General features: G+C 71.6%; 49 protein-coding genes (1 of these 49 running past the window's edge). 33 read left to right on the top strand and 16 right to left on the bottom strand.

Going from position 1 to position 57,671, the window contains the following annotated elements; all coding sequences use genetic code 11:
- The 18 genes from AC3DEV_RS15115 to AC3DEV_RS15030 form a co-directional block, all read left to right on the top strand.
- Window positions 1-74 carry the end of a peptidoglycan D,D-transpeptidase FtsI family protein gene (locus tag AC3DEV_RS15115; RefSeq protein WP_488372605.1) on the top strand. The gene continues 1,825 nt to the left of window position 1, outside the view, so 74 of the gene's 1,899 nt are visible here — the last part of the coding sequence; its start codon lies off the left edge, out of view; it ends in the stop codon at window positions 72-74.
- Between the two features lie 75 nt (window positions 75-149).
- Window positions 150-1,709, top strand: coding sequence for a UDP-N-acetylmuramoyl-L-alanyl-D-glutamate--2,6-diaminopimelate ligase (locus tag AC3DEV_RS15110; RefSeq protein WP_488372604.1), 1,560 nt, complete (start codon window positions 150-152; stop codon window positions 1,707-1,709).
- The gene (locus tag AC3DEV_RS15105; RefSeq protein ID WP_472982410.1) at window positions 1,706-3,211 is read left to right on the top strand and encodes a UDP-N-acetylmuramoyl-tripeptide--D-alanyl-D-alanine ligase; all 1,506 of its coding nucleotides are present in this window, start codon (window positions 1,706-1,708) and stop codon (window positions 3,209-3,211) included. The genes AC3DEV_RS15110 and AC3DEV_RS15105 overlap by 4 nt, the downstream gene beginning before the upstream one ends.
- A complete protein-coding gene (gene mraY, locus AC3DEV_RS15100; RefSeq protein ID WP_206474304.1) occupies window positions 3,208-4,302 on the top strand; it encodes a phospho-N-acetylmuramoyl-pentapeptide-transferase in 1,095 nt (364 codons plus the stop codon). The genes AC3DEV_RS15105 and mraY overlap by 4 nt, the downstream gene beginning before the upstream one ends.
- A gap of 5 nt (window positions 4,303-4,307) precedes the next feature.
- Entirely contained in the window at window positions 4,308-5,816 is a 1,509-nt protein-coding gene (gene murD, locus AC3DEV_RS15095; RefSeq protein WP_488372603.1) for a UDP-N-acetylmuramoyl-L-alanine--D-glutamate ligase, read from the top strand.
- Between the two features lie 4 nt (window positions 5,817-5,820).
- Window positions 5,821-7,551 carry a putative lipid II flippase FtsW gene (gene ftsW, locus AC3DEV_RS15090; RefSeq protein ID WP_301162979.1) on the top strand — a complete coding sequence of 577 codons (1,731 nt, stop codon included), beginning with the start codon at window positions 5,821-5,823 and terminating at the stop codon, window positions 7,549-7,551.
- Window positions 7,548-8,690 carry an undecaprenyldiphospho-muramoylpentapeptide beta-N-acetylglucosaminyltransferase gene (murG, locus tag AC3DEV_RS15085; RefSeq protein ID WP_488372602.1) on the top strand — a complete coding sequence of 381 codons (1,143 nt, stop codon included), beginning with the start codon at window positions 7,548-7,550 and terminating at the stop codon, window positions 8,688-8,690. Before ftsW ends, murG begins: the two co-directional genes overlap by 4 nt.
- A 101-nt stretch (window positions 8,691-8,791) precedes the next feature.
- Window positions 8,792-10,243: a UDP-N-acetylmuramate--L-alanine ligase gene (murC, locus tag AC3DEV_RS15080; protein WP_488372624.1), complete on the top strand. Its 1,452-nt coding sequence runs from the start codon at window positions 8,792-8,794 to the stop codon at window positions 10,241-10,243.
- A gap of 13 nt (window positions 10,244-10,256) precedes the next feature.
- Window positions 10,257-11,183, top strand: a complete 927-nt coding sequence (locus AC3DEV_RS15075; RefSeq protein WP_488372601.1) for a cell division protein FtsQ/DivIB — start codon at window positions 10,257-10,259, stop codon at window positions 11,181-11,183.
- Between the two features lie 206 nt (window positions 11,184-11,389).
- Window positions 11,390-12,598 carry a cell division protein FtsZ gene (gene ftsZ / locus AC3DEV_RS15070; protein WP_488372600.1) on the top strand — a complete coding sequence of 403 codons (1,209 nt, stop codon included), beginning with the start codon at window positions 11,390-11,392 and terminating at the stop codon, window positions 12,596-12,598.
- 11 nt (window positions 12,599-12,609) lie between these two features.
- The gene (gene pgeF / locus AC3DEV_RS15065) at window positions 12,610-13,332 is read left to right on the top strand and encodes a peptidoglycan editing factor PgeF (protein WP_154830776.1); all 723 of its coding nucleotides are present in this window, start codon (window positions 12,610-12,612) and stop codon (window positions 13,330-13,332) included.
- Between the two features lie 47 nt (window positions 13,333-13,379).
- Entirely contained in the window at window positions 13,380-14,108 is a 729-nt protein-coding gene (locus AC3DEV_RS15060; protein WP_488372599.1) for a YggS family pyridoxal phosphate-dependent enzyme, read from the top strand.
- Between the two features lie 77 nt (window positions 14,109-14,185).
- Window positions 14,186-14,881 carry a cell division protein SepF gene (locus AC3DEV_RS15055; protein WP_488372598.1) on the top strand — a complete coding sequence of 232 codons (696 nt, stop codon included), beginning with the start codon at window positions 14,186-14,188 and terminating at the stop codon, window positions 14,879-14,881.
- Window positions 14,882-14,956: 75 nt separating this feature from the next.
- A complete protein-coding gene (locus AC3DEV_RS15050) occupies window positions 14,957-15,256 on the top strand; it encodes a YggT family protein (RefSeq protein ID WP_082923774.1) in 300 nt (99 codons plus the stop codon).
- A gap of 132 nt (window positions 15,257-15,388) precedes the next feature.
- Entirely contained in the window at window positions 15,389-16,420 is a 1,032-nt protein-coding gene (locus AC3DEV_RS15045) for a DivIVA domain-containing protein (protein WP_206474311.1), read from the top strand.
- A gap of 200 nt (window positions 16,421-16,620) precedes the next feature.
- Window positions 16,621-16,833 carry a hypothetical protein gene (locus AC3DEV_RS15040; protein WP_069389112.1) on the top strand — a complete coding sequence of 71 codons (213 nt, stop codon included), beginning with the start codon at window positions 16,621-16,623 and terminating at the stop codon, window positions 16,831-16,833.
- 284 nt (window positions 16,834-17,117) lie between these two features.
- On the top strand, window positions 17,118-20,327 hold the full coding sequence (gene ileS, locus AC3DEV_RS15035; protein ID WP_488372597.1) for an isoleucine--tRNA ligase: 3,210 nt from the start codon (window positions 17,118-17,120) through the stop codon (window positions 20,325-20,327).
- A gap of 13 nt (window positions 20,328-20,340) precedes the next feature.
- Entirely contained in the window at window positions 20,341-21,798 is a 1,458-nt protein-coding gene (locus tag AC3DEV_RS15030) for a DNA polymerase IV (RefSeq protein ID WP_488372596.1), read from the top strand.
- A gap of 279 nt (window positions 21,799-22,077) precedes the next feature.
- Here AC3DEV_RS15030 and AC3DEV_RS15025 read toward each other — a convergent pair whose 3' ends face one another.
- A complete protein-coding gene (locus tag AC3DEV_RS15025) occupies window positions 22,078-23,121 on the bottom strand; it encodes an asparaginase (protein ID WP_488372595.1) in 1,044 nt (347 codons plus the stop codon).
- Window positions 23,122-23,283: 162 nt separating this feature from the next.
- Between AC3DEV_RS15025 and AC3DEV_RS15020 the strand changes: the two genes are divergently transcribed.
- The gene (locus tag AC3DEV_RS15020; protein ID WP_069389284.1) at window positions 23,284-23,784 is read left to right on the top strand and encodes a WKL family lipoprotein; all 501 of its coding nucleotides are present in this window, start codon (window positions 23,284-23,286) and stop codon (window positions 23,782-23,784) included.
- A 51-nt stretch (window positions 23,785-23,835) separates the two neighbouring features.
- Here the strand turns inward: AC3DEV_RS15020 and AC3DEV_RS15015 are convergent, their stop codons facing one another.
- The gene (locus AC3DEV_RS15015; protein WP_244200853.1) at window positions 23,836-24,846 is read right to left on the bottom strand and encodes a hypothetical protein; all 1,011 of its coding nucleotides are present in this window, start codon (window positions 24,844-24,846) and stop codon (window positions 23,836-23,838) included.
- Window positions 24,847-24,916: 70 nt separating this feature from the next.
- Between AC3DEV_RS15015 and lspA the strand changes: the two genes are divergently transcribed.
- From lspA to ilvA, 6 genes are all read left to right on the top strand, one after another.
- The gene (lspA, locus tag AC3DEV_RS15010; RefSeq protein ID WP_488372594.1) at window positions 24,917-25,621 is read left to right on the top strand and encodes a signal peptidase II; all 705 of its coding nucleotides are present in this window, start codon (window positions 24,917-24,919) and stop codon (window positions 25,619-25,621) included.
- Complete coding sequence (locus tag AC3DEV_RS15005; protein WP_120285828.1) at window positions 25,614-26,540, top strand: RluA family pseudouridine synthase; 927 nt, start codon at window positions 25,614-25,616, stop codon at window positions 26,538-26,540. Before lspA ends, AC3DEV_RS15005 begins: the two co-directional genes overlap by 8 nt.
- Window positions 26,537-27,334 carry a hypothetical protein gene (locus AC3DEV_RS15000; RefSeq protein WP_407335900.1) on the top strand — a complete coding sequence of 266 codons (798 nt, stop codon included), beginning with the start codon at window positions 26,537-26,539 and terminating at the stop codon, window positions 27,332-27,334. The genes AC3DEV_RS15005 and AC3DEV_RS15000 overlap by 4 nt, the downstream gene beginning before the upstream one ends.
- Window positions 27,335-27,477: 143 nt before the next feature.
- Window positions 27,478-28,383: an EamA family transporter RarD gene (gene rarD, locus AC3DEV_RS14995; RefSeq protein WP_488372623.1), complete on the top strand. Its 906-nt coding sequence runs from the start codon at window positions 27,478-27,480 to the stop codon at window positions 28,381-28,383.
- Between the two features lie 12 nt (window positions 28,384-28,395).
- Complete coding sequence (gene dnaE / locus AC3DEV_RS14990; protein WP_325769904.1) at window positions 28,396-31,944, top strand: DNA polymerase III subunit alpha; 3,549 nt, start codon at window positions 28,396-28,398, stop codon at window positions 31,942-31,944.
- 43 nt (window positions 31,945-31,987) lie between these two features.
- Window positions 31,988-33,262: a threonine ammonia-lyase IlvA gene (ilvA, locus tag AC3DEV_RS14985; protein ID WP_082923776.1), complete on the top strand. Its 1,275-nt coding sequence runs from the start codon at window positions 31,988-31,990 to the stop codon at window positions 33,260-33,262.
- Between the two features lie 40 nt (window positions 33,263-33,302).
- On the opposite strand, the gene treZ is transcribed toward ilvA, so the two are convergent.
- A complete protein-coding gene (treZ, locus tag AC3DEV_RS14980) occupies window positions 33,303-35,132 on the bottom strand; it encodes a malto-oligosyltrehalose trehalohydrolase (RefSeq protein WP_488372593.1) in 1,830 nt (609 codons plus the stop codon).
- Between the two features lie 98 nt (window positions 35,133-35,230).
- Between treZ and AC3DEV_RS14975 the strand changes: the two genes are divergently transcribed.
- Both AC3DEV_RS14975 and AC3DEV_RS14970 read left to right on the top strand, forming a co-directional pair.
- Complete coding sequence (locus tag AC3DEV_RS14975) at window positions 35,231-35,908, top strand: IMPACT family protein (protein ID WP_488372592.1); 678 nt, start codon at window positions 35,231-35,233, stop codon at window positions 35,906-35,908.
- Between the two features lie 4 nt (window positions 35,909-35,912).
- Window positions 35,913-36,152, top strand: coding sequence for a hypothetical protein (locus AC3DEV_RS14970; protein ID WP_067713823.1), 240 nt, complete (start codon window positions 35,913-35,915; stop codon window positions 36,150-36,152).
- Between the two features lie 99 nt (window positions 36,153-36,251).
- Here the strand turns inward: AC3DEV_RS14970 and AC3DEV_RS14965 are convergent, their stop codons facing one another.
- Window positions 36,252-36,926, bottom strand: a complete 675-nt coding sequence (locus tag AC3DEV_RS14965; protein ID WP_120285832.1) for a nitroreductase — start codon at window positions 36,924-36,926, stop codon at window positions 36,252-36,254.
- A gap of 191 nt (window positions 36,927-37,117) precedes the next feature.
- Between AC3DEV_RS14965 and AC3DEV_RS14960 the strand changes: the two genes are divergently transcribed.
- On the top strand, window positions 37,118-37,483 hold the full coding sequence (locus AC3DEV_RS14960; RefSeq protein WP_119192930.1) for an RNA-binding S4 domain-containing protein: 366 nt from the start codon (window positions 37,118-37,120) through the stop codon (window positions 37,481-37,483).
- 56 nt (window positions 37,484-37,539) lie between these two features.
- On the opposite strand, the gene treY is transcribed toward AC3DEV_RS14960, so the two are convergent.
- The 3 genes from treY to AC3DEV_RS14945 form a co-directional block, all read right to left on the bottom strand.
- Complete coding sequence (gene treY, locus AC3DEV_RS14955) at window positions 37,540-39,996, bottom strand: malto-oligosyltrehalose synthase (RefSeq protein WP_488372591.1); 2,457 nt, start codon at window positions 39,994-39,996, stop codon at window positions 37,540-37,542.
- Between the two features lie 2 nt (window positions 39,997-39,998).
- Window positions 39,999-42,143 carry a glycogen debranching protein GlgX gene (glgX, locus tag AC3DEV_RS14950; RefSeq protein ID WP_488372590.1) on the bottom strand — a complete coding sequence of 715 codons (2,145 nt, stop codon included), beginning with the start codon at window positions 42,141-42,143 and terminating at the stop codon, window positions 39,999-40,001.
- Between the two features lie 104 nt (window positions 42,144-42,247).
- Window positions 42,248-44,359: an acyltransferase family protein gene (locus AC3DEV_RS14945; protein WP_488372589.1), complete on the bottom strand. Its 2,112-nt coding sequence runs from the start codon at window positions 44,357-44,359 to the stop codon at window positions 42,248-42,250.
- Window positions 44,360-44,549: 190 nt separating this feature from the next.
- Between AC3DEV_RS14945 and AC3DEV_RS14940 the strand changes: the two genes are divergently transcribed.
- Window positions 44,550-45,188 carry a hypothetical protein gene (locus tag AC3DEV_RS14940; protein WP_488372588.1) on the top strand — a complete coding sequence of 213 codons (639 nt, stop codon included), beginning with the start codon at window positions 44,550-44,552 and terminating at the stop codon, window positions 45,186-45,188.
- On the opposite strand, the gene AC3DEV_RS14935 is transcribed toward AC3DEV_RS14940, so the two are convergent.
- Window positions 45,157-45,861: an NUDIX hydrolase gene (locus AC3DEV_RS14935; protein WP_067713842.1), complete on the bottom strand. Its 705-nt coding sequence runs from the start codon at window positions 45,859-45,861 to the stop codon at window positions 45,157-45,159. The genes AC3DEV_RS14940 and AC3DEV_RS14935 overlap by 32 nt on opposite strands.
- Before the next feature lie 72 nt (window positions 45,862-45,933).
- Here AC3DEV_RS14935 and nadA point away from each other — a divergent pair, with 72 nt between their 5' ends.
- From nadA to AC3DEV_RS14920, 3 genes are all read left to right on the top strand, one after another.
- Entirely contained in the window at window positions 45,934-47,019 is a 1,086-nt protein-coding gene (gene nadA, locus AC3DEV_RS14930) for a quinolinate synthase NadA (RefSeq protein WP_396467259.1), read from the top strand.
- Window positions 47,016-47,921 (top strand): carboxylating nicotinate-nucleotide diphosphorylase, encoded by a 906-nt coding sequence (nadC, locus tag AC3DEV_RS14925; protein WP_488372587.1) that lies wholly within the window; start codon window positions 47,016-47,018, stop codon window positions 47,919-47,921. The genes nadA and nadC overlap by 4 nt, the downstream gene beginning before the upstream one ends.
- Before the next feature lie 64 nt (window positions 47,922-47,985).
- On the top strand, window positions 47,986-48,510 hold the full coding sequence (locus tag AC3DEV_RS14920; protein ID WP_488372586.1) for a hypothetical protein: 525 nt from the start codon (window positions 47,986-47,988) through the stop codon (window positions 48,508-48,510).
- 36 nt (window positions 48,511-48,546) lie between these two features.
- Here the strand turns inward: AC3DEV_RS14920 and AC3DEV_RS14915 are convergent, their stop codons facing one another.
- From AC3DEV_RS14915 to AC3DEV_RS14890, 6 genes are read right to left on the bottom strand one after another with little or no spacing between them, the layout of a single operon-like run.
- The gene (locus tag AC3DEV_RS14915; protein WP_488372585.1) at window positions 48,547-49,131 is read right to left on the bottom strand and encodes a hypothetical protein; all 585 of its coding nucleotides are present in this window, start codon (window positions 49,129-49,131) and stop codon (window positions 48,547-48,549) included.
- Between the two features lie 39 nt (window positions 49,132-49,170).
- Entirely contained in the window at window positions 49,171-50,187 is a 1,017-nt protein-coding gene (locus AC3DEV_RS14910) for a cation diffusion facilitator family transporter (protein WP_488372584.1), read from the bottom strand.
- On the bottom strand, window positions 50,184-50,723 hold the full coding sequence (locus AC3DEV_RS14905) for a transporter substrate-binding domain-containing protein (RefSeq protein WP_488372583.1): 540 nt from the start codon (window positions 50,721-50,723) through the stop codon (window positions 50,184-50,186). The genes AC3DEV_RS14910 and AC3DEV_RS14905 overlap by 4 nt, the downstream gene beginning before the upstream one ends.
- 24 nt (window positions 50,724-50,747) lie before the next feature.
- The gene (locus tag AC3DEV_RS14900) at window positions 50,748-51,638 is read right to left on the bottom strand and encodes an NAD(P)H-hydrate dehydratase (protein ID WP_488372582.1); all 891 of its coding nucleotides are present in this window, start codon (window positions 51,636-51,638) and stop codon (window positions 50,748-50,750) included.
- A complete protein-coding gene (locus AC3DEV_RS14895) occupies window positions 51,635-52,459 on the bottom strand; it encodes a histidine phosphatase family protein (protein ID WP_440221319.1) in 825 nt (274 codons plus the stop codon). Before AC3DEV_RS14895 ends, AC3DEV_RS14900 begins: the two co-directional genes overlap by 4 nt.
- Window positions 52,456-53,637, bottom strand: a complete 1,182-nt coding sequence (locus AC3DEV_RS14890; protein ID WP_268091977.1) for a zinc-dependent alcohol dehydrogenase — start codon at window positions 53,635-53,637, stop codon at window positions 52,456-52,458. The genes AC3DEV_RS14895 and AC3DEV_RS14890 overlap by 4 nt, the downstream gene beginning before the upstream one ends.
- 196 nt (window positions 53,638-53,833) lie before the next feature.
- On the opposite strand from AC3DEV_RS14890, the gene AC3DEV_RS14885 reads away from it, so the two are divergent.
- Entirely contained in the window at window positions 53,834-54,793 is a 960-nt protein-coding gene (locus AC3DEV_RS14885) for a hypothetical protein (RefSeq protein ID WP_363423759.1), read from the top strand.
- 29 nt (window positions 54,794-54,822) lie between these two features.
- On the opposite strand, the gene AC3DEV_RS14880 is transcribed toward AC3DEV_RS14885, so the two are convergent.
- A complete protein-coding gene (locus AC3DEV_RS14880) occupies window positions 54,823-55,968 on the bottom strand; it encodes an alkaline phosphatase family protein (protein ID WP_363423762.1) in 1,146 nt (381 codons plus the stop codon).
- A gap of 87 nt (window positions 55,969-56,055) precedes the next feature.
- The coding region (locus tag AC3DEV_RS14875; RefSeq protein ID WP_488372581.1) for an HNH endonuclease signature motif containing protein at window positions 56,056-57,671 on the bottom strand (1,616 nt) is incomplete at its 5' end.

Genomic DNA, 57,671 nt, shown 5'->3' with positions numbered 1-57,671 from the left:
CATCGTGGCTGGTCAATCGCGACAACATCCCGCCGTCCGCCCCCGCGCCGGAACTGGTCCTGCAGGCGCGGTGATCAGCGCCCGGCAGGGTAGCGTGTAGCGGGTTCACGGGAGGGTAGCGAGCAAGGAAGGCGGGGCGAGGACAGGCGATGACGACAGCGCGAGAGCTGGCAGACGCGGTGCGGGCCACCCTTCTCGGCGACAGGACCCGGGGTGGTGACGACCTCGTCGGTGCGACGATCCGCGCACAGGACTGCGGCCCCGGGATCCTCTTCGCGGCACTGCCCGGCACGCGGGTCCACGGCGCCGCGTTCGGCGCCACCGCGATCGAGGCGGGCGCCGACGCCGTGCTCACCGACCCCGAGGGGCTCGAGATGATGGCCGCCGTGGCCGACCGGGTCCCCGTCCTGGTGCATCCCGACCCCCGGTCCGTCCTCGGCGCGGTGTCCGCGGCGGTCGCGGGAGACCCCTCCGCCGCCCTCGACGTCGTGGGGATCACCGGGACGTCCGGCAAGACGACCACCTCCTACCTCGTCGAGGCCGCGCTCGAGGGCGGCGGCCATGTCGCGGGCCTCATCGGCACCACCGGGAGCCGGGTCGACGGTCGGGCGCTGCCGAGTCGCCTCACGACCCCCGAGGCCCCCGAGTTCCAGGCCCTCCTGGCCCGGATGAGGGATGAGGGGGCCCGCGCGGTCGCGGCCGAGGTCTCCAGCCACGCCCTGCGGCTCGGGCGCGTGGACGGCACCAGGTTCGCCGTGGGTGCCTTCCTCAACCTGACCCGGGACCACCTGGATTTCCATCCGAGCATGGACGACTACTTCCGCGCCAAGTGCCGGCTGTTCGACGCCGAGGCCGACCCGGGGTCCGCGGTCCGCCCCGCCGAGCGGGCCGTCGTCGTGGTGGACGACGACTGGGGCCGGAGACTGCTCGGGATGCGGCCGGACGCGGTCACGGTCTCCGCCGAACCCGGGGCCGACGCGGACTGGACGGCGGGAGAGTCCGCGACCACCGAGCGCGGCACCCAGACCTTCACCGTGCACGGCCCCCGCGGGCTGACCGCCGACGTCGAACTTCCGCTGCTCGGCCGGTTCAACGTCGCCAACGCACTGGTGGCCCTGGCGGTCGTCGATGCCCTCGGTTCGGACGTGGCGGGCGCGGCGGCCGGTCTGGCCCGCGTCCGGGTCCCAGGACGGCTCGAGCCCGTCGTGCGGGGCCAGGACTTCCGGGTGCTCGTCGACTACGCCCACAAGCCCGGCGCGGTCGCGGCGGTGCTCCGGTCCGTCCGCGCGCAGACCGAGGGCCGCATCGCCGTGGTCCTCGGTGCCGGTGGCGACCGCGATCCGGGTAAACGCCCGCTCATGGGCGCCGCCGCCGCCGAGGTCGCCGACCTGGTCGTGGTCACCGACGACAACCCGCGCAGCGAGGACCCGGCCGAGATCCGCGCGGCGGTCCTCGCGGGCGCCGAGTCCGCCGCCGGTGACGACACCCTGATCGAGGAGGTCGGTGACCGGGGAGCGGCGATCGCCACGGCGATCGACTGGGCCCGCACCGGGGACGTCGTCGTGATCGCCGGCAAGGGCCACGAGACCGGTCAGGAGAGGAACGGGACCGTGTTCCCGTTCGACGACCGCACCAGAGCCGCCGAAGAACTCATCAGACGACTCGGATACGCCGCCCCCACGGGCGAGACGGAGGACAACGCACCATGATCGACCTCACCCTCGGCGAGATCGCCGGGATAGTCGGCGGTCGGTTGGTCGGTGGAGACCCCGCGTCGGCCGTCACCGGTTCCGTGGAGTTCGACTCCCGCCGGATCGGGGAGGGCGGGCTGTTCCTGGCGCTGCCCGGGGAGCGCGTCGACGGTCACGACTATGTCGCCCGTGCCCTCGACGCCGGGGCCGCCGCAGCGCTCGTCGCCCACGAGGTAGACGGGGCGGACGGTGCACAGATCGTCGTGCCCACGGTCGACCGGAGGCAGACCAACGCCATGGCACTCGCCGCGGACACGGACGGCTCCGGCGCGTCGGTGCTCGCCGCGCTCGGCGCCCTCGCCCGCGCGAGCGTCGACCGTCTGGTCGCCGACCACGGACTGGTCGTGGTGGGGGTGACCGGCTCGTCCGGCAAGACCAGCACCAAGGACCTCATCGGCGCCGTGCTGTCCGCGGCCGGCACGGTCGTCGCCCCACCCGGATCGTTCAACAACGAGATCGGGCACCCCTGGACCGCACTGCGGGCCGACTCCGGCACCGACTTCCTCGTCCTGGAACTCAGTGCCCGGGCGCCCGGGAACATCCGCGAGCTGGCGGCCCTGGCACCGCCGCGGATCGGCGTCGTGCTCAACGTCGGTACCGCACACCTCGGCGAGTTCGGTTCGCGAGAGGTCATCGCCGCCACGAAGGGCGAACTCGTCGAAGCCCTCCCGGACGCCGCCCACGGTGGGGTGGCCGTCCTCAACGCCGACGACGAGCGGGTCCGGTCCATGGCCGGACGCACCGCCGCGGAGGTGGTCTCCGTGGGGGTCGAGGGATCCGCGGACGTCCGTGCGGAGCGGGTACGGCTCGACGACGAGGTACGCGCCTCCTTCCGCCTGGTCACCCCGCGGGGTGAGGCCGATGTGGCGCTCCGTGTGCACGGGGAGCACCAGGTGGGCAACGCCCTGTCGGCGGCCGCGGTGGGTCTCGCGTGCGGGATGTCGGTCGAGCAGGTGGCCGCGGCCCTGGGCACCGCCCAGGCCGCGTCCGTCCGAAGGATGGACGTGCGGATGACCGCCGACGGCGTCACCGTCATCAACGACTCGTACAACGCCAACCCCGATTCGATGCGGGCCGCGCTGAAGTCCCTGGCTGTCATGGCCCGCTCCGGCGGCGGCCACCGCCGGACCTGGGCGGTGCTGGGGGAGATGGCCGAACTCGGCGCGGACGCGGTCACCGAGCACGACCTGCTCGGGCGGTTCCTCGTCCGGCTGGACGTGTCCCAGCTCGTGGTCGTGGGCCTGGGCCGCCCCCAGCGGGCGATGTTCCAGGGCGCGATCCAGGAGGGCTCGTGGGGTTCAGAGGCGGAGCACGTCGCCACCGCCGAGGAGGCCGTGGCGATCCTGGACGAGCGCGTGGAGCCCGGCGACATCGTCCTGGTCAAGGCCTCCGCGGCCGTCGGATTGTGGAGCGTCGCCGAGCATCTGCTCGCGTCGCGTGGTGAGGAGAACCAGTCATGACCCAGATCATGATCGCAGGCATCGTCGCCTTCGTCGTGAGCATCTTCCTCACACCCCTGCTCATCATCTATTTCCGGCGCAAGGGCTACGGCCAGGAGATCCGTCTCGAGGGACCGCAGTCCCACATGAGCAAGCGCGGCACACCCAACATGGGTGGCGTCGCGATCCTCGCCGCGGTGTGGCTCGGGTACATCGTCGCCGGGGTGATCGGGCAGGTCACGGTCGGCGGGGGCGGGTTCACCGCCTCGGGCGTGCTCGTGCTCGGCCTGGCCACCGCGCTGGCGGTGGTGGGGATGGTCGACGACGGACTCAAGGTCTTCAAGCGCCACAACAAGGGCCTGGGCATCCTGTCCAAGACCGCCGGCCAGGTGCTCGCGGCCCTCGCGTTCGGCATCCTCGTGCTGCAGTTCCGCAACAACGACGGGCTCACCCCCGCCAGCACGTCGTTGAGCTACGTGCGGGACTTCGTCGCGGTGAGCTTCCCCGTCGTCGTCTTCCTGATCTTCATCGTCGTCCTCGTCTACGGCTGGTCCAACGCGGTCAACTTCACCGACGGCCTGGACGGGCTGGCCGCCGGCTCCATGGCGATGGTGATGGGCACCTACGTGGTGTTCACCTTCTGGCAGTTCCGCTACTCCTGCTTCTCCACCGCGGAGGGCGTCGACCTGTCGGGCTGCTACCAGGTCCGTGACCCCCTCGACATCGCGGTGGTGTGCTCGGCCGCTCTCGGCGCCTGCCTGGGCTTCCTGTGGTGGAACGCGGCCCCCGCGAAGATCTTCATGGGGGACACCGGGTCGATGTTCCTCGGCGGCATCGTCGCGGGCGTGTCCGTGGTCTCTCGCACCGAGCTGCTCATGGTGGTCGTGGGCGCCGTGTTCGTCATCGAGTTCGTCTCCGTGCTCATCCAGGTGGCCGCGTTCCGCACCACGGGCCGTCGGCCGTTCCGCATGACACCCATCCACCACCACTTCGAGAACGGCGGCTGGGCCGAGACCACGGTGACCATCCGGTTCTGGCTGCTGGTGGCGATCTCCTGTGGTCTGGCGATCGCACTGTTCTACGGCGACTGGCTCGCGAGCTCGACGGGATGACCGACATGACCCACACCGCAGGTACCGTCGGCACGGCGGCCGACGCCGGTCCCGACGTGTGCGAGCTGACCGGCTCCCGCGTGCTGGTCCTGGGCGCGGGCGTGTCCGGCCCGGGCGCGGTCCGCATCCTCCACGCGCTGGGCGCCGAGCCGGTCGTCGCCGACTCCCGTCCCGAGGCCATCTCACGACTCCGAGAGGCGCTGCCCGACGACATCGGGTGTGCGGGCGTCGACCTCGCCCGCGCGGCCGAGCTCCTCGACGGATCCGATGGTCCGGGCCGTGTCGACCTCGTCATCACGAGCCCCGGCTGGCGGCCGGACTCGCCGCTGCTGCTGGCCGCCGCCGACGCCGGGGTTCCGGTGTGGGGTGATGTCGAACTGGCCTGGCGGGCCGACGCCGCCGAACTGTTCGGGCCGCGACGCACCTGGCTCGCGGTGACCGGCACCAACGGCAAGACCACCACCACCTCGATGCTCGAGGCCATCTGCCTGGAGGCCGGGATGGCCGCGCGCGCCTGCGGGAACATCGGGCTGCCGGTGACGGACGTCCTCCTGGCCGAGCCCCGCGTCGACGTGCTGGCGGCCGAGCTGTCCAGCTTCCAACTGCACTGGGCGCCGAGTTGCCGCCCGGACGTCGGGGTGGTGCTCAACGTCGCCGAGGACCACCTCGACTGGCACGGCTCCATGGAGGCCTACGCCGAGGCCAAGGCCCGTGTCCTCACCGGCCGCGTGGCCGTGGCCGGCGCCGACGACGAGATCGCCGCGCGCCTGCTCGCCGCGGCGCCCGCCCCGACCGCGATCGGGGTGCGCCTCGGTGCGCCCGGTCCGGGGGAGTGTGGCGTCGTCGACGGCGTTCTCACCGCGCGGATCGGCGGTGGTGACGAGGACGACGACGACGAGGTGGCGCTGCTGCCCGCCGGGGACGTCCGCCCGGCCGGGCCCGCGGGCGTGCTCGACGCGCTCGCCGCCTCGGCCGTCGCCCTCTCCGTGGGCGCGCGACCCGAGCACGTAGCCGCGGCCCTGCGGGGCTTCACCGTGGGCGCCCATCGCGCGGAGCCGGTCGACACGATCGACGGGGTCGCCTACGTGGACGACTCGAAGGCCACCAACCCCCACGCCGCCCGGACCTCGCTGCTCGCGGGCGGGACGATGGTGTGGATCGCCGGGGGCCTGCTCAAGGGCGCCGACGTGGAGCCGCTGGTCGCCGAGGTCTCGGGCGTGCTGCGCGGCGTGGTCCTCATCGGCCGCGACCGTGGGCGGATCGCCGAGGCATTGGCCCGACACGCGCCGGCGGTGCCCGTCGTGGAGCTGGCCTCGGGAGACGATGACGATGCCGCGGGTCCCGACGAGCCGCAGCAGACGATGGACCGGGCGGTCGCCGAGGCCGCACGGATGGCCACCGGAGGCGACACCGTGTTGCTCGCCCCCGCGGCCGCGTCGATGGACATGTTCACCGACTACGGTCACCGCGGGCGCAGCTTCGTCCTCGCCGTGGGCCGCGTGGCCGGGAGGTAGGGCAATGGCAACCGACAAGGCAGCGCGCCAGAAGCCGGCGCGTGAGAAGCCGGCGCGTGAGAAGTCGGCGCGTGAAAAGTCACAGCACGAGCGCGCGGACACCGAGACGCGACCGGACCTGCTCGGGCGTATCGCCGCACCCCTGGCCGCCATCAATCGCGCGCCCTTGACCTCGTACCACGTGGTCATGGTGGTCACCGCCCTGCTCACCGTCATCGGATTGGGCATGGTGCTGTCCAGCTCCAACGTGCTCGCCTTCTCCGGCGGCGGCACGCCGTTCGACATCTTCCTGCGCCAGGCGCTCTTCGTCCTCATCGGCTGGGTCGGCTTCGTCACCGCGCTGCGCGTCCGTATCGAGCTGGTCCGGGCCGCGGCGTTCCCGCTGTTGCTGGTCGCGATCGGACTGCTCGTGGCCGTGCTGATCCCCGGGGTCGGGTCCGAGATCAACGGGTCGAAGGGCTGGATCGACCTGGGGCTGTTCTCGATCCAGCCCGCGGAGATCGCCAAGTTCGCCTTCATCCTCTGGGCGTGCTCGGTGGTCGCCAAGCGGATGCGCACGGGGTACTGGCTCGATCTGCTCTTCCCGGCCGTGGTCGGCTACCTCGTCGTGGCGGTCCTCGTCGTCGTCGCCCCCGACCTGGGCATGGCCACCGCGGTGACCATCGCCTTCCTGTGTGTGCTGTGGTTCTCCGGGTACCCCACCCGGCACTTCGTGTGGGTCATCGCGGTCGGAGTCGTGGTGTTCGGCGTACTCGCCGTGGCGTTCGCCTACCGCTTCGAGCGGATCCGGACCTACTTCGACACCTTCCGGGGCGACTTCTCCAACCCCCAGGGCGCGGCCTACCAGTCGTACCAGGGCATGCTCTCGCTGGCCGACGGCGGATTGTTCGGCGTCGGGCTGGGGCAGTCCAGCGCCAAGTGGTTCTACCTGCCCGAGGCCACCAACGACTTCATCTTCGCGATCATCGGCGAGGAACTGGGCTGGTTCGGGGCCGCGGTCGTCGTGTCGCTCTACCTCACCCTCGGGTGGGTCGGCATGCGCGTCGCGCTGCGGTCGGTAGACCCGTTCCGGCGCCTGCTCGCCGGCACCGTCACCGCGACGATCGTCATCCAGGCCTTCATCAACATCGGCTATGTGGTCGGCCTGCTGCCGGTGACGGGTCTGCAGCTGCCCCTGATCTCCAACGGCGGCACGTCGGCGGTCGTCACCCTGACCTCGCTCGGGCTGCTCGCCAACTGTGCCCGCCACGAGCCGGAGGCCATCTCCGCGATCCTCAGCTCCCCGTCGCGGCGCCGGCGCAGCTGGCTCGCGCTGCCCGACCCGCGGCCCTACACGCCCGAGCGGCCGGTCCCGGCCTCCGCCACGCCCGGACGGTCCAGCGCCGGCACCCGCCGGTTCGGGGACCCGGTGACCAGGCCGCAGCCGCCGCGGACCGGCGGTCCCGCCCCACGCGACAGGTCCGCGGGCGCCCGCCGTACGGCCCAGCCCGCCCCCGTCCCGCGGCCGCCCCGGGGGACCCCGAGGCCGCCGGCGTACGAGACGATGCCCATCCCCGCCGAGGCCGCGCGGGACCGTCGTCGCGGCGCCACCGCGATGACCGGCCGCACCGCCCGGCCCGTGCGCGGACGGGAGGCCGAGCGTCGCCAGCCGCGTCGCCCGGCCCCTGACGCCGGCTCCCGACAGAGCCCCGGCGCCGGTCGCCCGAGCCCGATCCACCGGGGACGGGAGCGATGAGCGCCCCACGCTCCGGCGGGCCCTCCGTCCTGGTGGTCGGCGGCGGCACCGCCGGTCACATCGAGCCGGCGCTCGCCGTCGGCGAGGCCGTCACCGCCCTCGATCCCACCGCGCGGGTCACCGCGGTGGGCACGCCGCGCGGACTCGAAACCGAGCTGGTCCCGCGCCGGGGCGTCCCACTCGAACTCGTGGACCCCGTCCCGCTGCCGCGCAGCATCGGCGGCGACCTGTTCCGACTGCCGACCCGACTGCTCCGGGCGGTACGGGGCGCGCGGGACGTCCTGCGTCGCACCGAGGCGGACGTCGTCGTCGGGTTCGGCGGCTACGCGTGCGTGCCGGTCTACCTCGCGGCGGCGGCCCCCCTGGGCCGGACGGGCGCCGGCGGGCGACGTCGGATCCCGATCATCGTCCACGAGGCCAACTCCCGCGCCGGCATCGCCAACAAGCTCGGCGCCCGGTTCGCCGTCGCCACGCTGGCCGCCGTCACCGGCTCGGGCCTCGACGCCCGCGTCGTGGGCAATCCCGTCCGGCGTTCGGTGGCCACGCTCGACCGCGCGGCACTCCGCGCGGAGGCACGCGCCGCCTTCGGTCTCGACCCCGACGCCCCCACCCTGCTCGTGGTCGGCGGCTCGCAGGGCGCGCGCTCGCTCAACACCGCGATGGCGGGCGTCGCCGAGGAGTTCTCCCGCGCCGGCGTCGGCGTCCTCCACGCCGTGGGCCCCAAGAACGTCGCGGACGCCCCCCGGGTGCCCGCCGACGCCACCCCGTACGTGACCGTGCCCTACCTCGACCGGATGGACCTGGCCTACGCGGCCGCGGACCTCATACTGTGTCGGTCCGGAGCCATCACCGTCGCCGAGGTCTCCGCCGTCGGACTGCCCGCGGTGTTCGTCCCGCTCCCGCACGGCAACGGTGAGCAGGCCCTCAACGCCCGCGACCTGGTCGCCGGCGGGGCCGCACTCCTCGTGGAGGACGGGGCACTCACCACCGACTACCTGCGGACCGAGGTCCTGCCGCTGCTGCTGGACCGCGGCCGCCTGGACTCGATGTCCGACGCCGCAGTCAGCGGCGGCTCCCGAGACGCGGCGGAGGTCGTGGCGCGGATCGCGCTCGACGCCGCCGGAAAGGCCCCTCGTTGACCGACCAGACCCCGCAGACCGACCAGACCCCGCCGACCCCGTCCGTCCCGCCGACCACGGCGTCCGTCGATGACGTCCCCGCCACCCTCACCCGCGTCCACATGATCGGGATCGGCGGCGCCGGCATGTCCGGGGTCGCCCGGATCCTGCTCGATCACGGCGTCGCGGTCTCGGGCAGCGATGCCCGCGACTCGGCCGACCTGCGGGCCCTGGCCGATCGGGGCGCGATCGTGCGGGTGGGGCACAGTGCCGAGGCGCTCGGGGCCCACGGCGCACCGCCGGAGATCGTCGTGATCTCCAAGGCCGCGATCCCCGCCGACAACCCCGAGCTCGCGGCCGCGAGGGCCGCGGGGATCCCCGTCGTCACGCGGTCACAGGTGCTGGGACACCTGGCACGGTCGGGCCGCTCGATCATGGTCTGTGGCACGCACGGCAAGACCTCGACGACGTCGATGCTCATCGCCGGCATGCTCGCCGCCGGCTCGGACCCGTCCTTCGCGGTGGGCGGCACCGTCCTGCAGTTCGGGACCAACGCCCGCGGCGGCAGCGACCCGGTGTTCGTCGCCGAGGCCGACGAGTCCGACGGCTCGCTCGTCCACTACGACCCCGACGTGGTCATCCTCACCAACGCCGAGCCCGACCACCTCGACCACTTCGGCACCGCCGAGGCCTACTACGAGGTGTTCGACACCTTCCTCGCCCGTATCCCCGCCACCGGCGCGCTGGTGGTGTGCCTGGACGACGAGGGCGCCGCCGAGCGCGCCCGGCGGGCCGCGGCGGCGGGCGTCCGCGTGCTGGGATACCGGACCTCCGACGGGCCGGTCTCCGATCTGCCGGTGTCGGGTGAACTCTCGGAGATCGTCGTCGACTCCGCCGGCACCCGCGCCGACCTCATGCTCGACGGCGTCCCCCACGGCGAACTGCACGTCGGGACCCCCGGCGAACACATGGCGCTCAACGCCCTCGCCGCCCTGCTCGCCGCGCGCGAGGTGACCGCCGCCGACGGGATCGCCGCCAGCGGCATCGGCGCCTCCGGGTTCGAGACCGACGGGTTCCTCGCCGGCCTGTCCGGGTTCGGGGGAGTGGGACGACGATTCGAACCCAAGGGGGAGGCCGTCGTCGGAGGCGGGCGCGCGCGTGTCTACGACGACTATGCGCACCACCCGACCGAGGTCGCGGCGGTCCTCGGCGCGGCGAGGGAGATCGTCGAGACGGACGGCGGTCGACTGGTCGCCGTCTTCCAGCCGCACCTGTACTCGCGGACCCGCATCTTCGCCGAGGAGTTCGGCCGGGCGCTCTCGCTCGCCGACCGGGTCGTGGTGCTCGACGTCTACGGCGCCCGCGAGCAGCCCGAACCCGGCATCGACGGCGGTTCCGTCGCGCGGCACGTGACGGTCCCCGTGCAGCACGTGCCCGACCTGGACTCCGCGCTCGGGGCCGTGCTCGGGCTGCTCGAGGCCGATGACGTGGTGTTCACCCTCGGCGCGGGGGACATCACCACTCTCGGTCCGCGGATCGTCGCCGGCCGGGGTCCGTCGGGCCAGGGTTCGTGAGGAGGGCCGCGCGGTGACCGACGTACCCGGGGACCGTCCGGACGACGCACCCCTCGATGCACGTCCCGGCGGGCCGGACGACACGCCGGATGACGAGCCGGGCCACCCGAACGCCGACGGGGCAGCGGGGGGCCCGGCGTCGGACGCGGGTCCGGAGGCCACGTCCACGGATGATCCGGACCGCCGGCTCGCCGCGGCCACCGTCAGCAGCTCCGACGAGCGGGTCCGGCACTCGGACCCGGCCGTCCGCGCGCGGCTGCGACGGCGTCGCCGACGTACCAACCGCATCTACGCCGGACTCGGGGTGGCACTGGTGGTGCTGCTCCTCGGCTACATCGCCCTGTACTTCCTGCCGGTGTTCTCGGTCCGCGAGGTCAGCGTCGAGGGCACGCGGACGATCCCGTCCGAGGTGGTGACCGAGCGCGCCGCCGTGGTCCCCGGGACCCCGCTCCTCCAGGTGGACGCGCACGCCGTCGCGCGGCGGGTGGCCGGACTCCCGCGGGTCGACCAGGTGACCGTCAAGCGCGACTATCCCTCGGGGCTGCGGATCGAGTTGATCGAGCGCACCGCCCTGGTGGTCGTGGAGGTCGACGGGACCCGGCACCTCGTGGACGCCCAGGGCATCGACTTCGGCCCCGGTGAGCCCCCGCCCGGCACGCCCCTGCTGACCGTGGGGGACGCGGCCGGCGCCGACCTGCCGTCGATCGTCCGCGATCTGGCGACCGTGTTCGCCGAGGTGCGCGGCACGGCGGGTCAGGAGATCGCCTCGGTCGAGGTGGAGACCCCCGCGTCCATCGTCCTCACCCTCGCCGACGGGCGGATCGTGGAATGGGGCGCGGCGGGGCGGGATCACGAGAAGGCCGTCGCCCTGCAGATGGTGCTCGAGCAGCCGGGCCAGATCTGGAACGTGTCGAACCCCGCCCTGCCGGCCTCGCGGTAGCCCGGTCGGGAGCCGGTCGGCACGACACGCCCGCGAGCCTCGTGGACGCGCGGGGCTGCTGGACCTACCGTGTGTGCAGACGGCGGAAAAGGCCTCTGACCAGCAAGTTTAACCCTCAACTAGAGGGTGAGACTTTAGGCTCGCGGAACTTTCGTCGAGACAGCATGCAACCGAGCACGACACCCCCATAGGAAGGCCGGGCCTCGATGAGCTCACCGCACAACTACCTCGCAGTCATCAAGGTCGTCGGGATCGGCGGCGGCGGCGTCAACGCGGTCAACCGGATGATCGACGAGGGGCTCAAGGGCGTCGAGTTCATCGCCGTGAACACCGACGCACAGGCCCTCCTTATGTCGGACGCCGACGTCAAGCTGGACGTCGGCCGCGAGCTCACCCGCGGACTGGGCGCCGGCGCGGACCCCGAGGTCGGTCGCAAGGCCGCCGAGGACCACAAGGACGAGATCGAGGAGGTCCTCAAGGGGGCCGACATGGTGTTCGTCACCGCCGGCGAGGGCGGCGGGACCGGCACCGGCGGCGCGCCCGTCGTGGCCGCGATCGCCCGCAAGCTCGGCGCCCTGACGGTCGGCGTGGTCACCCGCCCGTTCTCGTTCGAGGGCAAGCGCCGCGGAGGCCAGGCCGACACCGGCATCGACCAGCTCCGCGAGGCCTGCGACACGCTCATCGTGATCCCCAACGACCGCCTGCTCCAGCTCGGCGACGCGGGCGTGTCGATGATGGAGGCCTTCAAGACCGCGGACGAGGTCCTCCTCAACGGCGTCCAGGGCATCACCGACCTCATCACCACGCCCGGCGTGATCAACGTCGACTTCGCCGACGTCAAGGGCGTCATGTCCGGGGCGGGCAGCGCCCTCATGGGCATCGGCTCCTCCCGCGGGGAGGGACGCGCGTTCAAGGCCGCCGAGGCCGCCATCAACTCCCCGCTGCTCGAGACCACGATGGAGGGCGCCAAGGGCGTCCTCATGTCCATCGCGGGCGGCAGCGACCTGGGTCTGTTCGAGATCAACGAGGCCGCCACGCTCGTGCAGGAGGAGGCGCACCCGGACGCCAACATCATCTTCGGCACCGTCGTGGACGACTCGCTCGGAGACGAGGTCCGTGTGACCGTCATCGCCGCCGGGTTCGACGGCGGGTCCCGTCCGGTCACCGCGGGCGCGGGACAGTCGCGTCGCGGCCGCCACCACCTCGACGACGACGAGTCGGTCCCCGGCGCCTCCGGCGACACCGGCGGTGCCTCCGAACTCGGCTCGACCCCCCTCGACGGCCGCCGCCGCGAGGAGTCGGCCTACCCGGGTCCCGCCTCCTCGGCCGGCAACGCGGCTCCGGCCGCGGGATCCTCCTCCCACCGCCGTGACGAGGACGACGACATCGACGTGCCGCCGTTCATGCGGCACTGACGGTCCGTTCCATGGCACCCGACGGCACGGGGCGCGTACGCCGGGTGGTCACCGACCGCCGCGGCGGCGCGTCGACCGGAGATTTCGACTCGTTCAACCTCGGCGACCACGTCGGGGACGCCCCGGCGGCGGTGGCCGCCAACCGGGCGCGGCTCGCCCGTCGACTCGGCCTGCCCGCGACCGACGTCGTGTGGATGGACCAGGTCCACGGCACCCGCATCGCCCGCGTCACCCGTCCGACGGGCGGCCCGGTCCCGGCCACCGACGGACTGGTGACCGATCGGCCGGGCCTGGCACTGGCGGTACTCACCGCCGACTGCGTCCCGGTCCTGGCCGCGGACTCCGAGGCCGGGGTGATCGGGGCCGTGCACGCGGGCCGGGTCGGCGCCGTCGGCGGGATCGTCCCGTCGCTCATCGGGGCCATGACCTCCCTGGGTGCCCGGCCCGAGCGCATCACCGTGCTCCTCGGACCCGCCGCGGCGGGGGAGCACTACGAGCTGCCCCCCGAGATGGTGGACGAGGTCGAGGCCGCCCTGCCCGGCAGCCGCGCCCGGACCGTCGCGGGGACCCCCGGGGTGGACCTCCGTCGGGGCCTCACGCGCCAACTCGCCGGGCTCGGCGTCACCCGCGTCGACTCCGACCCGCGCTGCACGATCGCCGAGGAGTCACTGTTCTCCTATCGTCGACAGGGGCGGACCGGGCGCCAGGCCAGCGTGATCTGGCGGCAGCAGTAGAGACCCGGGGCCGGCGCACCCGCCGGCCGGGAGGAGGAAGAGCGGACATGACCGATCCCAGGGCGGACGAACTCGCCACCAGACTCGCCGCGACCCGGCAACGTCTGGACGCGGCGCGGGAGGCCGCGGGACGGACCGATGAGGTCGACCTCGTCGTCGTCACCAAATTCCACCCCGTCACCGACGTCGTCCGGCTCGCCCGCCTCGGGGTGCGCGACGTCGGGGAGAACCGCGTCCAGGAGGCCGCGGCGAAGGTCTCCGATCTGGCCGCCGCCGACGCCGAGCTGGCCGCGGCGGTGCGCTGGAACATGGTGGGTCACATCCAGTCCAACAAAGCCGCTGCGGTGGCCGGGTGGGCCGACCGCGTCCACTCCGTCGACTCGGCCAAGGTCGCCGACGGCCTCGAGAAGGGCCGCGCCCGCGCCGCCGGGGAGCGCGACGACGTCACCCCGCTGCCCGTCCTGCTCCAGCTGAGCCTGGACGGTGACACCTCGCGCGGCGGAATCGCTCGTGAGGACCTGCCCGGCCTCGCCGACCACGTGGCCGGTCTCGGCCACCTGCGCCTGGCCGGGCTCATGGTCGTCCCCCCGCTCGAGGGCGAGGCGAGCGCCCACTTCGCCGACGCCGCCGAGGTCGCGGCCGCGCTGCGCCGCGATCACCCCGACGCGGTGGAGTTCTCCGCCGGGATGTCCGGGGACATCGAGGAGGCGGTCGCCGCGGGTTCGACCTGCGTGCGTGTCGGAACGGCCATCCTCGGCCCCCGACCAGTAGTTTGAGAGCCAGCCTCGCGGGGACACCCGCCCGCGAAGAACACACGCCCGCGACGACCCCGTTACCAGGAAGGTCCCGGAAGATGAGCGCAATCGCCCGGTTCAAGGAGTACTTCGGAATGGCGCCCGTCGCGGCGTACGACGACGAGTACCTCGACAACTACGACCGGCCCGTCCACCACGACGTGCGTGCCCCCCGCGGCATCCACGAGACGGACGACCTCGGCCCGGTCGCCCGCGACCGTCGGGATGACTACGGCTACGCCGCCGACCGGTACCTGGAGGAGCCCGCCCCCCGCGCCCGGATCGCCGACCTCGACCCGGTCGACGAGCGCCCGGTCGCCCCGCGTCGCGGTGACATCGACGAGCCGGCTCCCCGCCCGCGCCGCTACCACGCCGCCGAGGCCGGGGCCCGCGCCACCCTGCGCGGCGTTCCCGCCACCCGCGGCGCCGTCGCGCTCGCGCCCGAGGAGGACTTCGTGGAGGACGGACTGGTGACAGTGCCCGAGACCGTTGTGGAGCGCCCCCGCGGCTTCGGCGACGGCAAGAGCCTCGGCGAGCACTTCCGCGCCGGCCGCGCCGTCGTGCTGGACCTCTCGACGATGGCCTCCGGGGATGCGCGCCGCATGGTGGACTTCGCCGCCGGACTCGTCTTCGGCCTCGACGGCCGCATGGAGAAGGTCTCCGACCGCGAGCGGACCTTCCTCCTGCAGCCCGCCGGCATGGACCTCACCGAGGCCGAGGTCCGCGACGCCGTCAACGGCGCCTTCCGGCGCTGACGCAGCCGACCCCGTTGACCACGGCCGACAGGACGCCGGTGACGGCGCGACGTCGCGGGCCAGTAGGGTTACACCGTGCGTGAAATCCTGCTGGTCCTCTACATCATCACCCAGATCTTCTGGTACATGCTCCTCGCCAGGATCGTGGTCGAGATGATCGCCTCGTTCTCCCGCGGGTGGAGCCCCCGTGGCGTCCTCGCCGTGGTGCTGGAGTGGCTGTTCACCGTCACGGACCCGCCGGTCAAGGCGCTGCGGAAGGTCATCAAGCCCGTGCGCCTGGGCCAGATCTCGCTGGACCTATCCGTGCTGGTGCTCTTCGTCATCATCATCGTCATCCAGGTGATCCTGCGTGGCCTCATGATGAGCGTGGCGTGAGGCCCCGTTGCGGCCGCTGGTGACGCGCGGGCCGATTGTGACTAGATTGGCCACCGTTAAGGTAGTAATGAAGTCGCGGGTCCGGTGCGACAACGCCGGGCCGGCACCCGAGACGACCACGAGGGGTATCCCATGCCGTTGACTCCAGCCGATGTGCACAACGTCGCGTTCTCCAAGCCGCCGATCGGCAAGCGGGGCTACAACGAGGACGAGGTTGACCAGTTCCTCGACCTGGTCGAGACGGAGCTCGCGGAACTCGTCTCGGACAACGAGGACCTCCGCCAGCGGGTGGAGGAGCTCACCAAGGATCTCGAGAAGGCGCGCAAGGCCGCCGACGAGTCCGGCAAGTCCTCCGGCGCCGCCACCGGCGGCTCGGGTGCGGCACAGCAGCCGGCCGCCCCGGCGCCCGCGCCGACCCCCGCGCCCGCACCTGCTGCGGCCGCCGCGCCGACCACCCCGACTCCCGCCGCCGCGACCCCGTCGCTGGGCAAGAGCGAGGACGACGGCGCCGCCAACAACGAGACCCACCTGCGCGCCGCCCGCGTCCTGGCCATGGCCCAGGAGATGGCCGACCGGCTCACCGGCGAGGCCAAGAAGGAGTCCGACGGACTCATGGCCAAGGCCCGCAGCGAGTCCGACCGGCTGGTGGGCGACGCCAAGTCCCAGTCTGATCGCCTGGTCGGCGACGCCAAGTCCCAGTCCGAGAAGATGGTCGGCGACGCCCGCAAGGAGGCCGACAAGATCCTCACCGAGGCCAAGAGCAAGTCCGACGGCATCGTCAAGGACGCCCAGGCCCGGTCCGAGCAGCAGGTCAAGGAGGCGCAGGCCAAGGCCGACGCCCTGCAGGCCGACGCCGAGCGCAAGCACACCGAGATCATGGCCACCATCAACCAGCAGCGTGGCGTGCTCGAGAGCCGGATCGACCAGCTGCGGACGTTCGAGAAGGACTACCGCAGCCGCCTCACCAGCTACCTGGAGAACCAGCTCTCGGAGCTCGGCAAGACCGGATCGGCCGCCCCGGCCGCCCCGGCGGCCACTGCGGCCTCGTCCACCCCGGGCGGCCCGGCGGCCTCGTCCGCGGCCGGCGAGGGTACCGGCAGTGCCGGCGCTCCCGGCTCGTCCGACCAGTCGGCAAAGAAGGACGGCGGTCACCGCGCCGAGTGATCCACTCCGCGTGACCGATGCGGTCCCCGCCCCTGCCCAAGGGTGCGGGGACCGACGTATATTCGGGGTGGGGGACGGGGCCACCGACGGTGCGACCCCCTTTCCCCATCGCACGGCACCTGTGATTCGCGCAGCACCTAAGATCGACCAGCACCAGGATTCGCACAGCACCAGGATTCGCACAGCACCAGGAGGCACGGATGCTCGTCGCCGCGCTAGGACTGACGATCCTCGGTTTCGCCTTCCTCGTGGCCGCCGTCGCGACGGGTCAGATCGGGTGGGCGTGGGCGTGCATCCTCGTCGGGGCCCTGGGGCTGGTCCTGCTGCTGGTCGACCTGGTCCGGGGGCGCGCCGAGCGCGACCGCGAGCCGCGGGCGACCTCGGAAGAGGCGGACGCCCGCGCCGACGGGTAATATCGGAACCTGTCCGGCCGTGAGCCGGACGCGCGGAGATCCGGCCATCACCGGGGAGTGCTCGGAAGAACGGTGGGATCCCGCACGGCGGGGACCGCTCAGTAGAACCGAACGGGGGAGCCCGTCACAGCCCGACCCACGAGTGGGCGTCGCACGTCGTCGCCAAACGGGGTGGTACCGCGGACGGAACGCGCCAGACGCGATCCGGTTCGTCCCCGAGCGCAGGCCTGACGGCCCCACGGATGCGAACTCGTGCGGGCCCCGTACGCGAGGAGTCCGCCCAGATGAGCACCGAACCCGTAGCGACCGAGCGCGCCGACGGCGAGCCCGCTGCCACCGGCAGCGCGTACCCCGTGCTCGATCTCGCCGGGGGCGCCACGTCCCAGACGCCGTCGTTCCCCGCCCTCGAGGAGACGGTCCTGCAGCGGTGGGACGAGCGCGACACGTTCCGCGAGTCCATCCGTAACCGTGCGGACGCGCAGGAGTACGTCTTCTACGACGGGCCCCCGTTCGCCAACGGCCTGCCCCACTACGGTCACCTGCTCACCGGGTACGTCAAGGACGTCGTCCCGCGTTACCGCACCATGCGTGGGTACAGGGTCGAGCGCAGGTTCGGCTGGGACTGCCACGGCCTGCCCGCCGAGCTCGAGGCCGAGAAGCAGCTCGGTATCACCGAGAAGTCCCAGATCCTCGACATGGGCCTGGCCGAGTTCAACAACGCCTGCGAGATGTCGGTGCTGCAGTACACCGACGAGTGGGAGAAGTACGTCCACCGCCAGGCCCGCTGGGTGGACTTCGAGAACGACTACAAGACCCTCGACATCGACTTCACCGAGTCCGTGCTGTGGGCCTTCAAGCGGCTCTACGACAAGGGGCTGATCTACAAGGGCTTCCGCGTGCTGCCGTACTCCTGGTACGAGCAGACGCCACTGTCCAACCAGGAGACCCGCCTGGACGACGCCTACAAGATGCGTCAGGACCCGGCCGTCACCGTCGGGCTGCCCCTGGAGGCCCCGCAGGACAGCCCGTTCCACGGCGCCGAGGCACTGGTGTGGACCACCACGCCGTGGACCCTGCCCTCCAACCTCGCCGCCGCCGTCCACCCCGAGATCGACTACTCGGTGGTCCGGGTCAACTCCGGTGAGTTCGCCGGGCGGATCTTCGTCCTCGCCGAGGCCCGTCGCGGCGTCTACGCCGCCGAGTTCGGTGAGGACGCGGAGGTCGTGACGACCGTCAAGGGCTCCGAGCTTGTGGGCCTGCGGTACACCCCGCCGTTCGACTTCTTCGCCGGTCACGCGGGTGCCCACGTGGTGCTCTCGGCCGACTACGTCACCACCGAGTCCGGTACCGGCGTCGTCCACCTCGCGCCCGCCTTCGGTGAGGAGGACAAGGACGCCTGCGACGCCGCCGGGATCGAGCTCGTCATCCCCGTGGGCCCGGACGGCAAGTTCACCGCCGAGGTCCCGCCGTACGCCGGGCAGCTCGTCTTCGACGCCAACGCCCCGATCTCCCGCGACCTTCGGGCCGACGGCCGGCTGATCCGCCACGAGACCATCGAGCACTCCTACCCGCACTCCTGGCGCTCCGGTCAGCCGCTCATCTACATGGCGCTGCCCGCGTGGTTCGTCAAGGTCACCGCGTTCCGGGACCGCATGGTCGAGCTCAACCGCGAGCACATCACCTGGATGCCGGAGCACGTGCGCGACGGCCAGTTCGGCAAGTGGCTCGAGGGCGCCCGCGACTGGAACATCAACCGCAACCGCTACTGGGGCGCGCCGATCCCCGTATGGGAGTCCGACGACCCCGCCTACCCGCGGGTCGACGTCTACGGGTCCCTCGACGAGTTGGAAGCCGACTTCGGCGTCCGGCCCACCGACCTGCACCGCCCGTACATCGACGAGCTGACCCGGCCCAACCCGGACGACCCGACCGGCAAGTCCACCATGCGCCGCATCCCGGACGTGTTCGACTGCTGGTTCGAGTCCGGGTCGATGCCGTTCGCCCAGGTCCACTACCCCTTCGAGAACAAGGAGTGGTTCGAGACCCACAACCCGGGTGACTTCATCGTCGAGTACAACGGGCAGACCCGCGGCTGGTTCTACACGCTGCACGTGCTGGCCACCGCGCTCTTCGACCGGCCGGCGTTCACCCATGTCGCCGCCCACGGGATCGTCCTGGGCAACGACGGTCTCAAGATGAGCAAGTCCAAGGGCAACTACCCGGACGTCAACGAGGTGTTCTCCCGCGACGGCTCGGACGCCATGCGCTGGTTCCTCATGAGCTCGCCGATCCTGCGGGGCGGCAACCTCGTGGTGACCGAGCAGGGGATCCGCGAGGGCGTGCGGCAGGCCATGCTGCCGCTGTGGAACTCCTACAGCTTCTTCCAGCTGTACGCCTCACGGCGGGCCACCTGGCGTACGGACTCGGAGCACGTGCTGGACCGCTACATCCTGTCCCGCCTGGCCTCGACGCGGGACGCCATGACCGAGGCGCTGGACGCCACCGACATCGCCGCGGCCTGCGACGAGCTGCGCCTGTTCGCCGACGCCCTGACCAACTGGTACGTCCGCCGGTCGCGCTCCCGGTTCTGGGCCGGCGAGGACAGCGGCCAGGATTCCCGCGACGCCTTCGACACCCTCTACACGGTGCTCGAGACCACCATGCGCCTCGCCGCGCCGCTGCTGCCGCTGATGAGCGAGGTCGTGTGGACCGGGCTCACCGGCGAGGAATCGGTGCACCTGGTGGACTGGCCGGCCGCCGATGAGCTGCCGCACGATGCCGACCTGGTCGAGGCGATGGAGGCCGTGCGCGACGTGTGCTCCACCGTGTCCTCGATCCGCAAGGCCAAGCACCTGCGGGTGCGCCTGCCGCTCAGCTCGCTCACGGTGGCCATGCCCGACGCAGAGCGGCTCCAGCCGTTCACCGGTCTCATCGCCGACGAGGTCAACGTCCGCGAGGTGCGCCTCACCAGCGACGTGGCCACTCACGGGCGGATGGAACTGGCGGTCAACGCGCGCGCTGCCGGCCCGCGGCTGGGCAAGCAGGTCCAGGCCTGCATCAAGGCCGCCAAGTCCGGTGACTGGACCGAGACCGACGGCGTCGTGGTCGCCGGCGGCGTCGAGCTGCAGGAGGGCGAGTACGAGCACCGGCTCGTGGCCGCCGATCCCGAGTCCACGTCGGCGCTGCCCGGCGGTGCCGGCCTGGTCGTGCTGGACCTGACGGTCACCGAGGAGCTCGAGGCCGAGGGCTGGGCCAAGGACCGGATCCGCGAGATCCAGGAGGCCCGCCGCGGTGCCGGTTTCAACATCTCCGACCGCATCCGGGTGCGCATGGAGGTGCCGGCCGCCCGCCGTGAGTGGGCGGACCGTCACGCGCAGCTCATCGCCGGCGAGGTGCTGGCCACCGACTTCGCCGTGGTCGACGCACTGGATCCGGCAGACGGGGACCCGGTCGAGCTCGCCGAGGGCGTCCGGATGACGCTGGCTCGGGTCTGACCGGCGGCTCGTCATGGGTGGCGGGCAGGATCGCTGGGTCCTGCACGTGGACATGGACGCGTTCTTCGCGTCCTGCGAGCAGCTGACCCGGCCGACCCTGCGGGGTCGGCCGGTGCTCGTGGGCGGTCAGGGCGGCCGCGGTGTGGTGGCGGGGTGTTCCTACGAGGCGCGAGCCAAGGGTGCCCGCTCGGCCATGCCCTCACACCAGGCGCGTCGACTGGTGGGGCCGGGCGCGGTGTTCGTCTCGCCGCGGATGCCGGTCTACCGGGTTCTGAGCCGCCGGGTGTTCGAGGTGTTCGCCGAGCACGCGCCGGTCGTGGAGCAGATCTCCGTGGACGAGGCCTTCCTCGAGCCGCCGGAGCTGCGGGGCGCCGACGCCGACCGCACCCGACAGTGGGCGCAGGAGTTGCGTGCCGCCATCCGTGCGGCGACCGGGCTCCCGGCGTCGGTGGGGGCGGGGGCGGGCAAGCAGTACGCCAAGATCGCCTCGGAGCTGGCCAAGCCGGACGGTGTGGTGGTGGTGCCGCGCCGCGACCACGCCGAGGTGATGTTCCCGTTGCCGGTGCGGAGCCTGTGGGGTGTGGGCCCGGTGGCGGGGGAGCGGCTGGCGCAGTTCGGGGTGGCGACCATCGGTGACCTCGCGGCGATGGACGACGACGACGTGGCCCACGCGCTCGGCAAGACGGTCGGCCCGGCGATCGCCCGGATCGCGCGGGGGTACGACGACCGGCCGGTGCACGAGCGGGCCGAGGCCAAGCAGATCAGCGCCGAGAGCACGTTCGCCGCCGATCTCACGACGTCGGGTCAGGTCGCGGCCGCGGTGCGGCGGGCGGCCGAGGCGGCGCATCGCAGGCTGCTCTCCGACGGCCGTGCGGCGCGGACGGTGACGGTCAAGGTCAAGCGCTCGGACTTCACCTCGATCACCCGCTCGTACACGTTGCCGGTGGGCACCACGTCGCTGGAGACGATCATCGGGGTGGCGCGCTCGCTCGCCCCGGACCCCGTCGACTTCGGGGCGATCCGCCTGCTGGGCGTGGGGGTGTCCGGCCTCACCGATCACTACCAGGACGCGCTGTTCGAGCAGGAGTTCGTCCCCGTGGACCGGTCGGGACACGACGACGACGACGAGGACCTGCCCGACATTGTGGGGGTGGGCACCACCGTCACCACCGACGAGTCCGAACCGGGCGACGACGTGACCGGACCCGCGGACGAGGGGACGGCCGACGGACGGGCGGCGGAGGAACTCCCGGCGATCGGGGCGTGGCGGCAGGCCGGGCACCGGCGTTTCGAGACGGGTGCGGATGTGCGACACCCGGAATTCGGGCACGGCTGGGTGCAGGGATCGGGCCACGGCCGGGTGTCGGTCCGGTTCGAGACGGCGGCGACGGGCCCCGGTCGGATGCGCACATTCGCCGAGGACGATCCGGACCTCGAGCCCGCGGACCCGCTGGACTCCCTGGGGTGGTGACCCGGCGGCCCCGCGCCGCCCCGCCAATGCGCGGCCCTGCTGCAGCCGCTCCTCGGGATGGCGCCTCGCCCCCGCCGACGCCCGGCCCTGCTGCAGCCGCTCCTCGAGATGGCGCCTCGCCCCCGCCGCGGGGCACGCGAGACGCCATGGGCGCGTGCGGCTGCGGCGGGGCGGGCAGGGCGCCAGCACACCCCCGGCTGACCGCGCTGCCTCTCTGCCCTGCGCGGTGTGAACGCCCGCCGGCACCCCACCAGCCCCGCAACCGGCGACGTCTGCTCGTCAGCTGTAGAGGTGGTAGCGCCCCCACTGTCGGCGCACCTCTGCGGCCGCACCGTCGCCGTCGGCGCCGACTGCACTGCTCGCGGTGGACAGGAGCGCGGCCAGGAGGACCCGGGCCTGCCCGGATCGCAGGTATCCGCAGCTCAGCACGCCACGAGCGGCGAGCTCCGCGCCACCGCCCGGGCCGCCGTAGGTCGAGGTCGCCTCACCCCGCGGCACCCGGCTGGACGCCACCACCACGATGTCCGGCCGGTCGTCCGCCAACCGTGCGACCGCGTCCGCGACGAGCGGGGGCAGGTTGCCGGATCCCGACCCCTCCAGGACCAGTCCGCGCGCCCCGGCCTCGACACACGCGTGCACCGCGACCGCGTCCGCGCCGGGCGGGCACGCCACGACGTCGACGCGGGTGTCGGCGAACCGGGCCCGGCCGGGGAGGGTGGGGCGTTCGAGCTCCGGGGGCAGGTCCTCGACCGGATGCTCGGGCGAGTTGCGGGCGAAGGCGACGGGATCGGTCGTGTGCCACTTGCGCACGCCGCGGGCCTGCAGGATGGCCCGGCCCAGGACCACCAGCACCCCCAGGTCGCGGGAGACGGGGTCGGCGGCCAGCAGGACCGCGTCCAGGAGATTGGCGGGCCCGTCGGCCTCGGGGTGGTCGGCGGGACGCTGGGCCCCGGTGAGCGCGACGGGCCGCGGGTCGTCGTGGTGCAGATCGAGGGCGATGGCGGTCTCCTCGAGGGTGTCGGTCCCGTGGGTCACCACGACCCCCGACACCGCCGGATCGGACAGCACGTCACCCACCGCGTCGACCAGCAGGTCCCACTCGGCCGGGCCGAACGTGGAGGAGTCGGCGTCGAGCACGGCGCGCGCGCTCACGGTGATCTGGTCCGGCAGCACCGCCCGCAGGCCGTCGAGCATGGCCTGCGTCGCGGGGTCGGAGTCCCCGGCCACCACCGCTCCCTCCGGCGTGGTCGAGGCGGTGATCGTGCCTCCCGTGGTGCAGATCACGATGTGGGGGGTATCGGTGCTGGTCTCGGCGCTGGTCACCCGCTCCACAGTGGTGTGCGGGCGGCCCGGCGTCAACCATCCCGGCCGCTGACGATGGAACAATGGCTCATCGATGTTCGTTGGGCCGGTGACCCGGCCCGGAGCCATGCCCGGCTCGGTACCGCATGCCCGGTGCCGCACATCTCGACGAAAGGACCCCGCGTGAGTCTTCGACGGACCATCGCCGCAGTCTCCCTGTCCGCCTTCGCACTGGGCGGCCTCGCCGCCTGCGGAAGTGACGACGACGGCCCCGGGCCCCGGGGCACAGCAGCCCCCGCGCCCACCACCAGCGCCCAGGAGACCACTATCCCCACCGCCGAGGAGCTGACCCAGCTGCTCGACCGGGCCTCCGACCCCGCGGTGCCGGTGGAGGAGAAGGTTGACCTGGTGGAGGGGGGCGCGGAGGCGCCCGAGATCTTCGACCAGATCGCCGCCCTCAAGGCCGAGCAGGGCGCCGACGTGACGATCACCGGCGCGGCGGAGGGGGACATCCCCGGCACGCTCATCGCCAACGCGGTGATCTCCCAGCCGGGCCAGGAGGACATCAACGTCCAGGCCCAGTTCATCAACCAGGGTGGTCAGTGGCAGCTTCAGAAGGCGTTCGCCTGCGCGCTCATCACCAACGCCGGGCTGGAGCCGCCGGCCACGTGCGCCGCGGCCTGACCGCACCTCAGCGCGCCGTCGGCCCGGACTGACAGCGAGGCCTGACCAGCGTCAGTCCACGCTGCGGAACCGCAGCACCGAGTCCTCGTCGTAGGTCGTGCGTCGTCCCGAGTCGGGATCGACGTAGACGGCCCGCGTCGAGGACTCGGTCGTTCCGCCCACCGGCACCGGGGCTCGTAGGTCCACCATGAGCTCGCCCGAGCCGGTGACCTCGTAGGACTCCACGTCGAGGGTGACGCCCGGCCCGCCGTCGGGTGCCGGGGCGGCCAGGGTGCCCGCCGGGTCGGGAGCGGTGGTGCTCGACCGGACGGTGGCGACGTCGCCATCGACGTCGACGAGTTCGTAGGTGGTGACCCTCGTCGGGGCCACGGCGTCGTCGACCCGGCGGGTGACGGTCCAGCGGGCGCCGACGCCGATCTCCTCGGTGGGGAACGCCACTGTCGCGTCCGACACCGCGTTGGCGGTGATCTCCACTCCGGCGCGGGCGGCGTCGGTGGCCCCCGAGGGGGCCGCCAGCGACAGTTCCCGGACGATGCCGTCGGCACTGCGGGTCCAGGTGACGGTGAACCCGGGGGCGGTGGAGAACTGGGCGTTGCGGAGTTCGTCCACGGACGTGAACTCCCGCGCGGTCACGGTCGCCCGCTGCGCGCCGTCGACGTCGGGCTCCGATCGTCCCTCCACGGTGAGGGTCTGCGCCGGGGTGTCGTCGGTGCGCGGCTCGGCTCCCGGGACCTCGGTCCGCGAGTTGGCGGAGCGGGTGATCGCCACGACCGACGGTTCGCGCGAGGGGGCATAGGCCAGGACTCGCCGCTCGCCCTCGCCGGCGTCGATGAGGTCGACGACCGGGGCGGGACCGGGGTCGACGGTCACCTCGGGTTCGAGGGCATCCGTCCCCTCTGCGGCGGACGAGCCCGGGCCGCCGTCGGCGGGGTCCGCGGCATCGTCCCCGGCGCACGCGGAGGTGCCGGCCACGAGCGTCACGGCCAGCGCCGCCGCGAGGAGACGGTGACCGCGACGAGCGGTTCGGGAGGGGCCGGGGGAGACGGTCGATCGCGGGTCCACGGCCCCGAGCCTAGAGGGTCGCCCACCCGGCGCCGTCGGGCCCGCGGCCGGATCAGGGATACTGGAGCCCATGACGGAGACCAACGGGACGCCGCCCGACGCGTCGGGGCCCACGCCCGGCAGCGCGGCGCCACAGGGTGACTCACCCGCGAGCACTGCGCCCCACGACCCCGCGCCTCACAACCGTGCGCCCCACTACTTCCGGGGCGGGCCGGTGGTCATGCTGGTGATCGCCGCGCTGATCGTCGCCGTGGACCAGATCGCCAAGGTCCTGGCCGTGGCGAACCTGGAGGACTCGAGGCCCATCGAGCTCATCGGCGACACGGTTCGTCTGGTCCTGCTGCGCAACCCGGGCGCCGCGTTCTCCATGGGCACCGAGTTCACGGTGGTGTTGAGCATCGTCGCCACGGTCGTGGTGGCCGGCCTGCTGTGGTTCTCCCGCAGGGTCCACTCCCGGTGGTGGGCGTGGGGCCTCGGACTGATCCTGGGCGGCGCCGCCGGAAACCTGGTGGACCGCTACTTCCGCGCGCCCGGCATCCTGCAGGGCCACGTCGTGGACTACATGGCCGTCGGCTGGTGGCCCGTGTTCAACGTGGCCGACGCCAGCCTGGTTACCGGCGTGATCGTCGTGGCCGTGGCCGTGTTCCGCAACGTCGACTTCGACGGCTCGCGGGTGTCCGAGACGCTCGCCGGCGACAAGAAGGCCCCTGCCGGCTCCGCCGCCCCCGCCGACGAGAAGGACCCCGCCGATGAGAAGGACCCCGCCGATGGGTGAGGTCCGCACCTTCCCCGTCCCCGACGGGCTCGACGGCATGCGCGTCGACGCCGGTGTCTCCCGCCTCCTGGGCATCTCGCGGACCGCGGTCGCCGACCTGGCCGGCGAGGGCAAGGTCCTGCTCGACGGGCACACCGTGGGCAAGTCCGACAAGCTCACCGGGATGTCCTGGATCGAGGTCGAGATGCCCGAACCGCGGGCCGAGCCCGCCGTGGTCGCCGAGCCGGTCGAGGGGATGGCGGTCCTGTACTCGGACGCGGACATCGTCGTCGTCGACAAACCGGTCGGTGTCGCCGCGCACGCGTCCGTCGGCTGGACCGGCCCCACGGTGATCGGCGGCCTGGCCGCCGCCGGGTACCGCATCTCCACCTCCGGCCCGCCGGAGCGCAAGGGGATCGTCCACCGCCTGGACGTCGGCACGTCCGGACTGATGGTGGTCGCGGCGTCCGAACGGGCGTACACGCTGCTCAAGCGGGCGTTTCGCGACCGGACCGTCGACAAGACCTACCACGCGCTGGTGCAGGGCCACCCCGATCCGCTGTCGGGGACCATCGATGCGCCGATCGGCCGGCACACCTCGTCGGACTGGCGCTTCGCCGTCACCTCCGACGGCAAGCACTCGATCACCCACTACGACACCCTCGAGGCGCACCAGGCCGCGACGCTCGTCGAGGTCAAGCTCGAGACCGGCCGCACCCACCAGATCCGCGTGCACTTCTCCGCGCTGCACCACCCGTGCGCGGGCGACCTCACCTACGGCGCCGACCCGGTCCTGGCCAGGCGGCTCGGCCTCGAGCGGCAGTGGCTGCACGCGGTGGGGCTGGGCTTCGAGCACCCGGGCACCGGCTCGCGCGTCGACTTCACCAGCACCTACCCCGACGATCTCCAGCACGCGATCGACGTCCTGCGCTCGGCATGACCCTCGCCGCGCGGGTGCTGAAGATCGCCGGCGTGGGGGTCGTGATCGTGGTGGCGTTGGTCACGATCCTCACCGCGCTGCGCACCGACCCGCCCCGGAGCCCCGGCGTCATGACCGACGCCCTGGGACCCGAGGACGGCGAACGCGTCGACGACTACCTCGCCCGCGCGGCCGACTCACTGGTCACCGCGGGCGGCGGGGGGGATGCCGCACGGGGTTCCGGCGGAGATGATGACGACGACGACGACGACAAGGCCCTCGCCTCCGCCCCCGACGCCCGTCGCTGGGCCCTCGTGACCGCAGGCTGGGCGTGGACGGTCCCCGAGGCGGTCGGCGTGGTCCGGGAACTGCCGCGCGTCTCGGGGCTGTACGTGCAGGTGCCGGTCGACGGGGTCGCCATGCCCGTCACCGGGGTGACCCTGGCCGAGCCGGTGGCGGGGGAGTCGGGCCGCGAGCCCGTCTTCCACCGCGGTCTCGAACAGGTGACCCGGCGGCTCGAGGCCGGACCGCCGACCGGGCCCGGGGTGCCACAGCCGCCCGACGCCGGGCGGGCCGCCGCCACCGCCGCCCTCACCGTCTCGCGGATCCGTGCCGGAGAGCCGGCGATCATCGGGTTGCTCGCCCGCGGCACCACCGAGCAGTTGCGCGCGGTGGCCGACCAACCGTGGGTCCGCGCGGTCGAAGCACTGCCGCCGGACGCAGTATGGGAACGCTTCGCCGTCCGGCCGCTGCAGCCGCAGCAGGTCGACGCGGCCTTCCCGCTGCCGGATGACGGCCCGGTCCCGGCCGCCTGAGCCCCGCGCGCCCACCGACGGCACCCACCCCCAAAAGGGCTCGACATGCGGGGCCGATCCGGGGCCTGGCTAGGGTTGCGCCGGTGAGCAGCGAGGGGCCGAGCCGGCGGGTGAGCAACAGCGAGAAGTCGGTGGCCGGCGGGATGGTCGCCGGCATCGCCGCGTACACCCTCTGGGGGTTCTTCCCCGCGTTCTTCCCGCTGCTCGAACCCGCCGGGGCCGTCGAGATCGTCGGCCACCGGATCGTGTGGTCGCTCGTCGTCATGGCCGTCGTGCTCACCGTGCTGCGGCGCTGGCGCGAACTGTGGGCCATCGACCGCGTCTCGTGGGCCCGGATCGGCGGGGCCGCCGTCTTCATCACCGCCAATTGGGGCGTGTACGTGTACGCGGTGAACTCCGAACGCGTCACCGAGGCCGCCCTCGGGTACACGATCAACCCGCTGGTCAGTGTCCTGCTGGGCGTCCTGTTGTTCCGCGAACGACTCAATCGCCCACAGTGGCTCGCGGTGGCCCTCGCCGTCGTCGCCGTCGGGGTCCTCACCGCCGGATACGGCCACTTCCCGTACCTCTCGGTGATCCTCGCGATGAGCTTCGGCATGTACGGCGTGCTCAAGAAGAAGCTGCGCGTTGACCCGGTGATCGGGATGACGGGCGAGGTGCTGGTGATCGCCCCGTTCGCGCTGGCCCTGCTGCTGTGGCTGGGTGCGACCGGCGCGGGCACGTTCACCACCGACGGCGCCGGGCATTCGGTGTTGCTGGCCACCGCCGGGCTCGTCACCGTGGTGCCGCTGCTGCTGTTCGCCGTGGCCGCGCAGCGCATCCCGCTGGCGACCGTGGGCATGCTGCAGTACATCGTCCCGGTGCTGCAGATGGCCTGGGGACTGCTCGTCGTGGGCGAGCGGCTCGACGCCGTGCAGTGGGTCGGGTTCGCGCTCATCTGGGTCGCGGTGATCGCATTCACGCTGGCCGGCAGGCAGCCACGCTCGGCTCGCGCTGGGGTTTCGGGGACTGTCGGGGATCCGACCTACACTGGGCCGGACAAGTCGTAGGAGGAATGCTGCGTGGGCGGATCCCAGTTCGTGCATCTGCACAATCACACCGAGTTCTCGATGCTCGACGGGATGGCGCAGATCGACCCGCTGTTCGCGGAGGCCTCCAGGCTCGGCATGCCGGCGGTCGGGATGACCGACCACGGCAACATGTACGGCTCGTCGGACTTCTACAAGCAGGCCGTCAAGACCGGCATCAAGCCGATCATCGGGATCGAGGCGTACGTCGCCCCCGAGTCGCGGTTCAACAAGAAGCGCGTGCTGTGGGGCGAGAAGAACCAGAAGAGCGACGACGTCGCGGGCTCCGGCGCGTACACCCACATGACGATGGTCGCCGAGAACGCCACCGGCCTGCGCAACCTCTTCCGCCTGTCCTCGCTGGCCTCCTACGAGGGGCAGCTGGGCAAGTGGGCGCGCATGGACGCCGAGATCCTCGCCGAGCACTCCGAGGGGATCATCGCCACCTCCGGCTGCCCCTCCGGTGAGATCCAGACGCGGCTGCGCCTGGGCCACAGGAAGGAGGCCTACGAGGCCGCGGAGAAGTGGCAGTCGATCTTCGGCAAGGACAATTTTTTCCTCGAGTTGATGGACCACGGGATCGACATCGAGCGCAGGGTCCGCGAGGACCTCCTCACGCTCGGCAAGGACCTGGGGATGCCGCCGTTGGTGACCAACGACTGCCACTACGTCACCCGCGAGCAGGCCCACTACCACGAGGCCATGCTCTGCGTGCAGACCGGAAAGACCCTCGCCGACGAGAACCGCTTCAAGTTCGACGGTGACGGCTACTTCCTCAAGTCCGCCGACGAGATGCGCGCCCAGTGGGACACCGAAGTCCCCGGCGGCTGCGACAACACCCTGTGGATCGCCGAGCGCGTCCAGCCGTACGACGACATCTGGGCCCCCAAGGACCGGATGCCCAAGTTCCCCGTCCCCGACGGCGAGACCGAGGACACCTGGCTGGCCAGGGAGGTCCAGAAGGGTCTGGAGTGGCGGTTCCCGGACGGCGTCCCGCAGGAGTATCTCGACCGCGCCGCGTTCGAGCTCGAGGTCATCAAGGGCAAGGGTTACCCCGGCTACTTCCTGGTGGTCGGTGACCTCATCGAGCACGCCCGCTCCATCGGTATCAAGGTCGGACCCGGCCGAGGCTCGGCCGCCGGCGCCCTGGTCGCGTACGCGCTGAAGATCACCAACATCGACCCGATCGAGCACGGGCTGCTGTTCGAGAGGTTCCTCAACCCCGAGCGTCCGTCGGCGCCGGATATCGATATCGACTTCGACGACCGCCGTCGCGGCGAGATGATCCGCTACGCCTCCGACAAGTGGGGCGCCGACAAGATCGCCCAGGTCATCACGTTCGGCACCATCAAGACCAAGGCCGCCATCAAGGACGCCGCGCGCGTGAACTTCGGCCAGCCCGGCTACGCGATCGCCGACCGGATCACCAAGGCACTGCCGCCGCCGATCATGGCCAAGGACATCCCGCTGTCCGGGATCACCGACTCCAAGCACGAGCGCTTCGGTGAGGCCGCCGAGGTCCGTCAGCTCATCGAGACGGACCCCGACGTCAAGCGGATCTACGACACGGCCCGCGGGCTCGAGGGCATGGTCCGCCAGGCCGGCGTGCACGCCTGCGCGGTCATCATGTCCTCCGAGCCGCTGCTCGACGTGATCCCCATGTGGAAGCGCGCCCAGGACGGCGCCATCATCACCGGCTGGGACTACCCGTCGTGTGAAGACATCGGTCTGCTCAAGATGGACTTCCTGGGCCTGCGCAACCTCACGGTGATCGGCGACTGCCTGGAGAACATCAAGCTCAACCGGGGCGAGGAGATCGACCTCGACATCCTGAGCACCGACGACCCCGCCACCTACGAGCTGCTCGCCCGCGGTGACACCCTCGGCGTGTTCCAGCTCGACTCCGGCGGCATGCGCGAGCTGCTCAAGCGGATGAAGCCCACCGGCTTCAACGACATCGTGGCCGCCCTCGCCCTGTACCGACCCGGGCCGATGGGCATGGGGACGCACTGGAACTACGCCGACCGCAAGAACGGCAAGCAGGAACTGGTGCCCATCCACCCCGAGCTCGAGGAACCGCTCCGGGAGATCCTCGGCGAGACCCACGGCCTGATCGTGTACCAGGAGCAGATCATGGCCATCTCCCGCGAACTCGCGGGATACACGGCCGGTGAGGCCGACGGTTTCCGTAAGGCCATGGGCAAGAAGAAGGCCGAGGTGCTGGCCGCCGAGTACGAGAAGTTCTCCGGCGGCATGTTCGAACGGGGCTTCTCCAAGGACGCCGTCGACGCACTGTGGGGCACCATCGAGCCCTTTGCCTCGTACGCGTTCAACAAGTCCCACGCGGCCGGCTACGGCCTCGTCTCCTTCTGGACCGGCTATCTCAAGGCCAACTACCCGGCCGAGTACATGGCCGCGCTGCTCACGTCCGTCGGCGACGACAAGGACAAGGCCGCCCTGTACCTGTCCAACTGCCGCCAGATGGGCATCAAGGTCCTGCCGCCGTCGGTCAACGAGTCGCGGACCAACTTCCTCTCGGTGGGCACCGACATCCGCTTCGGACTGGGCGCGGTGCGCAACGTCGGCGCCCAGGTGGTGGACTCGATCGTCGCGGCCCGTGAGGCCAAGGGTGAGTTCAGCGACTTCTCGGACTACCTGGCCAAGATCGACCAGACCGCCTGCACCAAGAAGGTCACCGAGTCGCTCGTCAAGGCCGGCGCCTTCGACTCGCTCGGCCACCCGCGCAAGGGCCTGTTCCTGGTCCACGCCGACGCGGTGGAATCGGTGATGTCCACCAAGAAGGCCGAGGCCGTGGGGCAGTTCGACCTCTTCGGTGGGGGAGACGACGCCGAGGCCGACTCGGGCTTCGGCGACGTCTTCGCCGTCCGGGTCCCCGACGAGGAATGGGACATCAAGCAGAAGCTCGCCCTGGAACGCGAGATGCTGGGCCTGTACGTCTCCGGGCACCCGCTCGACGGGCTCGAGGCCGCCCTGGAGGCCAAGACCGACACCACCATCGCCACGATCCACGAGGGCGAGCTCGCCCACGGCACCGCAGTGACGATCGGCGGGATCATCTCCGGCGTCGACCGGCGGGTCAACAAGAACGGCGAGCCGTGGGCGATCGTCACGATCGAGGACTTCAACGGCAGTGTCGAAGTCCTGTTCTTCCCCAAGACCTACCGTCTCGCGGCGATGGACATCGCCGAGGACGCGGTGGTCCTGGTGAAGGCCCGTATCAACATCCGTGAGGACCGTGTCTCGGTGTTCGGCGACACCCTCGAGGTGCCCGACCTGGTCGTCGGTGGCAACGGGGCTCCGCTGGCGCTCACGCTGCCGACGCGGATGTGCACCATCGAGACCGTCACAGCGCTCAAGCAGGTCCTGGGGCGGCACCCCGGACCGTCGGACGTGCACCTGCGGTTGGTCAACGGCAGTTCGTCGACCGTCCTGAGGCTCGACGACCACCTGCGGGTCGAGACCTCGTCCTCGCTGATGGGCGATCTCAAGGCGCTGCTCGGCCCCGGCTGCCTCACGGGCTGACCGGGTTGACGGTGATCGTGGGCGCGGTGGGACACTGGTGGCTGTGACCGTCACCGATTCCGCCACGACCCAGGTCGTCACCCCCGACGACATCGACGCCGCCGCCCGCCGGATCGGTGACGTGGTCCGGTGCACCGACCTCCAGGTCAGTGAGCGGCTGAGCGAGCAGACCGGCGCGCACATCCTGCTCAAGCGGGAGGACCAGCAGGACGTCCGCTCGTACAAGATCCGCGGCGCCTACAACCTCATGGCGCAGCTGAACAGTGACGAGCGCAGTGCCGGCGTCGTGACGGCCAGCGCCGGCAACCACGCCCAGGGCGTGGCCTTCGCCTGCCGGGTGCTGGGCATCAACGGGCGGATCTACGTGCCGACCAACACGCCCAAGCAGAAGCGCGACCGGATCCTCGCGCACGGGCGGAACTCGGTCGAACTCGTGGTGACGGGGACGAACTTCGACGCCGCCCAGACCGCCGCGCGAGCTGACGCCGCGCGCACCGGCGCGACGATGGTGCCGCCGTTCGACCACCCCGACACCATGGCGGGACAGGGAACGATCGCCGCCGAGATCCTCGCCCAGCTCGACGAGACGCCCGACGCCGTGGTGGTCCCCGTCGGCGGTGGCGGGCTGGTCGGTGGGCTGGCGACCTACCTCGCCGAATACGCGCCGGACTGCAAGATCATCGCCGTCGAGCCCACCGGGGCCCCGTCTCTGACCCGGGCGCTCGAGGCGGGGGAGCCGGTCACCCTCGACACCGTCGACACCTTCGTGGACGGCGCGTCCGTGGCGCGGCTGGGCGAGTTCCCGTTCGGCGTCATCTCCTCGATGACAGAGCGGATCCAGGTCCTCACCGTGGACGAGGGCGCGGTGTGCACCGAGATGCTGGAGCTGTACCAGAACGAGGGGATCATCGCGGAGCCCGCCGGGGCACTGGCGGTGACCGCGCTGGAGCAGCTCGAGATCGACGAGGGCGCCACCGTCGTGTGCCTGGTCTCCGGTGGCAACAACGACGTCTCGCGGTACAGCGAGATCATCGAACGCTCCCTGGTCCACAAGGGACTCAAGCACTACTTCCTGGTGAAGTTCCCGCAGGAGCCGGGCCAGCTGCGCCGCTTCCTCGACGAGGTGCTGGGGCCCGAGGACGACATCACGCAGTTCGAGTACCTCAAGCGCAACAACCGCGAGTACGGCGCCGCGCTCGTGGGCATCGAGCTGGGCTCGGCCACCGGCCTGCACTCGCTGCTCGAGCGCATGGACGCCTCCCGCATCGACTGTGAGCGCCTCGAGCCGGGCACCGCGGCGTACGAGTACCTGACCTGACCTGATTTCACGCGCGGGCGGCGTCCACCGTGACGTCGTCTCAGCGCGTCCGCAGCACCGCGAAGCCGAACGCCTGGCAGAACACCGAGTCGTCGTCGGCGACCGCGCCCGAGGCGAACACCGCCTCGCCGGTCAGCGGGACCCGCGACGGTTCGGTGCCCAGGTTCACCACCAGCGCCAGCGACCCGCGGTGGACCACGAGCCAGCGGTTGTCGTCTGCCTCCACGCCGCAGTCCACCCGGACCGAGCCCAGCCACGGGTCGCTGAGCTCGGGCTCGGCCTTCCGTAGGGCGATGAGGGCCCGGTAGGTCCGCAGGATCTCGGCGTTCTCATCGGCCGCCTGCTCCGTGCGGTCGAGCACCGAGCGACGGAACGTCTCCGGATCCTGCGGGTCCGCCACGGTTTCCGGATCCCAGCCCATCGCCGCGAACTCGCGGGTCCGGCCCTCACGCACAGCCTCGGCCAGCTCCGGCTCGGGATGCGAGGTGAAGAAGCAGAACGGCGTCCGCGCGCCCCACTCCTCACCCTGGAACAGCATCGGGGTGAAGGGCGAACAGAGGACGATGGCGGCCTTGGCCAGCTGCTGCTGCGGCGTGAGGTTCATCGACGGCCGGTCGCCGGCCGCGCGATTGCCCACCTGGTCGTGCGTCAGCGTGTAGGCCACGAACCGCGACCCCGGCACCCGGCCCACGTCCAGCGGCCGCCCGTGCACGCGCCCGCGGAACGTCGAGAACGTCCCCGCGTGCAGGAACGCACCCGTGAGCACCTGTCGCAGCGACTCGAGCGACCCGAAGTCGGCGTAGTAGCCCTGCCGTTCCCCCGACACGGCGGCGTGGACGGCGTGGTGCACGTCGTCGTCCCACTGCCCGTCCAGCCCGAGGCCGCCACCCTCACGCGCGGTGACCGTCCGCGGATCGTTCTGATCCGACTCGGCGATGAGCGAGAGCGGCCGCCCGAGATGGGTCGCCAGCGACTCCACCTCCACCACCAGCTGCTCCAGCAGATGCACGGCCGAGGCGTCGTGCAGCGCGTGCACCGCATCCAACCGCAGCGCGTCCACGTGGAACTCGTCGAACCAGCGCAGCGCGTTGTCGATGATGTAGCGCCGCACCTCGCCCGAGTGCTCACCATCCAGGTTGAGCCCCGACCCCCACGGACCGTCCGCGGCCGACAGGTACGGCCCGAACTCGGGCAGGTAGTTCCCGGACGGCCCCAGGTGGTTGTAGACCACGTCCAGACACACCGCGAGCCCTCGAGCGTGGCAGGCGTCGACGAACTGCTGGAACGCGTCCGGCCCGCCGTACGGCTCGTGCACCGCGAACCACGCCACCCCGTCGTAGCCCCAGCCGTACTCGCCGTTGAACGCATTGAGCGGCATCACCTCGACCATGTCCACGCCCAGCTCGACCAGCTCGTCGAGGTGCTCGATCGCGCTGGTCAGCGTCCCGCCGGCCGAGAACGTGCCCACGTGCATCTCGTAGATCACCGATCCGGGCAGCTGCCGTCCCGTCCACGCCTGGTCCGTCCAGCGGGACTCCTCGAGGCGGTGTACCCGAGACAGCCCGTGGACCCCGTTCGGCTGACGCGGCGACCGCGGGTCGGGCCGCGGCGGGCTGACCTCGTCGTCGTCGCCGGTCACCACGAACCCGTAGTCCCTGCCCTGCTCCCGGGGGATGCCGGACGTCCACCAGCCGCCCGGGGCGCGGCGCATCGGGACCGGGTCGGCGTCGGGGGAGTCCAGCACCAACCCCACCGCGCGGGCCCCGGGCGCCCAGACGGAGAACATCTCGTCGCGCGGGTCGGCGCCGGCGGGGACGGTCGTGGCGGTCGCGCTCGTGTCGGGCGGGGTCGCTTGGCTCGGTGAGGTCACACCGCCCAGCGTAGGGAAAACGCGCCGCCGCGGGGAGGGGCGAACGACGCCCGCAGGCCGAACTGCGCCCCTCGACGACCGACGGCGATACTGGAGCCATGACAGACTCCCCGCCCCGCGTGCTCCGGCTCACCACCGGACCGGACGTGACGGGGGAGTACGAGGAGAAACGCTCCAGGTTCGTGGCCGTGCTGAGACGGTGCGACGACGAGGAGGACGCCCGCGCCCTGATCGCCGAACTCCGGGCCGCGCACCCGTCGGCTCGCCACCACTGCAGTGCCTTCATCGTGGACGTTCCCGGCGCCAGCCGAATCGAGCGGTCAAACGACGACGGCGAGCCCTCCGGCACCGCCGGGACACCCATGCTGGACGTGCTGCGGGGAAGTGGCCTGACCGGGGTGTGCGCGGTCGTGGTCCGGTGGTTCGGCGGCACCAAGTTGGGCACCGGCGGGCTGGCGCGGGCCTACTCGGCGGCGGTGTCCGGGGCGGTCGACGCCGCGTGGCGGGACCGTCGCGTGGCGGAGGTGACCCGCACCCCCGCGTGGACGGCCGAGGTCGACCACTCGGTGGCCGGCGGTCTCGAGGGGGCACTGCGCTCCGCCGGGGCCCGGGTGATGGATGTCGACTACGGCCGGCGCGTGCGGTTGACCGTGGCGGGGGAGTTGGACGTGGTCGGGCCGATCCTGGCCGCGCGCACCTCCGGCGGGGTCGAGTGGGAGACCGCAGGGGTGGCCACCACCGAGAACGCGGCAGTTCGCCGGGATGTGGAATCCTGACTACATGAGCATGCAGCCCTACCAGCCGAACTCGATCGAACAGCAGAAGCAGCAGGTCCGCAAGGATGCGCGCACCACCGCTATCGCTCTGGGCGTGACGGCCGTGTCGCTGCCGATCGCGCTGTTCGCGAGCTCGTTCTTCACCGTGGTGGCGATCCTCGCCGCCATCGTGGCGATCTACAACGGCAACAAGGTCCGCAAGGCCATCTCCGGCAAGCCCGATCAGAAGCGCGAGCTGTACTGACGCCAGCCGTGCTGATCCGGCTGCGGCCCGGGTGGGCGCAGTCGCGGCGACGGCTCAGCCGAGCCCGGATCAGGCGAGCCCGCCGCAGCCGAGCCCGGATCAACCGTGGCGGCGCACCACGTCGGACAGGTCGGCGCGCTCGGCCCGGAACGTGTTGGCAGGGTGGTCCGCGTCGGCGAAGCCGAATGCGATCCCACAGACGATGAGGCGGTCCTCGGGGATCTGCAGGTGCTCGCGGACCGCATCCGAGTACAAAGCGATCGCTGCCTGGGCGCATGTGGCGACGCCCAGCGACGTGGCGGCCGCCAGGAACGTCGACACGTAACCACCGCAGTCCACCGCCCCGTACGTGCCGAGGCCCGCGTCCGAGGTGATCACCGCGACGTGCGGGGCGCCGAAGAAGCGGTAGTTCTCCAGCATCTGACGCAGCCGGGCGTCCGTGTCAGACCGCTCGATGCCGAGCGCCGAGTAGAGCCCGAAGCCGCTCGCCCGGCGGCGGTCGCCATACACACCGTCATACCGCTCCGGGGCGGGAAAATCCGAGCGCATGTCGTTGGAGAGCACATGGTCGGTGAGATGCTTGCCGAACGCCGCCGTGGCCCGCCCCGTCACCAGCTCCACCTGCCAGGCCTGCGAGTTGCACCACGACGCCGTGCGCTGGGCCATCCGGAAGATCCGGTCGATCGTCTCCTCCGGGACCGGCTCGGAGGTGAATCCGCGGCAGCTGTAGCGGTCGTCGAGGAGCTGCTCCAGCGTGGCGGCGGCGTCGGTCATGGGCCCTCCAGGGGAACTCGTTCCAAAGTGTGAGCCCAGTCTCGCACGGGCCCCAGGCGGGCTTGGCAGGGGCTGTAGCCGCCAGCGCTGCCACCGCCGCCTCGCCAGCCCCACCCGCACCCGGATCGGTGGATCGCACACGGATCGGTGAATTTCAAGCGCCCCTGGCGGCCACAGCTATCCTCGGCCCCATGAGTGTTCGGGTGGACGCGTGGACGTGGTCGGTGCGGTTGTTCCCGTCGCGGACCAAGGCGGCGGCCGCCTGTCGCGGTGGGCACATCAAGGTCAACGGCGAGGCGGTGCAGCCGTCGAAGCCCGTCGTTCCCGGCGACCGCGTGCAGGTCACCGGCGCATTGGGGCGTGTCCGCATCCTCGAGGTGGTGACGACCATCAACAAGCGGGTCGGTGCGCCGGTGGCCGCGACCTGCTACATCGATCACTCGCCCCCGCCGCCGCCCAAGGAGGTCCTGGCCTCCCAGCCGCGGCGGGAGAGGGGAGCCGGGCGGCCCACCAAGCGGGAGCGCCGCGAGACCGACCGACTGCTGGGCCGCGACTGAGGCCCCCGCGACTGAGGGCCCCGCAACTGAGGGCCACGCCCCCGCAGGTCTGCCGGTCAGCCGTCCTCGCGGGCGATCACCACGACCGCCGACTCACTCAGTAGCTCGCCGAGATCGACGCGGCCCGAGATCGGCGTCCCGCCCGGGCGCACGGACCAGGTCCCCTGCGGTAGCAGCACCACGGTCCCGGTGAACTCCCCGGCGGGCAGCACCGCGGTGCGCCGCCGCGCGATCATCCCGACCGTCGGCCGGCCGTCGACGGACCGGGTGAACGCCACCACGTCCGAGGCGGCCGGACCCTGCACGGGCAGCGGCACGTACGCCCCGCCGGTCAGGGCCTCCGGGTGCGCCCGCCGCAACCGCAGCAGCTCGCGCACCAGCACGAATTTGGGGTGTCCCGCACGGGCGACGGCGCCGGAGCGCAGTGGCCCGTAGTCCACGAACCGGCGGTTGTCCGGGTCGACGAGCGAGTCCTCCCACACCTCCGTGCCCTGGTAGACGTCCGGGATGCCGGGGCCGAGCAACTGCACGGCCTTGGCGACCAGCGAGTTGTCCCGGCCCGCCGGCGCGATGCGCTCGACGAACGGCCCCAGCAGCCCGCCGCCGGAGTCGATCAGCGTGTCGATCCACCGGTGCACACCGGACTCGAAGTCGGCGTCCTGATCGGTCCAGGTGGTGTGCACGGCGGCCTCACGCAGGGCCTTGTCGGCGTAGTCGTGCAGGCGCGACCGCAGGTCGTCTGTGGGCCCGCCCAGCTCGGGCCAGACGCCCACGATCACCTGGAGGAGGAAGTAGCCCGCGTCCTCGGCGGGCGGCGGGAACTCGTCGAACACGCGCGTGACGAGGTCGGCCCACTCGTCGGGGAGCTGCGAGAGCACCGAGATCCGGGCGCGGACGTCCTCTCCGCGCTTGGTGTCGTGGGTGCTCAGTGCGGTCATCGCCAGCGGGGTGGAGCGGGCCCGTTCGGCCATGGCGAGGTGGAACGCCTCGACGGGCATCCCCATCCGGCCGGGCGAGCCGCCGACCTCGTTGAGCGAGACCAGTCGCGCGAGCCGGTAGAACAGCCGGTCCTCCTCGGCCTTGGCGGTGGCGGCGCCGGTGACCTGCGCCAGCCGGGTCGAGGCCTCGCCGCCGCGGGCCAGTGCTGCGGCGACGAGCCCCAGGGCGGGCACCAGTTCGGGCCGGTCGCGGCGCAGTCCCCCCAGGATCGTGGGCAGGGTGCCGCGCAGGACGGGGTAGTCGGCCCGGTAGTACGGCGTGCGCGCGACGACGGAGATCAGCGTCTCCCGGAGGGCGGCCTCGTCGACGTCGTCGCTCGCCGGGCCGTCCAGCCCGACCGCCACCTCGCGACGAACCGCGCGCGCCAACCTCGCGAGCTCGGGCGCCAGGTCCTCCGCCACGATCTGCCGTTTGACCTCGGCGGACTGCGCGTGCACCTGCTCCTCGTCACCGGGGTCGCCGGTGTACCGCCGGGCGAGCTCGGACAGCCGGGCCTCGCCGGAGGCGTCGACGAGCAGCTGATCGATGAACCGCAGGGCGTCGTAGCCGGTGGTGCCGTCGACGGGCATGGCGGGTTCGAGGACCTCGGGCGGGGTCGATTCGGTACCGGGCGCGAGGATCTTCTCGACCAGCAGGACGCGGTCGTCGCCGGCGAGTGCCCGCAGCCGCCGCGCGTACCCGACCGGGTCGGACAGTCCGTCGGGGTGGTCGACGCGGATGGCGTCGACGAGGTCCTCCTCGCACCAGCGCCGCACCTCGGCGTGTGTGGCCTCGAAGACCTCGGGGTCCTCCTGGCGCAGCCCGGCGAGCCCGGTGACGGTGAAGAACCGCCGGTAGCCCAGCAGCGGCTCGCGCCAGTGGACGAGCCGGTAGTGCTGGCGGTCGTGGACCTCGCGGGCGGTGCCGTCCCCGGTGCCGGGGGCCACCGGGAACCGGTGGTCGTAGAAGTGCAGCTCGGCCTCGCCGGAGGGCGAGTCTCCGGGGGCGACGACGACGAGGTCCGCCACATCGTCCGGTGTCCCCAGGACGGGGATCGCGATCCTGCCGTCGGCCCCGTTCGCCTCCTCGGTGTCGAAGTCGAAGAACGAGAAGTGCGGCGAGTCGGGGCCCCGCCTCAGCGCGTCCCACCACCACGGGTTGGCGGCCGGCTCGTCCACACCGAGGTGGTTCGGGACGATGTCCACCACCAGGCCCAGCTCGTGGGCCCGGCACGCCGCGCGAAGGGAGCGCAGTGCGTCGATCCCGCCGAGTTCGGCCGAGACGGTGGTGGGGTCCACGACGTCGTAGCCGTGGGTGGAGCCGGGAGTGGCGGTCATGACGGGCGAGAGGTACACCGCGCCCACGCCGAGGTCGGCCAGGTAGGGCACGAGCTCCTCGGCGTCGGCCAGGGTGAAGCCTCGGCCGTCGGGGTCCGAGGCGGGGGTGCGCAGCTGGAGGCGGTAGGTGCTCGCCAGCGCGGCGCCCCGGCTCGGCCCGGCCCCGGCCCCGGTCCCTGTCTCGTCCTCGGCGGCCATGCTCAGCTGACCTTGCGCAGCACGATCGTGCCGCGGTCGGCCACGGTGATGGTGCCGTTCGAGCTCAACTCATCCGCGCGCTCCTCGAGATGGTCGGCGGTGTCCAGGACGACCTCCCACTTCTCGGCGTAGTCGGCGCCGAGCAGGGAGAACTCGATGGGCTCGTGGTGGGCGTTGAACAGCATGAGGAACGAATCGTCCACGATCCGCTGACCCCGCACGTCCGGCTCGTGGATCCCCTCACCGTTGAGGTACACGGCCATGGACTTTCCGAACCCGGAGTCCCAATCCTTGCTGGTCATCTCCGAGCCCTCCGGGGTGAACCACCCGATGTCCTGCGGTTCCTCCTCACCCCGCAGCGGGGAGCCGAAGAACCGGCGGCGACGGAACACGGGGTGGTCCTTGCGCAGCTGGACCAGGTTCCGGGTGAAATCCAGGAGGTCCTGCTTCTCCTCGTCCAGGTCCCAGTCCATCCAGGAGATCTCGTTGTCCTGGCAGTAGACGTTATTGTTGCCGCCCTGGGTGCGGGCGATCTCGTCGCCGTGGGCGATCATCGGCGTGCCCTGCGACAGGATCAACGTGGTGAGGAGGTTGCGCCGCTGGCGGTGGCGCAGCTGGACGATCTCGGGGTCGTCGGTGGGGCCCTCGACCCCGCAGTTCCAGGAGCGGTTGTGGCTCTCGCCGTCGTTGCCGTCCTCACCGTTGGCGTCGTTGTGCTTCTCGTTGTAGCTCACCAGGTCGTTGAGCGTGAACCCGTCGTGGGCGGTGACGAAGTTGATCGACGCGTTGGGACGACGACCGGTGTGCTCGTACAGGTCCGAGGACCCTGTCAGGCGCGAGGCGAACTCGCCCAGGGTCGCGGGCTCGCCGCGCCAGAAGTCGCGCACCGTGTCGCGGAACTGGCCGTTCCACTCGGTCCACAGCGGTGGGAAGTTGCCCACCTGGTAGCCGCCCTCGCCGACGTCCCACGGTTCGGCGATGAGCTTGACCTGGCTGACGATGGGGTCCTGCTGGACGAGGTCGAAGAACGAGGACAGCCGGTCGACGTCGTGCAGGCCGCGCGCCAGGGCGGAGGCGAGGTCGAAGCGGAACCCGTCGACGTGCATGTCGAGGATCCAGTAGCGCAGCGAGTCCATGATGAGCTGCAGGGAGTGCGGGTGCCGGACGTTGAGCGTGTTCCCGGTGCCCGTGTAGTCCATGTAGTGCTGCTCGTCGCCCTCGACCAGCCGGTAGTAGGCCTGGTTGTCGATACCGCGGAAGCCGATGGTGGGGCCCATGTGGTTGCCCTCGGCGGTGTGGTTGTAGACCACGTCGAGGATCACCTCGATATCGGCTTCGTGGAAGGCCTTGACCATGGCCTTGAACTCGCTGACCGCGTCGCCGGGCCGGTCGGAGAACGCGTACTCGTTGTGGGGCGCCAGGAACCCGAAGCTGTTGTAGCCCCAGTAGTTGCGCAGGCCCATGTCGATGAGTCGTTGGTCCTGCATGAACTGGTGCACCGGCATGAGCTCGATCGCGGTGACGCCCAGGTCGGTGAGGTAGTCGATGATCGCCGGGTGGGCCATCCCCGCGTAGGTGCCGCGCATCTCGGCGGGGATGTCCGGGTGCGTCGCGGTCATGCCCTTGACGTGCGCCTCGTAGATCACCGTGTTGTGGTACTCGTGCCCGGGGGCGCGGTCGTTGCCCCAGTCGAAGTACGGGTTGATCACGACGGTGGTCATGGTGTGCCCGAGGGAGTCGTCGGTGTTGCGCTCGTCCGGGTTGTCGAGGTCGTAGCTGTGCAAACTCGGGTCCCCGTCGAAGGAGCCGTCGAAGGCCTTGCCGTACGGGTCCATGAGCAGCTTGGACGCGTCACACCGCAGCCCGTCGGAGGGTTCGTACGGACCGTGGACGCGGAACCCGTACCGCTGACCGGGCGTCACGCCGAACAGGTAGCAGTGCCAGATGTGGTAGTCGACCTCGACGAGCTCGATACGCTGTTCGCCGCCGTCGTCGTCGATCAGACAGAGCTCCACGCGCTCGGCGACCTCTGAGAACAGGGAGAAGTTCGTGCCGGTGCCGTCGTAGGTGGCCCCCAGCGGGTAGGGGGTACCGGGCCAGGCTCGGATGAGCTCCGGGGCGGACTGCGTCTCGTCGTCTTGGGTCACCCGACCCAGGGTAGTGCCTGAGGGCCGTCCGGACGTGGCCGTGCAGGCGGAGGCGGGTCACAGGCTGTCCCCATCACCACCAGCCCATCACCACCACGAGCCCATCACCACCAGCCGGTCGCGGGCCCCAGCTGACGCGCCAGCTCCCCGGAGGCGGACCGGACCCACGAACCCGAGAGGTGGTGGGAGTCGTGGTAGACGATCACGTTGCCCACCACGGCGGGGCAGTCCTCGGGGTCGCACAGGCCGTCGGTGAGGTCGAGCAGCCGCACCGAGTCGAGGCCCGCGGCGGCGATCGCGGCGGGGTTGATCGGGGAGATGGAGCGCTCCCGCGGCATGCCGCACTCTTCCGGGGTGCCGCCGGCGCCGAGGCAGTCGCTGGCGCGGATGGGTCCGCGTCCCTGGTTGAGCCACGGGGTGTCGCGGATGGCGATGACGCCGATGCCCTGCTCGCCGAGCGCGCGCCACAGGTCGACGTATTGGCGCGGCGTGACGTCGGGGCCCACGACCCCGACCGGGCGGGTGGCCGTGGTGAACACGAAGTCGGGATCCAGTCCGACGAGGGCGGCGAGTGCCTCCGGGGTCCACTCCGCGCAGCTCTCGTACAGCGGTTCGTCGCCGTCGGAGACCGAGGCGTCGAGCGTGAGGGGGCAGCCCATCTTGAGGACGGTGACCACCCGGAAGCCGTAATGCCGGCCGACCTCGTCGAGGCCGCTGATCCAGTGTTCGGCGTGCGACCCGCCCGTGAGCGCGATGGTGCGGGGGGAGGTGACGTCGCCGTACACGCACATCTCGACCTCCGTCGACTCGAAGGTCGAGATGCAGCCGTCCATGGTGCTGGCGGGGAGGTCGTTGCCGACCTGGAGCAGGGAGGGTACGTAGGGGGCGTCGTCGGGTGCGGGGACGCCCTCGAAGAACGCCCGCGCTCCGGGGTGGTCCGGGTCGGTGAGGGAGTCGACGTACGGGACGGACGAACGGGAGCCGGAGGTGGCGCTCCACCAGCCGACGGTCCCCAGGCTGGCGACGACGGCGACGACGACGACGACACTCGCCCCCACGAATCGCTTCTGCTCACGGGCCGAACGGGCCGGGCCGCCCCGCTGCCGGTCGCGTGCCTCCGCCGCCGGGGTGGTGCGTCCCCGCGCCCGGCTGGCCATGCGGAGCGGGCGCTCGACGTACTTCTCGGTGAGGAGCGCCAGCACGAGCGAGACGACGATGATGGTCAGGCCGGAGACCAGCGTGATCTCGGCTTCGCGGTTGTGGGACAGCCACAGGATGAGCAGCGGCCAGTGCCACAGGTACAGCGAATAGGAGATGTCGCCGAGCCGCCGGAACACCCCTCCGGACAGGAGCCAGGTGACGGGGTCCTTGGCCGGGGTGGCGCGCTGCCCGACCGGGAGGTTGCCGCCGAGGATGATGAGCAGGGCGCCGCCGATGGGGTACCAGGCGAGCGGGCCGGGGAAGTGGGCGGCGCCGTCGAAGAAGAAGCCGGTGCTCACCACCAGGAAGAGTCCGGCGACGGTGGTGAGCAGCCGCAGGGGCCACGGCAGGACGATTCCGGCCAGCAGGATGGCCACCAGGCCACCGATGAGCAGTTCCCACATGCGGGCGCCGGTGTCGTAGTAGTTCCACGCCTGGTTGTCGGCCTGTCCGAGGACGGCCCACCACACCGAGGCGGCGGTGCCCGCGGCGACGATGGTCACGAGAAGCCACTTCGGGGTGCCCCTGCGGACGATCAGGCGCCAGAGGGCGGTCCCGCCCAGGATCACCGCCAGGGCGACCAGATAGAACTGGCCCTGCACGGACATGGACCACAGGTGCTGCAGCGGGGAGATGGTCGCGTCGGCGGCGGCGTAGTCGGACGCGGTCAGCGCCAATTCCCAGTTCTGGTAGTACAGCAGCGAGGCGACGGTCTGCTCGAAGATCGTCGACCATTGGGTGGGCGGCTTGATGAGCACCGTGCCCAGCACCGTGGCGGCGATCGTCACCACCAGCGCCGGATACAGCCTGCGGACCAGCCGCTTCAGGTGGGGAAGCGGGGAGAGCGGCGTGCCGGGGTCGCCGGCGCCGCGCAGGAGCGAGCCGAGGAAGAAGAAGCCGGACAGGGTGAGGAAGACGTCCACGCCGCCGGAGACCCGGCCCATCCAGATGTGGAAGACCACCACCAGCGCGATCGCGAGGCCACGCAACCCGTCGATGTCGTGTCGGTAGGCCATCTTCCCGCGGCGCCGCCCAGCGGGCGCGGGAGGAGAGATGGTGGCCACTGGCGGGTACTTCCTGACGTGTCGTCCGGTGGGTCGGTGGGGGCCCGGCCCGGCGTCCGGGCACCGTGCCGTACACCGGCGGAGCCGGGTCCGATTACACCACAACGGGTCGGCACCACCGGCGTTGGTACAGTCCGTGCGCATGACCAGCCCGTCGTCGTCGACATCGTCGTCCCCGCCGTCGTCGACCACGGCCCCGCACCGCGGCGGTGCGGCCCGATTCGGGGCGTCGACCCTGCTCGGCGTGGTGGGCCCGTTCGTGGTCGCGCTGCTGCTGTGGATCGTCGCGGCGCCCCGGGCGGAGCTGTTGTCGGTGGGCGACGGCCGGGGTCTCCGGCTACCGGACTCGGGGGTGGACGGTGGCAGTCAGCTGCTCGTGTTCATCGTCCTGTCGGGGTTCGCGACCGTGTGTGCGGTCATGGTCCTGTGGCGACGTCACCCGCACCTGCGGCGGCCGGGTGGCGTCCCGGCGCTCGTGCTGCTGCCGGGTGTGGCCTGCGCGATCGCGGCCGCGGCAGCGACGCCTCTGGCAGACGTGGTCGCGGCGCCCCCGGATGACGTCCCCTACGGCGAGGTGGTCCGGCAGGCTCCGGCGGTCGGGAGTCTGTTCTTCGACCGCATGGTCTTCGGCACGTCCGGCCCGTCATGGGACTGGTTCCCGCCGGGGCTCGACTGGGTGGTGTTCGGGGTGATGATCGCGGCGTTCACGGTGGCGGTGCTGGCGTACCTCGCAGACCCCGAGGCCCCCGTCAGCCCACCCCCGCCGGCGGCCGCAGCGTAGCGAACTGGTCGGTGATCCGGAGGCGCCGTTCGGCGAACGTGTACAGCGCCGCCGGCCGGCCGCCCGTGGGCCCGGGGGGAGCGCTGCGTCCGCACCGCACGAGCTCACCGCGGCGGGTCAGGACGCGCTGGAGGTTGGTCGGGTCCACCGGGTGGCCGAGGGCGGCGCCGTAGAGCTGCGCGAGGTGCGACAGCGTGAACTCCATAGGCGCCAGGGCGAACCCCAGGGTGGAGTACGAGAGCTTGGCGGCGAGGCGTGCGCGGGCGCGGGCGACGATCTCGGCGTGGTCGTAGACGGTGTCGGGGAGATGGTCGACCCGGAACCAGGCGGTGTCGTCGGGGATGGCGGGATCCGCATCGCTGGGCAGGACACCGAGGAATCCGGAGGCGAACACGCGCCGGCCGGGTATGCGGGCGGGGTCCGAGAATTCCGCGACCGATTCCAGGTGGCTGAGCGAGCGCACGTCGACCTTCTCGGCGAGCTGCCGGGTGGCGGAGGCGGGCAGGTCCTCGTCGTCGCGGACCTCACCGCCGGGTAGCGCCCACCGGCCGGCGGCCGGCCCGAGCGAGTGCTGCCACAGCATCACGTGGAGCGCCGGTGCGGTGGAGCCGGGGGTCGGCCGGACCTGGGTCACCACGACGAGCACCTCGTGACCGGTGTTACACTGCATCATGTTTTCGATTGTAAGTCGAAAACGGGGCCGGTGGCGTATCGGCCCGGAGAAACGACCCGGGAGGGGGCAGCGATGAGCACTGCCACAGGACACGGCACCACGGTCGCGCCGCGGCCGGACACCACCGTCGGGCGGCTCGATTCGCCCCTGGCCGCGAGGATCCGCCATGACGGCTCGGTGTACACGGGTGTCGAGCCCGACGCGGAGTGGGCCGCCGAGATCCGCCGTCTCGCCGCCGAGCGCGACGCGGTGATCCTCGCCCACAACTACGAGGTCCCCGCCATCCAGGACATCGCCCACCACGTGGGGGACTCCCTGGCCCTGTCGCGCATCGCCGCGGAGGCCGAGCAGTCGACCATCATCTTCTGCGGCGTCCACTTCATGGCGGAGACCGCCAAGATCCTCTCCCCGGACAAGACCGTCCTCATCCCCGACGAGGCCGCGGGCTGCTCACTGGCCGATTCCATCACCGCCGAGCAGTTGGCGGAGTGGAAGTCCGAGCACCCGGACGCCGTGGTGGTCTCCTACGTCAACACGACCGCCGCGGTGAAGGCCCTCACCGACATCTGCTGCACGAGCTCCAACGCGGTGGAGGTGGTCGAGTCGATCGACCCGGACCGCGAGGTGCTGTTCCTTCCCGACCAGTTCCTCGGTGCGCACGTCCGGCGCAAGACGGGCCGCGAGAACGTTCTCGTGTGGGCGGGCGAGTGCCACGTCCACGCGGCGATCAACGGCGACCAGCTCACGGCCAAGTCGGAGGCCCACCCGGGCGCCGAGCTGTTCGTCCACCCCGAGTGCGGCTGCGCGACGAGCGCCCTGCACCTGGCCACCGAGGGTGCGGTCCCCGCCGATCAGGTCAAGATCCTGTCCACCGGCGGGATGGTCGACGCCGCCCGCGCCTCGGGTGCCAGCGAGGTCCTCGTGGCCACCGAGATCGGGATGATCCATCAGCTGCGCAAGGCCGCGCCGGAGATCGACTTCCTGCCGGTCAACGACCAGGCCAGCTGCCCGTACATGAAGATGATCACCCCGTCCGCGCTGCTGCGTGCCCTCGTCGAGGGTGCCGACGAGGTGCACGTCGATCCCGCGACGGCCGAGGCCGCGCGCGGGTCCGTCGAGCGGATGATCGCCATCGGCAACCCGGGGTCGGGGGAGTGAGCGGGGCTGCACCCGGGGTCGACGACGACGAGCTCTTCGATCCGGACACCCGTGCGGACGCCCTGATCGCGGTCCGTCGTGCCCTCGAGGAGGACCTGCGATACGGCCCGGATGCCACGTCGCTGGCGACGGTGCCCGCGGACGCCCGTGCCACGGCCCGCCTCGCGACCCGATCCGACGGCGTCGTGGCCGGATTGCCGCTGATCGACATGGTCCTGGCCGAGGTGCTCGGCCGGGCCGAGCCGGGGCGGGCGGACTTCTCGGTGGCCCTTCTCGCCCGCGACGGCGACCGCGTCTCGGCCGGCGACGTGGTGGCCGAGATCAGCGCCCCGACACTCGGTCTGCTCACCGCCGAGCGGACCCTGCTCAACCTCGTCTGCCACTTGTCGGGGGTGGCGACCGCGACCCGGGCGTGGGCCGACGAGCTCGCCGGCACGGACTGCGCCGTCCGCGACACCCGCAAGACCATGCCCGGCATGCGACTGCTGCAGAAGTACGCGGTGCGCTGCGGCGGCGGGGTCAACCACCGACTGGGCCTCGGCGACGCGGTGCTGGTCAAGGACAACCACGTGGTGGCCGCCGGCGGGGTGCTCCCGGCGTTGGCCGCGGTCCGCGAGCGCTTCCCCGACCTGCCCTGCGAGGTCGAGGTGGACTCCCTGGAGCAGCTCGACCAGATGTTGGACGCGGGCGTGGACCTGGTCCTGCTGGACAACTTCCCCGTCTGGCAGACCCAGATCGCGGTCCAGCGCCGCGACACGGTCGCACCGGGCACCCGCCTGGAGTCCAGCGGCGGGCTGACCCTCGACGCGGCCGCCGACTACGCCCGCTGCGGGGTGGAGTTCCTGGCCGTGGGGGGCCTGACCCACTCCGTCGCGGTGCTCGATCTGGGGCTGGACATGTGAGGTCCGCCCCACCGCCGCCTTCGGGCTCGGGCGACGGGCCGCTGTCCGCGTAAAGTCGAGGACCATGACGGGGTTCTGGGACTCAGGCGAGAAGAGCGCGGCATCGGAACGACGATTGCAGCGGATGGAGGAAGCCCGCCGCCGCGTGGAGGCCGGGGAGAACACCTCGCCGCCGCCTCCGCCCGCACCCGCCAGGAGCACCCGGCCGACTCGGTCCGCCCGCGCCGCCAAGGCCCCGACCGTCGATCCGCTCGCGGTGACCGGCGCGCAGTTCGCGGTGTGGCGCAGCGTCCAGCACTTCTGCAGCACCGACTCGACGCCCGACGCCCGCGGCGCGAACCTCGACCTCTTGGTCGCCTGGTCCGACTCGATCCAGCCGTTCCGGCTCCGGCAGCGCATCGTCGCCCGCCTGGACAACGAGGGCGCCTGGCTGCCCGTCTGCTACGCCAAGGACGGCGCCCGCGAGCCCATCACGCAGGCCCAGGCGGAGCGCTACCGGGAGGCCCGGATCGGTGAGACCACCCTGTCCGGCGGGGCCCAGAAGCCGCTCAAGGACACCGACCACCCGGACGAGACGCTCACCCTGTAGTCGGCCCTGTCGCGCCCCGACCCCGCCGGCCGGGGGTCAGCGGCCCGCGAGCGCGAATCGCCTTCCCTCGGGTTGCGGGCCCGTCGCGAGGACGATCTCCTCGGCTCCCGCCTTCGCGGCCGCCGCGCCGGTGGTCTCCTTGGCGGCGATGACCTCGTCGTCGTCGAAGTCTCTTCCGGTACGTCCCGCAGTGCCATCTCCCGCAGTGCCATCTCCCGCAGTGCCATCTCCCGCAGTGCCATCTCCCGGCCCGCCTCCGGCAGGGTCCCCCTCGCCGGTGGCGCGGACCATCTCGCCGTCGCCGGGCAGGGGATCGACGGTCACGATCGCCCCCTCGTCCAGCAGGTCGATGATGGCCGTGCGCGCGGCGCGGGCGTAGCGCAGGTTCCGCAGGGCCGGGGTGTCGGAGTCGGGCGCGGACGGGTCCACGTCGACCAGCCGCAGCGGCTCGCCCGACGGCGCCTCGTACGCCTCGCAGACGGATTCGACGAGCTCGTCGAGCGCCAGACTGTCCCGCTCGCCGAGCTTGTCCACGATGATCATGCGGGCACGCTCCAGCGCCGGCGTCTCGGGCTCGGTCGCGGTGTCGATGGCGGTTCGGATGTTCTCGAGTGAGGTCATGCCCCGAGCCTGCCAGCCCGGGCGACGACGTGCAGCCGGTCAGCAGGGCCGGTGGGCGTCGTGTACCTCCGATACCACCGTCACCACCACGTCCTCGATCTTCCAGCTCAGCTCCGCCAGACTCCGGCGCACGTCCGCGAGCCGCTCGACGGTGATCTCCCGGCCGTGGGCCGGGACGAGGAACGCCTCCACGTGGAAGACGTGCCCCTCGTCGCGTACCCGCGCGCCGTGGTCGTCTGCCCAGTCGACGCCCGCCAGCAGCTCGTCGATCCGGTACACGAGCGGGTGCGGGTCCGTGCCGTCGAACCGGGTGGGTCGCGCATCGGCGAGTCCCTCGATCGCCCCGCGCAGGTTTGACCACCCGTCCCGGACGATCGACGCACTCACCACGAGCGCCGCCACCGCGTCCGCCCACCACAGGCCGAGCGAGATGCCCAGCACACCGACGATGGTGGCCAGTCCGGTCTTCCAGTCGGCGCGGTTCATGTCGGCGTCGGCGTAGAGCACCTTGTCGTGCAGCGCCTCGGCGGGACCGGTCTTCATGCGACCGAGGATGAGCGGCCCGACGACGGACAACGCCATCACCGCGATCATCAGCCACCCGGACCAGATCACCTGCCCGCCGATCACCACGACGCCCATCGGTGGGCGTTCACGGGTCAGCAGAGACGTTCCGGAGTCGACGACGAGGAACGCCCCCATCGCGAGCAACGCCACCCCCGCGACGAGGTGCCCGATCCCGACGGAGCGGTGCCTACCGTAGGGGAAGCGGGCGGTCGGCGGCATGCGGGAGACCCGGATCGCCACGAGGAAAGCGATCGGCGGGAGCAGCGACAGCGAGTCCTCGATCCACGCGGCCTTCATCGCCTGCGACTGACCCGACACCGCGTACACCGCGGCGACGGTCACGCTCATCACCGCGAGGGTCGCCCACTCCGGGCGGATCGCCCGGCGCAGCGCTGCCCGCTGATCATCGGGCAGGTCGTCGCGACCGAGCCCCGAGGCCCCGCCTGCGACCGCCCGCCCGCCTCGGCCCCCGGCCCTCTCGTCACTCACGATGCACCCCCGGCCTCAGCGAGGTAGGTCTCCAACGCAACCAGCAGCGCGTTCTCCCCGAGCGGAGTGGCCATCACCATCTTCTCGGTGTCCCCGTCCGGGGTGACCTCCTCGGTGTACGGACTCGTCAGCGCGACCTCCTTTTCCCACGGCGAGTCGGAGGTCAGCCCACCCACGACCACATCGAGGTCACCGCGGACCATCGCCATTGTCAGTTCGCTCTCCGCGCCCGGCGTCCACTCGACGTCCGCGGCGTGGGCTTCGGCGAAGCCGGTGACGAGGTCGACCTCCCGACCGGCGACGCGGCCGTCGTCGTACACCTCGGTCCACGGTGGGTTCTCCGACACGCCCACCCGGAGCACGCCATCTGTGATGCGCGCGAGGCTGCCGTCGGTGTCCTTGGGTACAGGTCCGCCGCAGGCGGCCGCGAGGGTGGTGACGGCGGAGGTGAGGACAACGGCGACGACGCTGCGGGCGGTCGTCGACCCCGGGCTGCGGGACGGACACCGCACGACGGGATGGCTTCGGACCTGCACGATTCCCCCTCCGCGTGGAGCAGTTCAGGACGAGAGTTCCACCAGGACGCCGGGGATCTCGGCCAGTAGTTCGCGCGCGAGGAAACCGGTCGCACCGATCCTGGCGGACAACCGTTCCCCTGCCCGCCCGTGGCTGTGGGTCGCCCACGCGGCGGCCTGGGCGGGTTCGGCGCCCCGGGCGAGCAGCCCGCCGATGAGTCCGGCCTTGACGTCGCCCGACCCCGAGACCCCGAGCCCGAACGAACCGGACTCGTCCCGCCAGAGTCGGCCGTCCGGGGCGGCGATCCACGAGGTCGCGGTGCCGGTCACCACCACGGCCCCGGCGCGCTCAGCAAGCGCTACGGCGTGTCCAGGGGTATCGGCCTCCACGTCCTCCTCCGGCACGTCGAGGGTCCGGGCGAGTTCCTTGGGGTTGGGGCTGAGGACCGCGCGACCATCGAGGTGGGCGAGCCCGCCGGGGTTCTCGGTGACGTAGGCCATCCCCAGTGCGTCCAGCACGAGGGTGGTGTCCAGCCGGGGCACGACGTCCGAGAGCAAGTCCACCGCTGCGACCTTCTCGCAGATCCCGGGGCCGAGCACCACGGCGTCACACCCCTCGGCGAGCTCGACGATCGTGTCCGCCCCAGCGGCGGTGAGTTCACCGGCGTCGTCCTCGGGCAGACCGATCGATTTCGACTCGGGGATGTGGATCGCCAGCGACGACGACACCGACCCGGCGGTCGCGATCTGTAGTTTGCCGGCCCCGCACCGCAGCGTCGCCTCGGCGGCCAGCAGCACAGCGCCCGGGGTGGACCTGCTGCCACCGACGACCAGCACCCGCCCGCGGCCCTCCTTTCCACCACCGGGGGAGGGGAGCGCCCAGTCCCGCAGCGCATGGTGCGTGAGGACCGACTCGCTGCTCACCTCGCCGCTCATCTCGCCGCCTCCTCGTTCCCTGAAGGCGACTCCCGCGTGGTGGGCGCATGGCCGCGCTCCACGGCCGTCGTGTCGGCATAGCTATGCAGCTCGAGCCCCGCGCTGCCGGGGTGGTGCCCCACCGATTCGTGCCGCCCCGGGCGGTGCTGCCTCGGTGCGAGCTGCCGCTGGCGATAGATCGTCACCGAGCAGTTGGGCAGCGGGTCCTCGCGGTCGACCCGGAGGACCTCCTCTTCGGCCAACTGCTCCAAGGCAACCCGGAAACACATGATCACGGCCTGGTGGCTGAAGACGCAGACCCGCTCGCCCGCGTACTGCTGCCGGAGGTCCGTCAGCAGGTACCGCACGCGCAGCAACACGTCGGTCCAGCTCTCACCACCCGGCGGGCGGTAGTAGAACTTGCCGATCCGGTCCCGTCGCTCGGCCTCCTCCGGGTACCGCTGCCGGATGCCCCGGCCGGTGAACCCGTCGAGGATCCCCAGGTCGCGCTCCCGAAGTCGCTCGTCGGTGAGCAGCCTGGTGCCACCTGCCCGACCGCCCGACGCGCTGCCGCCGGCCGCCTCGAGCGCAGCCGTGGCCGTGTCCGCCGCACGGCGATAGGGCGAGGTCAGCCACACCGTCGGCCGGGCGTCCTCGGGCAATCCGCCGAGCCAGGCGCCCACTGCCCGAGCCTGTCCCACTCCCGACTCCGACAGCGGGGTGTCGGCATCACGGTGGTCCAGTTCGAGACGATGGGCGCCGGCGGCACGGGCGTTGTCGTTGGCGACATTGCCCACGCTCTGACCGTGGCGGACCAGGAGGAGTCCGGCGAGTTCCGTCACGGCTCGAGGACCACCTTCACGGCGCCGTCCTCCTTCTTCTGGAACATCTCGTACGCGCGGGGCGCATCGGCCAGCGGGAGCCGGTGGGTGGCGAAGTCGTCGACGCCCAGCGGATCGTCGTCGGTGAGCAGCGGCATGATCTCCGGAACCCAGCGCTTGACGTTGGCCTGGCCCATCTTCAGGGTGATCTGCTTGTCGAACAACGTCAGCATCGGAATGGGATCGGCGGTGCCTCCGTACACGCCCGAGAGCGAGATGGCCCCACCGCGGCGCACGATGTCGATCGCCCCGTAGAACGCCCCGAGGCGGTCCACCCCGGCGTGCTCCATCATCTTCTTGCCGAAGAACTTCGGCATCAGACCGACGGCGGCGTGCGCAGCGCTGGCGATCGGCGAGCCATGCGCCTCCATCCCCACCGCGTCGATCACGGAATCGGGCCCGCGGCCGTCGGTCATGTCGCGGATCGCATCGCCGATCTCGCCGGGAACGTCGGTCGGATCGAGGACCTCCACCCCCCGGTGGGCCTGACGGGCCCGGCGCTCGGCCACCGGGTCCACGCCGATCACACGGTGACCACGGTGGGCGGCGATCCGCGCGGCCATGTCCCCGATGGGCCCGAGGCCCAGTACGACGACCGTGCCGCCGTCGGGGATCTCGGCGTACTCGACGGCCTGCCACGCGGTGGGAAGGACGTCGGACAGGTAGAGGTAGCGGTCATCGGAGTGCTCGTGCGGCACCTTGATGTGGGTGTTCTGGGCCTGCGGCACGCGCAGGTACTCGGCCTGGCCGCCGGAGACGCTGCCGTACAACTCCGAATAGCCGAACAGCGCGGCGCCCATACCCTGGTCTCGGACCTGGGTGGTCTCACACTGGGTGTTCAGGCCCTTGTCGCACATGTAGCAGTGGCCGCAGGAGATCTGGAAGGGCATCACCACGCGGTCCCCGGGCTTGAGCCCGGTAACCTCGGCGCCGACCTCCTCGACGATTCCCATGGGCTCGTGGCCGAGGATGTCGCCCTCGTTCATGAAAGGACCCAGCACCTCGTACAGGTGTAGATCCGATCCGCAGATGTTGGTGCTCGTGATCTTGACGATCGCGTCGGTGGGCTCCTGGATCTTCGGATCAGGAACGTCCTCGACGCGGACGTCGCGCTTGCCGTGCCAGGTGACTGCCTTCATGTGCGGGGCTCCTCTCTGGTCGTGCCATGCGCGTTCACGCATGCCTCCGACGGTAGTAACGGAGGGCAGCGTCCGCATCCGGTAACCGGGGGCCGCGGGTCGCAGGACGCTCAGGACAGCGCAGTGTGGTCGGGACATCATCGCGTTCGGGAGACCGTCGGCGAACCGGGGCTCTCGCTTCGCGATACCGGATAAAGTGATCGTCATTCAGATCGGATCGGTCGGTTACCCGACCCCGTCGCTGGTGGTGACCATGAGTAGTCCGCCCAACGGACCCGGCTGGGGTAACGAGGGGTGGGGGCACGCCTCGTACGGAGAGCCTCCGCAGGATGCGCGTCGCTCTCCGGTGGTCTGGGCGCTCGGCGCGCTCATCGTCGTGTTGCTGATCGCCCTCGCAGGCACTGTCGGGTACCTGCTCGCGTCCGACGACGACCAGCCGGGCGCGGCTTTCGCACCCACGACGACCCCCTCCGAAGCGTGGACGACGAGGCAGGGCGCCCCCTCGGCCTCGACAGGGAACGGCACGCGCGCAGGAGTGGCGGGGGTGGGGCCGTGCGACCCGGACGAGATCGCGGCAGAAGCGGGTATCACCCGCCGGGATGTGAACATCGATCGGTGCCTGGGCGACTGGGCTCTCGCTCATGTGGACGTTCCGGCCGGCGAACCGGCCGGGGACACGCAGTACATCCTCGGTCGCGCCGACGGAACCTGGAGTCGCTATACCGGCATTCCTTCGGGGATCTGCTCGGATGATGCGGAGGGTGACGGGATGCCCGCCGAACTGGCCGCGTTCCTGAACGAGTGCCCGCGATCTGAGGGCGCGGCGGGGGATCTGGGCCTGGCCACACCGATGTCGAGGCCGGCCTGCGATGGCCGGGGAATCGTGGTCCTGTATTCGGCTGTCACGCCGGGGGCCTACTCGGAGGAGATCTCTTCCGCGCTGTCGAGGCACCCGGGGGCGTCCTACCTCCGTACCGACATGGCGTGCCCGTCCCTGCGTTCTCGCGATGAGAACGGCAATGTCATCTACGCGGTCTACCGGCCGTCGGGGTACACGCGTGGGGAACTGTGCAGCGATGTGCGAGCGGCGGGTCCGCCCGCGTACGGCCGGTGGCTGGACACCACGAGCGACCCGACCGAACTCGTCACCTGCTGACCCGGAGGTCGGCCGGCTCGGGGACGGGGTCAACGAATGAGCAGCGGAATGTGTTGTTCATCAGTGGTGTTGGCCCCGTGGTGGCCGAGCAGGGATGACTCCATCTTCTCGAGCTGTGTACGCGCGAGAATCACCCCTCCGGCGGCGATGCCGATGACGTCGCCCAGACGATCGGCGTGGTCTCGGTCGGGTCCGAAGAGGTGCTCGTCGAGTGCCTGCTCACGACTGATCACCCGGGCTCGCCCGGCCAACTCTGATCGCCACGTGTCCAGGACATCGTCGGCCGATCCCGGTCGCGCGTAGACGTGACGCACTCGGGGCTCACCGGCAACGGTCTCGACGTCGGCGAGCAGCGTCGGCGTCGCGTCTATGTCGACAACGGTTTCAGCAGTGACCATCCCGTGGTCTGCCGTCAAGATGAGCCTGCAATCGCGGGGCAGGTCAGTGGCGAGGTCCGCGACGCACCTGTCCACTGCGCGCAGGGACTGCAGCCACTCGGGAGACCCCGGCCCGTGGACATGGCCGATGAGATCGAGGTCGCCAAAGTAGGCGTAAGCGAACCGTCGAGCGCGAGACGGCTGACTGAAGGTGTCGAGTATTCCCTGGCGGACTTCGTCAAGGGTGCTCGCCGCCCGATAGTCGCCCCCCGCCCGGAACGCTGCGCGGGTCAGTCCCGACTCGCGGAAATCCTCTCGCATGACGTAGGTGACATCGACCCCGTCAGCGGCAAGCAGCTCTAGAACACTCGGCTGTTGTTGAACCTGTCGGGGCGGGAAGCGATCCATCGCCGAGGGGCCGCTCGACGATTCGACCGTCCACCGCAATGGATTGAACGACGCTGGCGGACCGCCGGACTCGCCGGAGATCCGGAAGCTGTATCCCACGATGCCGTGTTTGGAACACGGAGCACCCACCGCGAGGCTGGTCAGGCTGGTCGCAGTTGTCGAGGGAAAACCTGCGCAAATCATGCGGCTGGTCATCGCGGCGAGGGTGGGGGCCTCCTCGGCGTGCTGGCGGATGAGCTCCGCACCAAGCCCGTCGATGAGTACGAGTACTGCATCCCGAGCCGGCGGTAGGTGCAGGGGGTTGCGAAGGTCAAGCCCCAGGGCCGCAGCAACTGACGGCATGACGTCGGCCAGTGAACCGTCAGACGGGTTGGCGGGGATCGCGCTCATCTCATCACCATCCCCCAAGACCCGCACGGAGCGGGGGAAATCCGTGCCCACAGGACGTTCGGTTCACTCGGTGCGGCCCTCGTGGTGTCAGAAGGGTGGTGGGTCGATGAGTTCGTCGAGGCGTTCGTGGAGTAGGGCGCGGATGCCTTTTTCGATGTCGCTGTGGTGGGGTTTGTTGCGGGCCCACCAGCGGCTGGCGCTCTCGGGGGTGGCGCTGGCGGGGGCGGCTTTCTCGGGCGTGGTGTCGGTGGCCGCGCCGGTGCTGGAGCTGGCGGCGTCCGTGCCTGTGCCGGGCGCGGGTGGGGTGGGGTCAAAGGTGCGGGCGCGTTCGGCGTTGCGGCGTTCGGTGCGGTGGCGGGAGGCGCGGCGGGACCAGAACGTCGGCTCGGCGTCGGCCTTCTCGTCACCGGTGGGCCCGGGGCTGCGACGTTGTTGCCGGGTCCACGCCTCGGTTTCGGCGTGGGCCTGTTCGCGCCGGTACTCGGCCAGTGGGCCGGAGGGTCGGGTGAGCATGGTCGAACCGTCCGGGGTGCGCACGGTCAGGGTGCCGTCGGGCTGCAGGTCGTAGATCCAGTCCGAGAAGGTCTTGAACCGGTGATGCCGCCGGCACATCGCGGCCAGATTGGCCTCGACGGTGTGCCCGCCCCGACGGGGGTCGGCGTGATCAAACGGCACCACATGATCCAGATCACAGGCCTCGGCCGGGATCGCACAGCCGGGGTGGCGACAGGTGCCATCGCGCAGCCGGATCCGGCGGGCCAACTGGGCACCGGGCCGGTACTGCAGGGCGGCCCGGGCGTCATCGGCGGCCCCGATCCGCGGGTCGATGGGCGCGAAGGTGGCCCCGTCGGAGGTGGCGAGCATGTCCAGCAGGGCCTGCAGAGCGGCCTGGCCGGTGCGGGCGAACTCCACCCGGGCGCCGCCGGCGTCGCGGGCGTGGTTGCCGGTGGCGATGACGGTGACCTTCGGCCGCAACGCCACCCCGGCACCAGGCGCGCCCGACCGGCCGGGGCGAGCAGGGGTGCCGGCTAGGCCGGCGTCGCCGCACACCAGGGACATCAGGGCGTCGGCGCGCCGCTCGGCGATCGAGTAGTCCTCGACCTCGCCAGCGGCCGCGCGATCGCCCGCGTTGGCGGTGTCGGCGTTGGCGGTGTCGGCTTGGGTGTTGGCGGCGGCTTGGGCGTCGGCGTACTTGTGGTCTTTCACGCGGTGGTCGAGGGCCTCGGCCAGGACGGCGGCTTCCTCGGTGGCCAGGATCGCCGAGACGCTGGACATGCCGTCGACGCCCTTGTGGAACCGCACCCCGCGGGTGCGGGCGGCTTCCTGGCGGCGCAGGCGGATCCCGTTCGCGTCGTAGCGGGCGATGATCGCATCGACGTTGCTGCGGATGGCTTTCTCGCCCATGCGCACCCCGCCCTCGATCGCGGCGAGGTATTCCTCGACGACCTGGCGCTGCACCGCCTCGAGCCCGTCGACGTGGACGGTGGCCATCTGCGAGGCCAGTATCTTCGCGGCCTGCAGATCCAGCCGCCCCTGCGCCATCGCGGACAGGATCGCCGGATACCGCAGGTGCAGGTCGAGGGCGAAGGTGATCATCCGTTCGGCCCGGCCCGTCGAGATCGCCATCGCCGACACCACGTACCCGGCCGCGACATCGATCGGATCGAGTACCGCATGACCGGGCCGACACTCACCGCCGCCCG

The organism is Dietzia sp. IBK-p2-15D, from assembly GCF_057773105.1.
The sequence above is the reverse complement of the archived record's forward strand: the minus strand, read 5'-3'. Positions and strand labels throughout refer to the sequence as shown.

What these genes read in the sequence shown, in the direction of transcription:
- ftsZ (WP_488372600.1), top strand. Translation starts at nt 11,390, where the DNA reads ATGAGCTCACCGCACAACTACCTCGCAGTCATCAAGGTCGTCGGGATC.
- AC3DEV_RS15040 (WP_069389112.1), top strand. Translation starts at nt 16,621, where the DNA reads ATGCTCGTCGCCGCGCTAGGACTGACGATCCTCGGTTTCGCCTTCCTC.
- AC3DEV_RS14890 (WP_268091977.1), bottom strand. Translation starts at nt 53,637, where the DNA reads ATGAAGGCAGTCACCTGGCACGGCAAGCGCGACGTCCGCGTCGAGGAC.
- rarD (WP_488372623.1), top strand. Translation starts at nt 27,478, where the DNA reads ATGGTCGCCGGCATCGCCGCGTACACCCTCTGGGGGTTCTTCCCCGCG.
- treY (WP_488372591.1), bottom strand. Translation starts at nt 39,996, where the DNA reads ATGGCCGCCGAGGACGAGACAGGGACCGGGGCCGGGGCCGGGCCGAGC.
- AC3DEV_RS14945 (WP_488372589.1), bottom strand. Translation starts at nt 44,359, where the DNA reads ATGGCCTACCGACACGACATCGACGGGTTGCGTGGCCTCGCGATCGCG.
- AC3DEV_RS15045 (WP_206474311.1), top strand. Translation starts at nt 15,389, where the DNA reads ATGCCGTTGACTCCAGCCGATGTGCACAACGTCGCGTTCTCCAAGCCG.
- mraY (WP_206474304.1), top strand. Translation starts at nt 3,208, where the DNA reads ATGACCCAGATCATGATCGCAGGCATCGTCGCCTTCGTCGTGAGCATC.
- AC3DEV_RS15030 (WP_488372596.1), top strand. Translation starts at nt 20,341, where the DNA reads ATGGGTGGCGGGCAGGATCGCTGGGTCCTGCACGTGGACATGGACGCG.
- AC3DEV_RS15105 (WP_472982410.1), top strand. Translation starts at nt 1,706, where the DNA reads ATGATCGACCTCACCCTCGGCGAGATCGCCGGGATAGTCGGCGGTCGG.
- AC3DEV_RS14920 (WP_488372586.1), top strand. Translation starts at nt 47,986, where the DNA reads ATGACGGGGTTCTGGGACTCAGGCGAGAAGAGCGCGGCATCGGAACGA.
- AC3DEV_RS14960 (WP_119192930.1), top strand. Translation starts at nt 37,118, where the DNA reads ATGAGTGTTCGGGTGGACGCGTGGACGTGGTCGGTGCGGTTGTTCCCG.
- AC3DEV_RS15060 (WP_488372599.1), top strand. Translation starts at nt 13,380, where the DNA reads ATGACCGATCCCAGGGCGGACGAACTCGCCACCAGACTCGCCGCGACC.
- AC3DEV_RS14970 (WP_067713823.1), top strand. Translation starts at nt 35,913, where the DNA reads ATGAGCATGCAGCCCTACCAGCCGAACTCGATCGAACAGCAGAAGCAG.
- pgeF (WP_154830776.1), top strand. Translation starts at nt 12,610, where the DNA reads ATGGCACCCGACGGCACGGGGCGCGTACGCCGGGTGGTCACCGACCGC.
- murG (WP_488372602.1), top strand. Translation starts at nt 7,548, where the DNA reads ATGAGCGCCCCACGCTCCGGCGGGCCCTCCGTCCTGGTGGTCGGCGGC.
- AC3DEV_RS15005 (WP_120285828.1), top strand. Translation starts at nt 25,614, where the DNA reads ATGGGTGAGGTCCGCACCTTCCCCGTCCCCGACGGGCTCGACGGCATG.
- nadA (WP_396467259.1), top strand. Translation starts at nt 45,934, where the DNA reads ATGAGCACTGCCACAGGACACGGCACCACGGTCGCGCCGCGGCCGGAC.
- murD (WP_488372603.1), top strand. Translation starts at nt 4,308, where the DNA reads ATGACCCACACCGCAGGTACCGTCGGCACGGCGGCCGACGCCGGTCCC.
- ftsW (WP_301162979.1), top strand. Translation starts at nt 5,821, where the DNA reads ATGGCAACCGACAAGGCAGCGCGCCAGAAGCCGGCGCGTGAGAAGCCG.
- murC (WP_488372624.1), top strand. Translation starts at nt 8,792, where the DNA reads ATGATCGGGATCGGCGGCGCCGGCATGTCCGGGGTCGCCCGGATCCTG.
- AC3DEV_RS15110 (WP_488372604.1), top strand. Translation starts at nt 150, where the DNA reads ATGACGACAGCGCGAGAGCTGGCAGACGCGGTGCGGGCCACCCTTCTC.
- AC3DEV_RS14935 (WP_067713842.1), bottom strand. Translation starts at nt 45,861, where the DNA reads ATGATGCAGTGTAACACCGGTCACGAGGTGCTCGTCGTGGTGACCCAG.
- AC3DEV_RS14900 (WP_488372582.1), bottom strand. Translation starts at nt 51,638, where the DNA reads ATGAGCGGCGAGGTGAGCAGCGAGTCGGTCCTCACGCACCATGCGCTG.
- AC3DEV_RS14940 (WP_488372588.1), top strand. Translation starts at nt 44,550, where the DNA reads ATGACCAGCCCGTCGTCGTCGACATCGTCGTCCCCGCCGTCGTCGACC.
- AC3DEV_RS14965 (WP_120285832.1), bottom strand. Translation starts at nt 36,926, where the DNA reads ATGACCGACGCCGCCGCCACGCTGGAGCAGCTCCTCGACGACCGCTAC.
- AC3DEV_RS14915 (WP_488372585.1), bottom strand. Translation starts at nt 49,131, where the DNA reads ATGACCTCACTCGAGAACATCCGAACCGCCATCGACACCGCGACCGAG.
- AC3DEV_RS14880 (WP_363423762.1), bottom strand. Translation starts at nt 55,968, where the DNA reads ATGAGCGCGATCCCCGCCAACCCGTCTGACGGTTCACTGGCCGACGTC.
- ileS (WP_488372597.1), top strand. Translation starts at nt 17,118, where the DNA reads ATGAGCACCGAACCCGTAGCGACCGAGCGCGCCGACGGCGAGCCCGCT.
- lspA (WP_488372594.1), top strand. Translation starts at nt 24,917, where the DNA reads ATGACGGAGACCAACGGGACGCCGCCCGACGCGTCGGGGCCCACGCCC.
- AC3DEV_RS15055 (WP_488372598.1), top strand. Translation starts at nt 14,186, where the DNA reads ATGAGCGCAATCGCCCGGTTCAAGGAGTACTTCGGAATGGCGCCCGTC.
- AC3DEV_RS14975 (WP_488372592.1), top strand. Translation starts at nt 35,231, where the DNA reads ATGACAGACTCCCCGCCCCGCGTGCTCCGGCTCACCACCGGACCGGAC.
- AC3DEV_RS15000 (WP_407335900.1), top strand. Translation starts at nt 26,537, where the DNA reads ATGACCCTCGCCGCGCGGGTGCTGAAGATCGCCGGCGTGGGGGTCGTG.